Origin of the sequence: Embleya sp. NPDC020630 (genome assembly GCF_044334985.1) — a bacterium.
Taxonomy (GTDB): domain Bacteria; phylum Actinomycetota; class Actinomycetes; order Streptomycetales; family Streptomycetaceae; genus Embleya.
This window is the reverse complement of sequence record NZ_JBIRUB010000021.1, coordinates 1-56,409: the sequence shown is the minus strand read 5'-3', so window position 1 is coordinate 56,409 and position 56,409 is coordinate 1. Positions and strand designations below refer to the sequence as shown.

The following is a 56,409-nucleotide window of genomic DNA, read 5'->3' as shown; positions in this document are numbered from 1 at the left end:
CGCCCATCTTCGCCAGCGCTCGCGCGCGGGCGTTGTGCACGGCGCACCGTTCACGGGGGTTGAGCCGGTCGACGCGGACCAGAGCCTGCTCGGCGTGGGTGAGGCCGTCGTCGGGGTGTCCGCACCAGATGGCCTGTCGTGCCCGCCAGTTCAGGGCGAGTGCCCGCAGGTGCCAGTCACCGGCTTCCTCCGCGCAGGTGGTGGCGAATGTCAGCAGGGCTGTGGCGTCCTGGTGTTCGAAGGCGTCGAATGCCGAGGCTCCGATGACGACCGCCATGTGCCCGACGGCCGTGAGAAGCGCGGGGCGCAGGCGAGTCGGGCACGGCAGGTCGAGCATGCCTCGGGCCCAGCGCAGTTGTCCGATGGACGCGTTGCGCACGATGCCGCCACCGCCGTACAGGTTGTTCCATCCCGCCAGGGTGGTGGACGCGGTCCGCACCTGTTCGATGTCGGATCGGGTGACGCGTGTGGGCAAACGCGTCCCGGCGCGGGCGAACATGTCGGAGAACGTGGTGGGGGCGACGGCGGCGACGCCTCCTACGGCCAGAAGGACTCGACGATCCACGGGACTCGGACTCCGATCCCAACGGGAGGGCGGCTGTGTTTCAAGGATGCCCACCGGTGCGGGCGCGGAGCCCTCGGCGGCGGTTGCGGGGGCGGTGTTGTCCGCATCGGCGAGCTGCCTCGCTTCCGTCTCGACGAGCCGCCACAGCCGGCACAGCGCTCCGCCGGCGTCGAGGGCGTCGTCGAGACGGGCCGCGAGCACGGCGTTGCAGGGGCGTTCGTTCTTTTCGATGCGTTCGATCGAGGTGCCGCTGAGGTGCACTCTTTTGCCGAGGGCGATGGACGAAAGGCCCCGGACCCGTCGCCAGTTCCGTAGTTCCTTACCCCACCACGCGCGGACCGAGGCGGTGTCGTCGAGGGGTTTGGGTTTTTGTGGCACGGGAGCCCCCGGTCGGTGCGATGCGGACAACAGGGTCGGCGTCTCATTGTCCGCATCGCCGACCGCCATTGAGCGGAATCCGGCTGATTCTCGTTGCCGTGGCCGGGAACTGACGCCGAGACGCTGAAACAAGGACGTGAGCGGCGAGGACGCGGCCCGATCCGTGACCGGACCGCCCCCACGCGGCTACCGGGACGGGTTGCGAGTCGTGGTGAGGAACGTGGTCCACGCGGTGCCGCAGACCTCGAGGCGTGGCCCGCTGGCGGTCTTGGAGTCCCGAATGCCCACAGTGTGGGGGGAGAGCGGCGCGCATTCCACGCACTCGCCCTGCGGTGTCGCGCTGTGGCTGCTCTTGCGCCAGCGGTTCGTCTGGTCGGTCACAGGATCCTCACTACGTTCGCAGATGGGTGTCGCGGGCCTCGGCGATCAACCGGGCCGAGGACGTCGTGTCCAGCGCCTCCCGGCGCAGGAAGGTGATGGCACGGGCGTATGCGGTCGCCTGCTCCTCCTCCAGGAGCAGCCGCCCGACCAGGGTCTCGACGAACGCGGTGTCCAGGGCAGGGTCGGATCCGCCGTACATGACGAAGCTGTACAGGGCCGCGGCGTGGGCGCCACTCGCGAACGGCAGTACCTGGATGGTGACGTGGGGTTCGCGACTGCGGTCGAGCAGGTGGTCGAGCTGCGCCGCCATCACCTGGGGGCCGCCCACCCTGCGACGGATCACCGCCTCGTCCAGAACCACCGAGTAGGCGGGCGGCGAGGGTCGGTCGAGGATGCGCTGACGGCGCGCCCTCATGCGCACGTAGCGGTCCATCGCCTCGGGCGACAGCCTCTCGCCCGGACCGGCCTTGATCGCCCGGGTGTAGTCCTCGGTCTGCAGCAGACCCGGAACCACGCCCAGTGAGTGCTGGGCGATGCGGGACGCCTCGTCCTCCACGGCGAGCAACAACCGCATGGATTCTGCGAGCTCGTCGGCGTGCGGCAGCCACCAGCAGTCGGTGACGCGACTCTGTTTCGCCAGGTCGACCAGTTCCTCGCGCTCATGATCCGAGGCGTCGTAGGCCCGACACAGCTGGTCCACGTGCCCCCACCGCACCGCGCCCTTCGCGCGTTCGTACCGGGAGACCGTCGCCTTCGACAGGCCCGCGCGTTCGCCCGCCTGTTCGGCGGTGAGTCCGCTGACCGCGCGCAACGCCGCAAGACGCAAGCCGAGTTGCCGCCGTCGAGCCGTGGGTTCGGCACCGACTTTCGGACCGTTCATGAGACTCCTTCGCCTGGACAGTGTCTCCGGGGGAGCGGTCACAGGGGAAGTTACACGGTGAAACAGACCGGTGTGGAAGGGCTTGAGAGGCCCATGCGGACACTTCCGCGCTGAGCGTTCCATCGGATCGGCCACACGCTGAATACTCCGGACCGTCACCGAAGCGGACGTGCCCCACGACGTCGCGTGATCACAAGTCCTCAGCGGGAGAGGTCGTCGTTGTGTCCGAGATCGAACCGTCGTCCGCGAATCGTACGCGCACCACGGAATGGCGCGAGGAGGGCACCGCGAAGGCCGTCGGCCGGCTGCGCCGCCAGGCGGTCGCGGAACTGAGCCGCTGGGATGTTCCCGACGACGTGGTCGAGTGCGCCGGACTCGTCGCCTCCGAGCTGCTGTCGAACGCGCTGCGCCACGGGGGCGGGGCCGCCGCGGGACTGCGACTGACCCTGCGTCAGTACGGACCCGTGCGAGTGCGCGTCGAGGTGCGCGACCACACGCACCGTCTGCCGCGGGTACTCGGTGACGGCGACGAGTCGGGCCGCGGGATGGTCCTGGTGGCGGCGCTGCCCGGCTGTTGGGGGGTGGACGATCGCACCGACGGCAAGATCGTCTACTGGGAGAACACCGACACCCCCGACACCCCTTCGGCGGCGGGCCGCGCCCACCGTCCGGACGCCGTCGCAGACCCGGGGCACGATCTACCGCCCCCGGTTGCCGAGGTGCCGCCTCACGGCGTGGATCGGGGCGGCACCGTCCGCTCCCGAATACGCTCCCGTACCCCGGCCACCGCGTGCGCGGGACACCCCGCGTCGGAGGAACGACGGCGCGTCCATCCCTGAGCAGCCGGCGTCGGCCCGCACCGGCGCCGGTGTCGGAACTCGCGGCCCACGTGTGGGTGCGCGCCGCGAGCCGGTCGCCGGGAGGGTGCCTTCCTCTCCCGGCGACCCACCTACGTCCACCCCCGTGGTCCGGAGCGCAGTTCGGATCGCGGTTCGTCCCGCCGGGCGCACCCGTCCGGCGGCCCCGGCCCCCGTTCGACCGCGCGATCCGCGGTGTGCGGGAGGACCGGCCGACGCGGCCCCGACAGCCGGCCGGACCGCGTCGGCCGGGACGGCTTCGGTCCGCGCCCGTGGCGGTCCGAGGGGCGAGTGGCGGAACGTCCCACCCCGTAGACGCTCCACCACTCGCCACCCCTGCTCGGCGTGCTCCCCACGAACGGGTCGAGCGCGCGGCGGGGAAAGGGGGGCCGCCGATGACGGCGGCCCCGGTGGGTGGTGGCACGAGGTTGCTCGTGCCACCACCCCGACCACCTCGATTCGAAGGGAAAGCACGCGTGAACACCTCCGTGGACGTCGGGGACGTCCCGCGCCCGGCCGGCGGTGAGCGGGGCCGCCTCGAGGTCGCCGTCCCGGGAGCACCGTCGGAGAGTCGCGACGCCGTGTGGCCGTGGACCGAGCTCTTCTCCTCGGACGCGGGGACGGTGTGGGGGTCGTGCGGCGCCTCGGTCACCCACCTGGAGCGTGACGTGCGCGACCTGCTGGCCAAGGAGCTGGGCGCGATAGCGCGCTCGATCCCGTCACATCGCTTCGCCGCATTGGTGGACGCCATCCGCCAACTGCTCACCGCGGAACGACACACGGCACTGGTGTTCCATCGCCTCCCCACGCGGCGGGGGACGGACCGGGTCGGTGTGTGGGTGTGCCGGCGCGAGGCATTCGCCTTCCACAGTCGGCCGTTGGCGGCCGCGTGGGTCGAACACCTTGCCCTCGCGTACGACGGCGTCGCGGTGGGATTCGACCGCCCCTTGGCGCTCCTGGGCGCGGGACCGGCCCGGTATGAGCAGGAGCGGGCCGCGTCGTGACCACCGTGGCGAGTGTCATCGAACTCCCTTGTCCCGACGCGCCGCGCCGTGTTCGTCGGGTTCCGTCCGGCGATCGTCGGTGCTGCGCGATTGCGATCGCCGTCCGCGAACCGGCCCGGTCACCCGACCTCGGCACCCCGGGATTTCGGGTGCCGCGTGCCCGGAAGCGCCCGCGCTCGTGAGGGACGTCGTCGTGTCCTCGCACCCGCCGATCTGGCCCGGCGGAACCTGGCGACCGTGGCGCCATCCGCCGCAGCGGCCCCCCGATCCGCCACCGGCCCCCGAACACTCGGCCGGCGACCCTTTGTTCGCCCTGCCGATCCGTCCGCGCACCCCACAGGCCCCGCACCCGTCCGCCGCCGACGCGTCCACGACGCCCTCGTCCCGACGACCGTCACCGAACGAGGTCGGCGCTCGGATGAGCGCCTTCTACCGCGGCGTACGCGCGGCCGCCGAAACCACCGATCCCCGGGAAACCCCGTGACCGAACCCCGCCCGTCCCGCGCGCTGCTCGCCGACCTCGCCGCCGTCCCGGGGGTCCGCCTGGCCCAACTCGTCACCGACGACGGCCTCACCGGCATCCATGTCGGCCACGACCTCCACACCGACACCGCCCCCGCCCCGCACCTGATCGCCACCCTGGCCGCCACGTGCGCCGGCGTGCACCACCTCGCCGCGGCGCTGTCCCGGGCCGACACCCTCAACCTCGGCACCCTGGCGCGACAGACCGTCGAGTGCGAACACGGCTACCTGGTCCTGGTCCCCGTGCCGGGCCCCGCACCCCACACACTCGTCGTCGTCACCCGCGCCAACATCGACCATCACGAGATCGGCGAGGCAACCACCCGCACCGCCGCACTCCTCGCCAAGGTCCTGGCCCCGAACCTCCGGCGGACCGCGTGAACACCACGACCACAGTCCACTTCCTCCGGGACTCGCCCGCCCGGACCCGCAGTCACCGCCCTCGGCGCACCGACATGGGACCGCGCCGCCCGATCCGCCCGGCGACCCGATCGCATCAGCCCGGCCCGCACCCCTCGACGCCCAAACGACCACGCCCCCGACACAGCGCCGGACGGGACTCTCCACGGCCCGCGACGAGTTCGGCAGCCTGCTCCCGCCACCACGACAAGGGACGACCCATGACCGACCATCACGTACCCGAGGAACGTGGAACACCCCCGTCGGGAATCGACACCACGCGACCGACACCGGCCCGCATGTACGACTACTACCTCGGCGGAAAGAACAACTTCGCCGTCGACCGCGAGGCCGCGGAGCGCGTCCTGGCCGCGAGTCCGGGGGTTCGCGAAGCGGCGTGGGCGAACCGGCGGTTTCTCCAACGCGCCGTGCGATGGCTCGTCGAGGCGGGGATCACGCAGTTCATCGATCTCGGCGCCGGTCTGCCCACGGTGGGCAACGTGCACGAGATCGCCCAGGAGGTGAACCCGGATGCGCGGGTGGTCTACGTCGACAACGACCCGGTCGTCCTGGCGCACGGGCGAGCCCTGCTCGCGGACGGCGAGAACACCACGGTGATCACCGGCGACATGCGCCTGCCGCAGGACATCCTCGAGGACCCCGACACCGTGCGGCTGATCGACCTCCGCCGCCCCGTCGCGGTGCTGTTCGTCGCCACCCTCCACTTCGTCCCGGACGAGGACCACCCGCACGACCTCGTACGCGCCTACCGCGAGGCAATGGCCCCGGGCAGTCATCTGGTGATCTCCCACGCCACCACCCACGGGCCGTCCGCCGACCAGGTCGCCGCGGTCGAGGGCGTCTACGAGAGCGCCACCGCGCGGGTGACGATGCGCTCCGAGGCACAAATCGCCCGGTTCTTCGAGGGATTCGACCTCCTGCCTCCGGGCCTGACCCGCCCCGACCTGTGGCGCCCGGACCCCACGCAACCCACACCCACGCACCGGCCCCGCGGCGGCGGGCAACCCGCGACCACGGACTGGCTGTTCGCGGGCGTGGGCCGACGCACCACGACCTGAACCAACCCCACCGGCCGCAACCACGCACCACCCCACGGCGGCCCCGGTGTCGCGGGCGGCGACCGGCAGTACAGCCGTGACTTCCCCCGCCCCCTTCACCGAGGCCCGGTTCCCTTCCCGACCCCGCGCACCGCGCGATCCCCCGGAGCACCCAGCGATGACCACTTCCCCGTCCGGACCGGACACCAACGACACCCGAGGCGCCCCGCCGGGCTCCGCATCGTCCACGCCGTCCCGGCGCGGCAGGGATGGGGCGGCGTCGTGACGAGCATGTCGAGCGTGGTCGAGTTGTTGCGTCCCAGCGGGGATTCCCGGACGCGGGTGGCGTGGGACGTGCGCATGGGTGGCACGGGCGTTGCCGTGTTGACCCGCAGGGAGACGCCGATTGGGGACGCGCCGCGTCGGGTCCGGCAGGTGCTGCTGGGGGATCGTCGCGATTGCGCGGTGGCGATCGCCGCGTGCGAACGGGCCCGGCAGCCCGATCTCGGGGAGCAGGTCTTCGTGACGGCCGTCGCCGGCCTCGACGTCGCCGCCAGGGAACTCGACGACCTGGTGGGGGAGTTGCTCGGCGACGACTACACGGGCGTCGACGCGATGCCCTCGGCGGGTGAACGGTCGTGACTGCCACCCGGCGCCGGCCCGGCCCGATCCACACCGACGTCGACACCGACGTTGCCGTGTCCACCGGCCCCTACGAGGGTCTGCATCGACTGACCCTGTGCCGGCGCGGACGGGCGAGCGTGGCGCCCGAGGCCATGACGTTGACCACCGCGCAGGCGTGCGCGGTGGCCGAGGCCCTGCTCGGATCCGTGCCCGAAGCCGCCCGCGCGGCCGTGCTCCGCCGCTGCGGACAACCCTCCCGCTGAACCTCGATCAGCCGTCGATCCGATATCCCGCTGGGGAGTGCCGTGTCCCGCATCGTCGTACCCGCCCGGCTCATCACCGTCCGCACCACGATCCCCGGCCTCGTCGACCTCACCGTCCACACCGACACGAGCCGCCTCGAGTTCGGGATGACCGTGTATTCCACAGGCGACGTCATACGGCGTCTGGAGCTGGCACGTGAACGGGCCGCGGACCCCCACGACTTCGCGCCGCTCCACCTGGATCCCATGGTCGCGCACCCCGTGCACTCGCACTCCGGTTGCCGCGGCGAGCCGTGACGGGCGACGCCGTCTCGGTCCGCAGGCCGCCACGATCCGGCCCGCGCCGTGGCGCCACCGCCTTCCGGCCGCCGCGTCCCGCCGTTGTCGCCCGATGCCGCCGAACGTCGCCGCTTTCCCTGTCCGTTCCCCCTGTCGCGCCGGAGACCGCCATGCCCCTGCCGCCCGTGTCCGGGCCCGTCGTCACCCCCCGAGACCTTGTCGAGGCAACCCCGATGCGCGGAGCGCCCGCCGGATCGGTGGTCGTGGCCTGGTACCCGACGCACTGCGACGCTCCCCGGGCCGACGGCGACGACGGTCCTGCGGTCGTCGCGCGTCCTCGGCCCCGTCACCGCGCGTCCCGCCACGATCGCGGGTGCCCTCGACCTGGCCCGAGCAACCGGGCCGCAGGCACTCGCCTACCTGGCCGGGGTCCGCAGCCCGACGGCGCTGGGCGTCGCCCTCGCGGTCAGCCGTCTCCTGGGGACGACCCCGCCCCGGGCGCTGAACCACCGCGCACACCCCACCGCCCGCACCCACGCGCCGCTGATCGCACCGACGCCGATCCCGATTCCGGCGCAGGTCCCCGCGGTGTGGTTTCCGCACCTGCTCACCATCGGAGTGCGCGAATCGGTGATGTGGGAACTGATGAGGCCGGACCAACACCGCGCGTGGGCCGGCACCCCACCGCGCGAACTGCCCGCCGGCGACCTGGTGGCCCTGCTCCCGGGGCTTCTGCGCCTGCGGACCCTGAGCAGCGCCGGCCGGCTGGGGGACCTCGGCGCGGACGGCCGCGAGGCCGAAGCCCTCCTCGCCGTGCACCCCTTCACCGTCCCCCTCGTCTGGCGCCACCCCGCGCTGTTCCGGCGTCTGGCCGAGAGCGTCGCCCGGCCTACCGCCCCGACCGCGTGATCCGCGCCTGCACCGGAGCGACCGTGACGCATTCACCCGCCGGTTCCCCGTTGCGCGTGGGACTCCTCGCGTCCTCGCCCGCCGTCCTGCGCGCACTGCACGAGATCTGTCGACGGGCGGGATACGCACCCCTCGTCCACGCCACCCACCCGCCCCGACCCGCCGGCGGGGCGTGGGACGACCGCCTGAACGAGATCCGCCGCCACGCACCCGCGAGCGCTCCGATCATCGCGCCGTCCGATCGACTCGCCGCGCGCATCGCCCCGTTGCGCCTGGACGTCCTGCTGTGCCACGGCCACCTTGACCCGCTGCCGCCCGGCGTCCCGGCCTCCACCGTCCACGGTGTGGTGAACCTGCACCCGGGCGACCTTCCCCCACGCCCCGGGATCGGCGCGGTCGCCTCCGCGCTGCTGCGAGGCGACCCGACGATCCGGGCCACCGCACACCTGGTCACCGCCGCCCCCACCCCGGGGCCGATCCTGGCCCGGAGCGAACCGGTGGAGTTGCCCGACTGGTTCGACCCCCGCCTCCTGCGACGCGAGATCACCACCGCGACCCTGCACCTCGCTCCCCGGGCGCTGGACGTCCTCGCGACCGCGGCCCCAGTCGACGACCGGGACGAGGCCGCCACCACCACCGGTACACCGGCCAGGGGCCTGTGCCTGCTCGATCTCGCTCGCGGCGCCCGCGACATCCACCACCAGGCGCGCATGCTCCACTACCTCGACTGGCCCGCGCTCGCCAACCTCGACGACGGCGCCGTCCGCGTCTTCCGCACCCGGCTGACACCCGGCGCGATCCGCATCCCCTGCGCGACCGGCCGCCTGTGGGCCGACCAGGTCATCCCGCTGGATCCCCGGCCCCGACGCTGAACCGCCCGAACCCACCCCTTTCCACCCCGACGTTCCCTTCGAAGGATCCTTCCGTTGTCGTTATCGTCCGTTGACACCTCCGCCGACGTCGCGCCGACGCTCCACCCCCGACGTGCCTGCCTCTACCTCGCCGTGGTGTTCGTCGCGGCATGCGGCGTACCCACCCTGATGGGCCTGCGCCGCCTGCACCGCGGTGCCGCGGACGCCCTCGGCGGTCTGCCCGTGCCGCCGGTGCTGGTCCTCACCGCCGCCCTGATGGTGCTGCTCGCCATACCGGCGATCGTCCTGGCCGTCCGAATGCGCGCCGCCCACCGCGACGACTCCGTGATCGCCGTCGCCTACATGGTGACGGTCACCGTGCTGTTGGTGACCACAGGGGACCTCGTCCCGCACGGCGGCCGCCGCGTCGGCGCCGCCGCCGGCATGGCGCTCGCCCCGACGATCGTCCTCGTCCTCCTGTACCGGCGGGCCCGCCCGCTGCCCCCGCGCACACGCCACGCCTTCATGGGGGCGGCGGGCCTGGGGCTCCTCCTGTCCCTGTGCGGATACAAACCCGCCGCCTACCTGGGCACGACCGTCACCGTCGCCGCGATCGTCGCCCTGATCCTGCGCCTGGTCGACGCGCCGCGACCACCACTGCTCGTGCCCCTCGCGCCGACCGTACGCGTGGTGCACCACGACGACCTGGCCGTGTACGTGGAGCGGCCGCGGACCCTGGGCCGGGAGTTGGGGCGCGCCGCGCGTGCCTACCTGACGGGCGTCGTCGGGTTGTTGCTCGTCATGATGCTCGCCTCGGCCGCCGGCGCCCTGATCGCCGGCATGCCCGACGACGGCGACAAACAGCGCGCCGCGCTCGCCCTGGACGACATGGACGTCCCCCTGCGGATCGCCGCCGTCACCTGGACCTCGATCGTCGAGACCCTCGTCCTGATGGTCCTGGTCGTGGTGCTCCTGGAACGCGCACACCGCCCCCTCACCGAGATCGTCGCCGTCGCCGCGCTGGGCCGCGTCCTCGTCCACCTGTACGCGGGCACCGCCTCCCTGATCATTGCCGCCCTGGTTCTGGGCGGACTGTCGGTGCTGCTGTACCGCCGGACCCGACAGGTTGTCCCGCTGATCGCCGGCCACCTGGTCTTCGACTGCGCCACCGTGTTCAGCCCGAAGGCGATGCTGCCCGCGTTCGTCGCCGGATTGGTCATGTTCGTGTGCGCGACCGGCCTGCGGTATACACGGCTCACCCGCGCGGCGGGCGACGCGTGAGGCGCCCACCCGAGGTCACCGTCGTGCCGACCGTGCTCGTCGTCGGCTGCGGCGTCCTGTCCGGCGCCCGGGACCTGACGCGCGCCGCCGACCTGCCCGCAGCGCTCACCCGATGGGCGGGCCACCCCGGCCCCCGCTTTGGCCCCGGCGCCGGAGGAGCATCGACGGTGCCGGGACGAGGCGACGAGCACGCGTGCGACGCCCACTCTTCGGCGCGTGGATGCGTGACCGTGCGGTCGGGGGATTCGCGATGATCCCGGCCCACATACCGTGGCAACTGCCGCCGCCGCGAATCCCGTTGGTCGACCGGGGCCCCGAGCGCGAGGAACTCGACGCCCACCTCGCCCTGGCCCGCCGGATCGGGCGGCCCCTGCGGTTCGTCGTCACCGGCGTTCCCGGTGTCGGCAAGACCGCGTTCGCGCTGGACTGGCTGAACCGTTTGAGCGCACGGTTCCCCGACGGGCAGCTCTACGCCGACCTGCGCGACGGCGACACCTGGAGGCCGGAGGGGACGCGCGACGTGCTGGCCGGGTGGGTCGGCGCCCTCGGCGCGCCGAGCGTGCCCGAGCACACGGACCAGCTCACGGGCCTGTATCGGAGCCTGATGCGCGGGCGACGCATGGTGGTCCTGCTGGACGACGTCGGCGACGAGGATCAGATCCGGCCGCTGCTGTCCGCCGGGGACAGCCTCACGGTGATCACCACCCGTCGGCGCCTGCCCGGCCTGGCGCTCGACGGATGCCACACCATCGAACTCGCGCCGCTCGACGCCGAACACGGCATGGAACTCTTCGCGGCCGTCCTCGGGGCGCAGCGCGTCGCGGCCGAGCCGGTCCAGGCCCGTCGCATCGTTCACGGCTGCGGGGGCCTGCCGCTCGCGGTGTGCCTGACCGCGGCCGAATACGCCGGCCGACCCCGTCGGCCCCTTCGTGATCGCCCCCACCACGTGGAAGGACTCGACGCCATCAACGACACCATCGCCGCCATCGTGGACGCACTGCCCGACGACGCCAAGAATCTGTTCGTGCGCCTGGGAGTGCATCCGGGCACGACGTTCACGCCGTCCGCACTCGCCGCGCTCGCCGGTGTGCGCCGCGCCGACGTCGATCCGCCGATCCGCACCCTCCTGGACCGGCAACTCCTCGCGCCGGGCCCCGGGGCTTTCGGCGGGGAGACGTTCGTTCTGCCCGACGTGGTGCGGCATCCCGCCGCGGCCGCCGCGCGCGCGCTGCCCCCGCGGGAGCGCGACGACGCCCGCCGCGCCCTCTACCTCGGCTACTACGTCCCCACCGCCTCCGAGGCCGCGCAACTCCTGGACCCCGGGCGGCTGTTCGCCGTGGACGCCGCCCCGTCCGCCACCACCGCGTACCTGGACGACGTCCCGGCCGCCCGGGAATGGTTCGACCTCGAGTACGACGCGTTGACGACGATCGTCCTCGTCGACGGCGAGGACGGATGCCTCGAGGCCGTCCACCTGCTCGTGGACCGCCTGTGGTCGTACTGGCACCAGGTCCGATCCGGGAAACACGTGGTGACCGCGCACCGCGCGGGACTGCGGGCCGCCCGGACCTGCGGCGACCACCGTGCCATCGGACGCATGCTCACCTCCCTCGCGCTCCTCCTCCCGGCCGCCGCATCGACCGAGGCCCTGGACTGCCTCACCGAGGCGGAGTCCCTGTTCCGCGAGGCCGGCAACGAACTGTTCGCCGCGCGCACACTCCACTACCGCGGCCTGGTCCTCGCCGAGGCCGATCGACCCGACGAGGCCGCGAAGGCCCACCGCCGGGTCGTCCCCGCGTGCGTGCGCCTGGGGGAACCCCGAGTCGCCGGCCTGGCACTCGACCGCCTGGCCGCGTCGGAACTCGCCCGCCTGGCCACGTGGGAACCCGGCAACGACGACCACAGGACCACGGCCGAGATGGCGGCCGTGGACGCCTCCGCCGCCCACACCATCCTGACGACCGCCCGCGATCCGCTGAACGCCGCGCTCGCAGCCCTGACATGGGCAGAGGCCGAACTCGCATGCGGACGGCGGGACAACAGCGAGAAACTGACGACCGCCGCGATCAAGACCCTGCGCCGGGACTATCCACGACAGGTCCCCGACGCCTGCGACCGGCTCGCCCGCTGGGCCGACGCCATGGGCGATCCCACCCGGGCCACCTCCTACCGCGTCGAGGCGGCGGCCCTGCGCCGCGAGGACGCGCACGACGGCACCCCGGGAGGAACCGCATGAACCCGCCTCCCGTCCTCGACCCACCCCACACCCACCACCCGGGCACGCCCTGCCCCCGCCCCGGAACCCTCCACGCCGACGCGGGCGCCCTCGCCCTGCTCGCCGTCCTCGGACTGTGCGGCGGCCTCGTGTCCGGGATCGCCGTCGCCCGCCCGGTCGTCGAGGACCGGCAGCTCCCCCAGGACGACCCCGCGACCACGGGTCGGACCGCCCCGGAGCCCGTGGCCCCGTGCGTTCCGCGCCCGCCGGCCCCCGAACTCGTTCCCGTGTATCGACCCGACGGGCGGTGGCGGCCATGACCACCGAGACCCAGGGCGCGGGCCGCGCCGAGGAGGAACGGATGAGCCGCCGCCCGCTCGACCGGCACGTCGGCGTGTCGTCCGTCGTCACGGACGCCCTCCTGGGCGTCACCACCTCGGTGGTGGCCGTGGTCGACGACCGGTTCCCGATCGGCAACCACGTCGTCCCCCTCGGCGACATCGCCAGCGACGGCACCCGCCTCGTCGGGTGGGACGCCGACCCCGACCGATGCAACTGGGCCCGCCAGACGTACTTTCCCGACGTCGACGCCCTCGCCGAGTCGATGCGCCCCGGCGTCCTGGCCATCGTCCGACTGCCCCGCCCCACCGACGGCCCCACCATCGCCGCCGCCCTCGCCGCCGGCCGCGACCTGCCCCGCCCCACCCCGGCCCTCGTCTCCCCCACCTACAGCAGCGGGCACGTCGACGGCTCCTTCGACGGCTACGCGCGCCGCCCGTGGTTCCTGACGACGCCCGCGCACCCGGCCGGGCGCCTCACGGTGTGGGAGACGATGCCACCGCACTGCGCCGAGGCGTGGGGGAGCGCGGACCCGCCCCTGGACGACGACGACCTCGCCCCGCTCGTCGACGACTGGAGCACCGCCCACACCCTCCACCTCGACGGACACCTGGCCGCCGCCGGTCGCGCCGGGGCCGCCGCAGCGCGGATCCTGAAACGAGAACCCTTCGCGCTGCGCACGATCGTCGGCTCCTGGGACCTGTTCTGCGAACTCGCGCACACCCTGCGCACGCGACCCCGACTCGGTGCCCCCGCGCGACTCGAAACCGCCCCGATGCCCTGCCTTCCCGGAGAACCCTCGTGATCGTCGTCAACCCGCGCGCGCCGATCGGCCGCGCCGCCCACATCGCGTCCTCCCTGTGCGACCCCGACGGCACCATGCACCTCGGCCACCGGGCCCGGCGCACCACCATCGCGCCCGCAACGACCGCATGACCGCCGCTTCACCGGCCGCTTCGCGGGAGTGCCGCAACGAGTGCGGCAGTCCCGCGAGCACCCCCCACGGCCTGTGTCTGCCCTGCGACGCAGCCAGGGTGGGCCTGCCCGACGGCCACGGCGTCTACGGCGTGCTCGACGACGACGGCGCCACTTTGCTCTGCCACGAATGCGGCGTGCGCGTCGCCGGCCTCAACAGGCACGTGACCCGGGCCCACGCGATGACGATCGAGCAGTACCGCGCGGCACACGGACTGCGTCGCACACAGCCCCTCGTGTCGAAGGCCGTCAGCGACCGACAACGCGCGTCCGCGCTACGACGCATGGCCAAGGACCCCGCAGCATGGGCCCGTCTGGAAGCCGCCCGGGATCCCCGGGCCGCCGTCGCCGCACGCACCGCCGAAGCCCTGCGCGGCAACGCGGCCACCCTCGCCGGACGCCGTGCCCACCCGGGGCCCGAGCCCCTGCCGTTGACGGCACGCGCGTGCACGCGATGCGGAACCGTCTGGACACCCGCCACCCCCGCGGAACGACGCCGGTGGTTGTGCGGTGGGGCGACATGCCCACGCAAACCGGGCGCCTATCGACGCCCCCTCACCGCCGACGAGACCGCCGCCCTGCGCACCGCCTCCACCGACCCGGACGAACTGGTCCGCCTGGCCGTGGCAATCACCGAGAGCGGGACATCCCTGGTCGCAATCGCCGCGGCGGCAGGCGTGAACAGGACACGACTGAGCAAATCCGTGCGACAGGTACGCGCCGGGGAGCCGCCGATCGAGCGGGCGCCGTCGCGGCGCGACGCCTGCGACAACAGCCCTTCGCGATGACCCTGCACACCTGGCACAGCCTGCACACCCGACCCCGCCTCGGCCTTCGCGAACCACTCGAAAGCGCCTCGGTGCCCCGCCTACCCGGAGAAGCGTCGTGATCCTCGTACCGTCCGAACCCCCGCCCCGGCCGTGGCACGTGAGCATCGACGGGCCGACCGCCGCCGGAAAGACGACCCTGGCCACGGGCCTCGCCAGAGCGTCGAGCGGGAACGTCGCCGCCCCCGGAACGCTCGTCCTGGACACCGGTTTGACGTACCGGGCCGCCGCGTTGGTCCTGAGCCGCCAACCCGACCTCACCTCGGCCGCGTTCGACCGCGCCCTCCTCCACCTGCCGGCCCTGTGGCACGGCGGCGACCGGGAACACCCCGGGGAACGCCTGGTCCTGATGTGGAACGACCAGGACATCACCGACCGACTACACACCGAACACGTCACCGCCCACCTGCCCCTGATCGCCGGGAACGCGGTGTGGCGCGACGCGATCCTGAACCGACACACGCAACTGGTCAGCCACAGCGCGCCGTACAACCTGATCACCGTCGGCCGCGACACCACCCCCACCCTGGCGCCCGCGTCGGCCCTCGCCGTCCACCTCACCGCCGACCTCGAGATCCGGCGACAACGACGACACACGCAATTCGCCCACTCGCCCGACCATTCCACGGCCGTCGGACCCGAAACGGCGCTCGACGTCCGAGTGCGGGCGGCGCTGCGCACCCGCCCCCGGACGCTCCACATCGACTCGACACACCTGACGGAGACCGACGTCCGAACACGCGTCCTGGACGCCCTGACCGCGCACGCATCCGCCGTACCCACCGACCCCGACGGCACGCGAGAGTCGGACGACCGGCGCGCCGCACACGGGTGTCGTGGACCGCGCCGGGCCCGGGCGCGATGAGGTCGCAACAGCCGCCGCGCATCGGCGATCCGGCTCCGGGCGGGGGACGCCTGGTCCGCGCGACCATCACCCTCGATCCTCCGCCCCCCGAACGGAGCGACCTCGCACGGACGTTCCTGGTTCCCGACCGCTTCGCACGCCATCACCTCGCCAACGCCGCCGCCTCGATACACCGACCCGACACCCCGGGACGGGCGCCGGGCGCACCGTGGAAGGTGACGATCACGGTGGACGACGACCACACAACGGCGACGATCCCCGGCAGCGCCCGCGCCGAATCCCTGCGACGGGACCTGCGGGGCCTGATCCGGACCCTGCCGGTCACGTTCGACGACATCGTGGCCGCCCACGCCCCCGACCCTCCCGTCGCCCCTCGCAGGCCGCGCCCGCCCGGCGCCGCGAATCGGCGCGCGACCAGACGCCGCCCCACCCGCCCACCCGCGACCCCAGCACCACCGCAGCGGCACCCGCACACCCCGCCCGCGCACCCGGGCGGCGACCCGCACGACCTCGTTTCCGGCACCCACGCCGACCGACCACCGGGACCCACCATGCCCACACCCGGCTCACCCGCCACCCCCATCGGCCAGCCGGCCGAGTACCTCCACCGGCTGCGCACCGACGCCCGAGCCCGCGACCTCCTCCAGGCCCGCTCCGCGATCCAGCACACCATCCGCCGCCGACTCGACCTCGACGGCCACACCCACGTCGACACCCCACAACCAAGGCACGATTTCCCCGGCGCGCACCCGGGCTCCGCCGCGACGACCCACCACCCGGGACCGGACCCGCGCCCGCGCGACCGATCGCCGTACCTGCGCGCGATGCTCACCGCCGGCTTCGCCCGGGTCTACGAGATTGTCCGCGGCGACGCCACCCACACCGGCGAGCACACGTTCGTCGAGATCCACCGAGCCCACGCCGACTACAAAACCACCCGGCACCTGATCCAGGACCTCGTACGTGCGGCCGCCGACGCCATGCCCTGGATCGAACCCGCCCCCGGCGCCGGGCCGCCGCGCATCGACTGGGCCCGGCCCTGGGTGGTGACCACCGTTCACGCCGCCGTCGGCGCGGTGGTCGCCGCCCCCATCACCCCCGACACCGACGCCCGGGAACTGCTGCGTCTCGCCGCGAGACACGGCCTCGACGCCGACCCGGCGGGCAGCGCCGACGAACTGCTCGTGCACCTGTACGAGAGCCTCGTCCGCCCCGCCACCCACACCCCGACGTTTCACATCGACTTCCCCGCCTCGCAGGCCCCCCTCGCCCGGCCGTGCCCCCACGACACGCGCCTCGCCCAGACATGGAACCTGGCCGTCGCCGGCATCGAGGTGGCCACCTCCTCCACCGAACCCGCCGACGGCGCGGCACCGCGCGCCCGACCACCGGCGAACACCGCTCGAGCCGACGACGACGCAGCGACGATCGACCACGGCCGGTCGGCGGTGTCCGACGCCCCCACGCCCCCGGCCGGGAGCGTGCGCATCGACCTGGACCGCCTGGTGCAGGTCCTCACCGGCGCCGAACTCATCGACGACGTCATCGCCTTCCCCCTTCCGGCCGCAGGACGGGCGGGACGATGAACCCGTCGCGCCGCTCGCCGCCGCCACGACCGAACACCCGGCTCACCACCATCGCGCCCGCGACGACCGCATGACCGGCACCCCGCAGGACGCTTCCCCACGCTGTCGCGAGTGCGACCGTCTCGCGAGCACCCCACACGGCCTGTGCCTGCCCTGCGCCGCCGCCAGGGTGGGCCGGCCCGACGGCCATGGTGTCTACGGCGTCCTCGACGACGACGGCGAAGATGACGGCCAAGCAATACCGCGCGGCCCACGGGCTGCGTCGCACCCAACCCCTCGTCTCGAAGGTCGTGCGCGACCGACAACGCGAGTCCGCGCTGTAACGCATGGAACGCAACCCCGGGGCATGGGCCCGCCTGGAAGCGGCCCGCGATCCGCGAGCCGTCGTCGCCGCGCGCACCCCCGAGGCCCTGCGCGGCAACGCGGCCAGCCACGCAGGGCGCGTTCCCCCGCCGGAACAGCAGGTGGCCAAGCCGCTGACGGCACACGCGTGCACGATGCGGGCCCATCTGGACACCGGCCACATTCGCGGAACGACGCGTTCGTACGTGCGGCGCGGACACCTGCCCACGTATGGCAGCCCCCTCACCACTGACGAAGTCGCCGCACTACGCACTGCCTCCGCCGACCCGGACGAACTGGTGCGCCTGGCCGTGGCACTCACCGAGAGCGGGGCATCCCAGGAGGCGATCGCCGCAGCGGCAGGCGTGAACACGAAACGACTGAGCAGCTCCGTGCGACAGGCACGCAACCGCGAGACGTGACCCCGAAACACAAGACGTCGGCGGTGGGCCCACAACGGCCCGGTCCCAACCCACGCCTCATGCGTCGATCCGCCCCGAGACACCACGAGATCATGGTCGGAAAAGGTCTCGGGCAGACCGTCACGACGAGCGTAGGAGGCGCCCGGTGAGCCAGTACTACGACATGGGCGAGGAGACACTGTGGAACCCGTCCAACGGGGCATCCCGCTTGTTCCTGGGCCAGTTGGCGATCTTCGAGGCCGAACTTCGCCTCCCGTCCGGTATCGGCCCCATGGAGGACGACGAGTGCGAGGTCGACCCTGCGAGGTTCGAGGTTTTCGTCAACTCCCTTGTGGCGCGCCACCGACGAACGCAGCACGCCGTCATGCGAGTGCTCGCCGAGGGCTTCGTCACCACGGTGCTGGCCCTCGGCGGCCGGGCGGGCGTCGATGTGCGGTGGGACGGGAATGACGACGCGTGGGGCGACCGCCTCCGTGACAACGCGCAGCGGCTGGCCCGCTCGATGACACCCTGACCTCGAGCCCGGAGGCCCGTTCACCACCAGGTCACCGGAAGGCGAGGCGGACGCCCGGCGACGTCGGTGTTCGGCCCCGCCGGACCGCAGTGGGGTTACGCTGCACGGCACATCGCGATGCGGGGGGTGGGTGATGGACGCCCTACGCACAAACCGGGAGGCCCCGGTGCTGTGGAGGGGTGTCCACACGAGACGGATCGCCACGAACGCGACCACGGGTGTCGCCGTCCTGGTCCTCGCGGCGATCATGGCGGGCATGGCTTGGCCGGCGTGCACGGGCCGCTCACGACGCGCCGATGGGTCCTGCTGCTCGCCCTGGCCGGCATCGGCCTGGTCCTCGCGCTGAGCCCCGCCCACCTCGCGCACACCCAGACCCGACGCCGCATCGAGATCCGCCGGACACACTCGTCATGCACGACGCGCACACCACCGTCCCCCTGCCCGGGGACACGATCGTCGAGACCACGCTGACACTGCACCGGGGGCGACTGACCCGCTGCTCCTACCCGGAAATGCCCCTGTGGTCAAAGCGGCGCGAGGATCATCAGGACCTCGTCGCGGGTGTCGTGGGGTGCGAGTCGGAGGGCGTTGGGCCATCGGCCGATCTCGCGCCATCCGAGCCGTCCGTAGAAGTCCTCCAGACCCTCGCCGCCGCGGGCTGCCAGATGCAGCTGTTCAAGGCCGAGCTCATCGCGGGCGATCTTCCGGAGTTCGTGGACGAGGGTGGATCCGATTCCGCGGCCGCGGAAGGCGGGGTGGGTCTGGAGGTGGTGGACGGTGCCCCAGTGCCCGACGAGTCGGTAGGGATCGCGATTGAGGACGACCCATCCGGCAAGGACGCCGTCGACCCGGGCGATGAGGAGCCGACTCTGTTGAGGGTCGAGACGGCTGAGGAGCTTGTCCGCGACGGGCGTGACGTCGTCGAGTCTGACGGGAGGGAACGGGAATCCCGCGGCGCCGCCGGCGTTGGTGACCGCGATCCAGCAGTCGATCAGCTCCTGCCGGAGTTCGGCGGCGACGTCGTGCGGGTTTGTCATCTGGACAAGGTGGAGGGCGGCGTCATTCGGCATGGGGCGGAGGATGCCGGAGGGGTCTCACATCCTCCCCGGAGTCAGGGGCTCGTGGTGCGTCGACCGAATTCGGCGGCGTAGTTGGCCCAGTCCCCGTCGCAGAGACGTTGCCAGGCGACGGCGACGTCGGTGTGGATGCCGAGGGTGCGGGCGAGGATCGCGGCGGGAATCTCGGTGGCGAGCTGAAGAGGGCGGTGCTGCGGGCCTGGTTGGGGCGGATCCCGAGCTGGTTGAGGCGTTGTGTCAGCTGTGTGGTGCCGATCGGCCGCCCGGGTTGGCCGCCGGGGAAGAGCCATGGAGACGGCGCCGGCGCGCCGATGGTCGCGTGGCCCTTGCGGTTCGCGGCAACCGCGCGGGCCGGCTGGGCGACCGGCTCGGGCGGCTGACGGTGTGGGAGACGATGGCGGCACACTGCCCCGAGGCGTGGGGGACCGCGGACCCGCCGATCCACGACGACGACCTGGCGCCGCTCGTCGACACCCGGAGCATCGCCCACGCCCTCCACCTCGACAACCGCCTGGCCACCGCCGGCCGCAGCGGCGCCGCGGCCGCGCGCGTCCTCGAGCATCACCCGTTCGCGCTGACCACGATCGTCGGCGCCTGGGACGAGTTCTGCGACCTCGCGCACGCCCTCCGCACCCGGGCCCGTCTCGGCACGCGCGCGGGACTCGACGGCGCCTCGGCCCTTCGTCTTCCCGGAGAACCGTCGTGATCCTCGTGCCCGGTGCCGGTCCGCGTCGCGTGACGATCGACGGTCCTCCGGGTGCCTGAAGGACCACCCCGGCCATGGGCCTCGCCCGAGCGTGGAGCCGCGACCCCGGGCACCGCGGAACGATCGTGCCGGATACGATGCCGATGTACCAGGCCGCCGCGTGGGCGCTGAGGTGCGAACCCGACCTCACACCCGGTGAGTTCATGGGCGGGTGCCTCCACCTCCCGGCGCTCCCGCGATGCCTTCGTGCCCCGGTGGTGGGCGTGGACGGATCGCGGATGGACGGCGCGGGGCGCCGCCGACCACCGCGCGACCGCCTACGAGGACGGCACCCTGGTCACCCGCGTCGGGGCCCTGCACGCCGACCACGCCACACCCGACGACCATCCCACCGGCCGGCCGACATCCTCGTCCACCCTGCCGACGCTGTTGGTGAACATGTACCACCGGGTCTGGATCGGCGACACCGATCACGTGCTGTGCGTGACCGGCACCGGATACGCAACAGCCCTGCTCGCACGACGATTCGGCGACCGCCGCGTCACGAGCATCGACGTCGACCCCCACCTGGTCGCTGCCGCGGCGGAATGCCTGGAAAGCGTCGGGTTGCAGCCACAGGTCAAGGAATGCGGCATCACCGGACCCCTGCCCGTCGGTTACGGCTCGACCGACCGCGTCGTGTCGACGGTCGGCTCCCCGGCATTCCCGCGAAGCCGGCTCAACGCGCTCGCCTGGCCCGGCCGGCTGGTCACCCGGTGACGCCCTGTGTCACATCCCCTCCTGTAGTTGGTACAGCTCGGCGAACAGCCCGCCCTCGCGGGCGACGAGGTCGGTGAAGGTGCCGGTTTCACGCAGGGTGCCTTTGTCGAGGACGATGATGCGGTCGGCGGCGCGGGCGTTGGCGAGTCGGTGGGTGACGAAGATGGTGGTGCGTCCGTGGGCGAGGTCGCGGAGGCGGTCGAACAGGGCGCGTTCGGCGCGGGCGTCGAGGGCGGAGGTGGGTTCGTCCAGGACCAGGACGCTGTTGTCGGCGGCGAAGAAGCCGCGGGCGAGGGCGAGGCGTTGCCATTCGCCGCCGGAGAGGTCGTGGCCTCCCCAGAAGGCTCTGGCGAGTGAGGTGTCGAGGCCGTGGGGGAGTTTGGCGATCACGGTGTCGGCGCCTGCGGCGCGGGCGGCGGCGTGGACGGGTTCGTCGGTGGTGGGCCGGCCGAGGGCGATGTTGTTGCGGGCGTCGGTGGGCCAGCGGGTGTAGTCCTGGGGGACGAGTGCCAGGTGTCGCCAGACGCTGTCGGGGGCGGCGTCGGCGAGGTCGACGCCGTCCCAGGCGACGGTTCCCGACGTGGGCAGGTACAGGCCCGTCAAGAGTTTGGCGAGGGTGGATTTCCCGGAGCCGTTCTCGCCGATGAGTGCGACGAGTTCGCCGCGGCGGAGTTCGAGGTCGATTCCGGTCAGGGCCGGCGTGGTGCAGCCGGGGTAAATGAATTCCAGGTGGTGGGTGGTGATCCGGTCGGGGCCGGTGTCGGGGATGCGGGTGGTGCCGCGCCGGCTGCGGTGATCGGCGGCGTCGGTGAGGAACCGGTGCCAGTCGTCGAGGTAGAGGCTGGTGCCGAACAAGGTGGCGGCGACCCTCGCGAGCGCGGCCAGCGCGGTGCCGGCGGTGCGCACGGCGATGACGGCGGTCCCGGCGACCGCGTAGTCGACGCGTCCGGTGACCGCGAGGGCGATCAACGCGGCCCAGGTCGCGCCGGTGGCGCTCGCGCCGGCGGCGTCGCCGGCCAGTCGGGTGGCGATGGCACGGTAGGTGGCGTGCAGGCCCTCGCGTTCCACGCGCAGCGAGATGCGCCGGTACTGGTCGAGGAGGAACGGCGCCATCGCGCCCGCGCGTACCTCGGCGCCGGCGGGGCGTTCGGTGTTCATCGTGCGCAGGATGGTGCGGGCGCGGGTGTCGCAGCGGGTGCGGTGCTCCGTGCGGTGTTCGATCCGCGCGGCGCGGACCGCGGCCAGGCCCCGGGGGGCCGCGGCCAGGAGCAGCAGCGGCAGCAGCACGGGATGCAGCACGGTCAGGACGGTGGCGACGGCGGCGAGTTGGGCCAGGACGGCGGTGAGCTGTTGGGCGTCGACGATCAGTTGCCGGACCCGTTCGGCGCCCACCCCGGCGGCGTCGAGGCCGTCCTCGAATCCCGGGTGCTCGTACGCGATCAACTCGACGGCGGTGGCGACGGACTGCACGCGCAGGTCGGCTTCGCGTGAAGCCTTGGGGGCGACACGGGCGGCGGCGAGCTGGGCACCGGCCGCCAGCAGCGCGCCGGCGGCCAGGGCGGCGGTGAGCAGCGCGAGGGTCGGCGCGGCGGCGGTGAAGCGGTCGCGGACCGGGTCGGTGTCGGCCAGGAGCAGGCCCAGGACGCGGGTGGTCGCGGCCAGTCCGGTGGCGGCGAGCACGGCCGCGCCGACCTGACACACGATCAGCACGACGACGGCGCGGCGGTCCGCGCGCCAACTCAGCCGTGCCGCCTGGACGAGGGCGCGCGGCAGCCGGCGCGCGACGGTGGCGGTGGTGGCGGTGTGCAGGGCGGCGGTGTTGGCGTCGGGGGCGAAGACGATGCCCACCGGCGGCGCGCTCGCGGGCGGTGCCGCGGCGCTCGTGGGGTCGGGGTGGTCGTCGGGGGCGGGCGTGGGTCCGGGAACGGGTCTGGAAACAACGGTCACACGCCCCTATCGGGGGGTGGCGCGGTGTGGCGATTCAACAGGTTTTCCGCGTTTGCACGGGCGTGGTTTCGGGTGTGGTAGCGGGCCGCGCACGGTCGGCGCCCGCGTGCGCGGCCCGGGTCGACGGGCTACCGGGGCGCCGTTTCGGCAGGCCCGGCGTCGGGCATGGCGGGGACGATCAGCGCCGGTGTCCACGGCCGGTCCACCGCGTCCTCTCCCAAGGCCACGTCGCCCTGGGGGGTGCGCAGCCAGGCGTGCGCCTCGCACGGCAACAGGCGCGCCCCGAAGACCAGATGCACGCGGCGGCCGGTCAACGCGCAGGCCACGACCGTGGCGATCTGCGTCTCCAGGCAGGCCAGGCGGCCCGGCCACCACACCGGCCGCACCGCCTCGACGGCCGTGTGCAGGGCTTCGACGCGTCGTCGCGAGGCCGCCGGCAGCGCGACGACCACGCGCAGCGCGGCGAGTTGCACGCGCAACGGCAGCGGTTTGAGCAGCAACGCGGCGGCGAGACCCGCGCCGGCGACCGCGCGATGCCGCAACGGAACGGGCACGGCCCCTCTTCGGGCCATCACGGTCATCGCCGACCCCCGAACCAGGCGCGCCGGACGGGTCGTTCCCGGACCAGGCGCCGAGCGATCAGGTCGTCCACCACGGCCCGAACCGCGGGAGCGAACGTCGCCACGGGCTCGCCCGCCTCCCGGGCGAGGGCGTCGACGAGCCCCCGGATTTCACCCGTTCGGGTGATCTCCGTCCACACGCGGGAAGCGTCCGCGTCGAGGAAGACCCAGGCTCCGGTGCGGCCCCGGCGTATGTCGAGGATGGCGATGCCGTCACCCGTCTGGGCGATCCCGAGGCCGGGCGCGGGGCTCAGCACGAGGCCCCCGTCACGGACTCGGCCCACATCGCGTCCGCGACCAACGTGATCACCGCGCGCAACGCGCCGGTGGGCCGCCCGGCGGCGGTGTCGGCGAGCAACGCCCTCGCCGCGTCCGCGCGCACGAGGCCGGCACCGATCAGCGGATTCGCGTCGACCAGCGCCTCCAACTCGGCGCGGTGTGTCCGGATGTCCGTGATCATCGCCTGACTGAACGAGCCCTTGCTGCGGCGCCCGCACAGCCACGGCGGCAACACGTCCCCGAGCGCGGCGCCGAGCAGCGCCTTGTAGCGTCCGTTGCGATGCCTCTCGGTCGGGGGGATCGCGAACGCGGCCCGCACCACGGAGTTCGCAAGGAACGGGTGCGCCGGCCGCACACCGCAGTGGCGGTGCAGGGGCTCCTGGTGGCGGGCCACGGCGCCGGCCGCGTGCAGGGCCGACCAGTCCGACCAGCGCGCGGCGTCCCGCGGTCCGTCGGCACTCGCGGCCTCCTCCAACAGGTGCGCCACCGCCTCGCGTCCGGTGGCACTCAGCAGGTCGACCGCGCGATTCAACCCCAGCCACGGCCAGGCCACGTTCGCGTCACCGCCCACCCGCAGCACCCGGGCCGCCGCCCGCAGCGCCTCGCCCCGATCGCGGGCGGCGGCGGCCTTCACCCGGGCCCACGACGGGCCGGGCGCGGACGCCCGCAGCCGCGCCGCGTCGACGACGAGCCTTTTCGCCTCGCGTCGGCGGCCGGCCCGCACCAGGTCCACCCACACGGCCGCCGGGTCGGCGTCCAGGACGATGTCGCCGCCGTGCCCGGTCAGATGCCACGGTCGGCCGATCGCCGGCACCAGGTACGCGGCCTCGGTGCCCTGCGCGATCAGCGGCCCGACCGAGGCGTCCAGGCGCACCGGCGCGTCCGGACGGTCGAAGTGCCCACCGGACTCGGTGACCACGTGCGCGTAGGCGTGCCCGGTGGACAGCGTCCGGATGTGCCCGGCGACGCGATCGGCGAACGCGCGGTCCTCGGCGCTCGCCCGCGAGCCCGCCCAGTGCACCGTCAGCAGCGGCGCCACCCGCGCGGCGAGGATCGTCACGGTCGAGGAATCCAACCCACCGGAGAGGTCACACGAGTTCCCGAGGACTCCTGCGGCCACGGCCACCCGCTCGACCTCGGTGCGCAGGGCTTCGCCCAGCGTCCGCGCGCCGTCCTCGTACGACAGCGCCCCGAGGCCGCTCACGTCCACCTGCCGGCAGGACCCGTCGCCGTCGAACACCAGCGCCCGGCCCCCGGCCACGCACTCGACACCCGACCACGCGGACCGCTGCGGCCACAGATCCCCGCACACCAACCGCGCCGTCATCACCGCGAGATCCGGCGACGCGCGCACCGCCCCCGCCAGGGGCAGGGCACTCGTCGACCACAGGTGCGCACCGCCTGCGGCACGCGCATGGTGGAGGCCGCGGAACCCGGACAGGTCCCCGATCAGGACCCGGCGCCCGTCTCCGTCGTCGGCCGAGACCCAGTACGAACCGGACCATCGTGTCAGCGCGGTCCAGTCACCCGCCGCGACGTGCTCCAGGCCCGCGTCCAACTCGGCCTCGCTCGCGCCGCAGTCGCCCCACACCGCCAACCGCACCGCGCTCCCCGGGCGCGAGGCGACCCGCACCCGGGTGTCCGCATCGTCGACCCACACCCGCGACAACCCGGCCACTTCTCGTCCCGGGGGAGCGCCGACCCACTCCCCGGCACCGTCGGTACCCGTCACTGCCATGTCGTCCTCCATCCAGCCACGCCGAAACCGCACATCCGAAAAGGGGGGAACGGAAAGCGCGCCCGGCCGGTCGGGACCGGTCGGGCGCGCTCGAACCGCAGGACTTCGTCACCCGCGGCGATGTACAGGCGTCACGCCGAAGCGGGCGTGACGGTCACGGACGCGTCGTGCAACGCGGCCTTCACGAACCACATCGCGCCACTGCGGTCGGCGTCGTCGAAGTTCTGCCGACCGTTCGTCAGCCGCGTGGCCGGAAAGGCGGTGACCGACGGCGCGAACCCGCCGTACGACTTCGGGGTCTCGCTCATTGCGAATTCCTCTCGTCCTGCGGCCCGGGACCGGGCTGCGGTCACCAGCCAACGCCTCGACGACACATGCTGGGAACAGCTCGGCGATTGCCTCGACTTGCCTGCCGCCCACGCCCTCCTTGCCTTCGCTTGCCTCTCGCCAGAGGCACTTCCATAGCCCCCCGCCACCGCGCACACTGGACGAAGCCCACGGGAGGCAGGAGGGCAGTCGATGGACACCGCGGTCGAACGGCACCCCCTGGCCACCCTCGTCGCCCGACGCGGCGGCACCGTCGCCACCTACCTGCGGCACGTCGCCGACGCACACCGCGCGCTCGGCTTCGGCGGACTGGCCGCACGCCCGGAGAAATACTCCCGCTGGCTCGCCGGCGCGACACCCGACCCCTGCACCCAACTCGCCATCGCCGCCCTCCACGGCGTCCCCGACGACGTCGTACACCGCAGACCCTGGCCCGACTGGCTCCTCGCGGCCATGCCCGACGACCGAACCCTCCTGGAATCCCCGTGGACCCCCACAGGAACCATCCAGGCACTCGACACCGTGGGAGGCACCGTGGACCGCCGCGGATTCCTCATCGCCGGCTCAACCACCCTCCTCACCACCCTCGACCAATGGGCCGCCGCCGAACCCGCGACCGCCGTCACCCACGGCCGCCGCATCGGCGCCCGCGTCCCCGACCTCATCGACACCCGCATCACCGCCCTGCGCCACCTCGACGACCAAGTCGGCGCAGCCCGGGCCCACGACGCCGCACTCACCGAACTCCGCCTCGTCACCGGCCTGCTCCGCGAGGGCACCTACACTCAGACCACCGGCCGACGCCTGTTCACCGCAGCCGCCGAGGTCTCCCGCATCTGCGGCTGGACCGCCTACGACACCGGCCGACACGCCGCCGCCGAACGCCACTTCATCACCGCCCTGCGCGCAGCGGCCAGCGCCGACGACGCCGACACCGGCGCACTCGTCGTCACCTTCTGGGCCAACCTGCGCTACGCCACCGGCGACCCGCGCGGCGCACTCGACCTCCTCGACCGCGCCCTCGCCGACCCCCGCGGCATCCACTCGCCCCGCGTCCGAGCCCTGGTCTACGCCCGCAAGGCCCGCGCCCACGCCACCGCGGGCGAGCCCAAGCCCGCGTACCGCGCCATCGACAGCGCCCTCCACGCCTACGACACCGACCGCGCCCCGGACGACCACACGGGACCCCTGTACTGGGTCAACCGAGGCGAGATACACCAGTTCGCCGCCAGCAGCGCCCTCACCCTCGGCGACCCACACAGGGCCCTCGCCCACTTCGACGAGGCATACCGGGCCGACGACGCCTACGACCCCGACCTCGAAGCACGCGGCGCCGCCATCTACCTCGCCCGACAGGCCGAGGCATACCTGGCCCTCGGAGAGATCGACGCCGCCGCACAGATGGCCGACCGCACCCTCGACCTCGGCGGCACCGAATCGGCACGCGTACGCGACCTGCTCACCGACCTCGGACAAGCCCTGAACCCCTACCCCGCCGCAGCCGCAATCGCCGCACGAACACGCATCCGCCACGTCCTCACCCCGACGCCGTAGAAGCAGCTCCCGCGCACAGACCCCCGCGTCGCCGGGCGCCCGACTTGACCGCCGTTCCGCCCCCATGGCGGCCCAACGAACGGGGGAGATGCCGCCGCACGCCCGGCGCGACGTCGCACACACGCACGACCCGCGCGCACATCGCGAGCGGGACCCGACTCCGCTCACGCCCCACCACAAGGCCACCCCCACCGCAGCCACCACCCCGGACACCACGACCCCGGACACGGGAAAAGACCGCATCCCCGTCGCCGACCGCCACTCAGCGCGCACGATAGCCGGCCCACGCGCGCGCCGCGTCGGCCAGAGCACGTGACCAGGGCGCCGGCGTACGGCTCGTGACGGCCTCCCAATACCGGGCCTCAGCCTCGACGAAGTCACCGATCACCCCATCGGGCACCCCACGCCACGCCGGCAGCCGCGCCGCCCACGCCTGCGCCGCGGCCGGCGACTGCCCACCGGTGGCGATCAAACGCACGACCACCAACGCCGGATCCAGCCACGCCGGCCCCCGCACCGCCCACCCCCAATCCACGAGCACCGCCCCATCGGCCGTCACGAGGACGTTCTCGGGATTGAAGTCCGTATGACACAACGTCGACCCCACCAGCGCCTCACCCAAACCGACACCGGGAGCACACCCCGCCCACCGCTCCCCGGCCGACGGCAACTCCACCGCGGGCAGGGAAACACCGGCCAACACCTTCAACGCCTCGGCCAACAGGACCAGATCCCCCGAGCGCTCGCGATAATCGGCGTGACGACCGGCCACGAACTCGAAACCCACCAGATCCCAACCCCCCACCAGCAACCGCCACAACACCCCGGGCCCCACCCCCGCCACACACTCCCCGATCAACGCCTCACGCCGCTGCGCCGCAGCCCGAGGATCACCAGTGCGCAGTCCTTTGACGAACACCGGACCGGTCGCGGTGTCCACGCGCACGGCCAGGTCGCTGTGATGGCCTCCGTCCACGGGCGTGACCGCGTGGATCGGCCCGGTCAGGGCCTCGACCGCCGAGCGCGTACGCACCGGCAACGCGTCCGCGGGAAGCCGTCCTTCGTCCATCGAGTCCTCCCGACCCTCCCGCGGACGCCGCCGTCCGGTCCGACCCGCCGCAGACGTTGCACGCCGCCCTCGCGGCGTGACGAGGCGACGATCGATTGTCCACCTCGGTCGTGTCGCCCCGAGGTCCGATCCCGGCCGAGTTCGATGCGTCCGGCCGACTGCCGAGGAGCTCGTCCGGCCCGGGGAAAGTGGGATGGATCTCTTCCCCCGCACCGTGGGGCGGGCGTGTCCGTTGCTCGGGGGTCAGCTCCCGGCGGTGGTCCGCAGGAGTTCGGTGGCGCGGCGGGCGAGTCGTTCCAGGGTCGCCGCGGGCATGGTGGCGTCGTCGGCCAGGGGAGCGACGGTGATGCCGACGAGGTCGGGCCCGATGCGGATCATGACGGCGTCGAGGGTCCTGGGCCCGTCGTGTTCGACGATCACGCGCATCCCGAGGGTCTCCTCGCCGAGGGCGGGGGCGGGCAGTGTGCCGAAGCGGGCGACGGTGCCCTGGTAGGGCAGGGGGATCCCGGAGCAACCGGCGAGCATGGCGCGCGTCTTGGCCAGCTGCAGCGCCGCGTCGTCATCGTCATAGACCTGCACCGACGCCGTCACACGCAGGCCGTTGCCGTTCTCGAACACCCGCTGCGCGCCCAGGGCGATGGTGACGGCACCGGCCGGCACGCCCGCGAGGGCGCGGTCGCATCCCGCGTTGCCGCTGCGGCCCGAGTACGGTTCGGACGCCGGCTTGGACCCGGTGTCGGTCACGGCACCCGCAGTCCACCCGGGACCGAGGTCGTCGACCGTCAACACCGCCCGCCGCGCCTGCTCCTGCGTCAAACGCGCCGCCGCCGAGCCCGGACGCGGCGGTGCGGCGGGGGCCTGCGGAGCGGTGGAGGCGACACCGGGGCGCCCCTCCATCGCGGTGACGACGATGAATCGGGTGGCCGGGTCCTTCAGCTTGATCCGGAAGGACTCCGGAATTCGCTCGACGGTCATGCCCTCGAGGAGCCGCGGGTTGTTCGCGTTCAGGGCCCGATAGTGCCGCAACGCCTCCGTCTGGTTCTCGTAGAACACGTGTTGGATCTGCGGCATGTTCTTGAGCGCGGCGAGGATCTCCTCGCGCTGGGCGTTGGTGACCGCGCCGTTCGCACAGCCGCCCGTGCCCGTGTCCGCGTCGCGGCACAGGAACACCGCCATGTCGACCTTCCGGGCCCAGAAGTCGACCCCGGGCGCGTCGTCCGGATCGGGTGCGGAGGTCTCCTCGTCCGTGTCCTCCGCACCGCTCCCGCCCGAGACGGCCGACGCCTTCGGCGTCGCCGCGCGTTTCGGCCCCGGCCCGTCGTGCCCACCCGAACACGCCGCGCTCGACATCAGCGCCAGGCCCAGAGCCGCGCCCCCGACGGCGACCCGCCCCGCACACGCCCTCTTCCACCGCATCATGTCCGCCCCCGTCGTCAACTCGGCTGCCACCGAGCGTAGTTGACCGCTCCCACGCGGGAGCCGGCCCGGGGTGCAGGCCAAGTCGACCTTGCGATGCCGGACGGTCGTGAAACGCGGCCTCACGCGTCGACGCGTCCGACGCGGACGAATCCCGACCGACCGGGTGCGACGGCCGCGAACAACCACGCATGCCTGCTCCCGGTCAGCTCCATCTCCATGAACTCCGTGAAGGTCATCGCGTACTCGTCCCGTCCGAGTCGCCAGTCGAGGATCAGCGAGGAGTTCGGGCGGTCCACGGTGGCCGGGCGCAAGAGGAGTTGGTCGCAGGTGATCTCGCAGGCGATGGGCATGGCCCATCCGGGTTCCGGACGGATGGGCCACGGTATGAGCGCAGGGTCCAGGGAGCGTAGGTGTCGGCGTACATGTGAATGCGGCTGTGGCAAGATTTTCGTAGCAGGAGATCATCCCGAGATGATGGTCTGCCCGTCGTCGACGGGAAACCTCTGACTGTATTCTATCGAACTGTCGCAATTGATAATGAACTTGGCCGACGTGCTGGTGATCTCGACTGATCTCACGGGTCCCGTGATCGGTATCCAGGCCCGTACGAACTCCTTTGCTGCGGCCCTATGAGCGCGACGGGGCGCCCGCGAACTCGGCCTGGACCGCCGCACGGTCCGCAAGTACGCCCGCGCCCGAACCTGGCAGGAAGTCGTGCGCCGACCGCCCCGCCGACCGTCCACGTTGGACCCCTACCTCGACTACCTGCAACAACGCCGGGACGAAGGCGAGCACAGTGCCACGGTCCTTCATCAGGAGCTTTCGACCAAGGGCTACTCGGGCCACTACCAGCGCGGGAGATCCGCGACAACCTCGTCGCCCGTATTGCCGAAGCCGAGCGGGAGGGCTGGCTCGGAGAAGTCGAAGGGCTCCGGGTCAGCCTGGCTGGCGCCGAAGACAAACTTGCTCGGATGGGCCGACGAGCTTCCGGCGGCACGGCGATCGACCTCGGCATGCCACGCATAGCCCCAGCTCAATCCGCTCAGGCGGAGGGAACGGCTTCGCTGGCACAATCACTCGATGACCAGCAATGACATCCGGTTCGACTGCCGGCACCGTGGCGACGGCGGCCCGCTCGTGATCGTGCCCCGCATCGACGGAACACCACTCACCGAGCTGGTCGACGGGTTCGAGATCGCTGCCGGGATGCAGCCCGCAGGCGACGCCTACGGCGGTCTGATCCCGGAGTTCTTCCGGTTCGGCCCGATGCAGGATCACTTCCTCGGACTGTCCACCAAGGCGATGGGGCCGAAGACCCCCGTTCTCGGTTGTGAATGCGGCGAGTGGGGATGCTGGCCCCTCATGACCCGCATCACCGCGACGGCCGACTTCGTGATCTGGGACGGCTTTGAGCAACCGCACCGCAAGGCCCGCGACTATGTGGCATTCGGTCCGTTCCATTTCGACCGTCACCAATACGATGACGCTTTGCAAGCCCTGAGCGCGACGATCGGCTCCGATGTCGACGACACGCGCGCGTGAGCGAGCGCCACCAGGCGCGGCCTGCCGGGCTAAGGGAGGGGAAGCGGTTCTTGGAAAGATTCGAGACGGAGAGTCTGGCGCTGATACCTGGCCAGAAGGTGCAGGCCAGGGTCCTCAGTCATCACCCATGGGGTGTGCTCGTTGAGATCGTTTCGTTACGAGAACGCTGGTCTGTCGGCCTCTATCGACATGGTTCAGGGTTTCGGTGGTGGCGCGTGTGGAGCCGGCCTCGTGTCCGGCGACGACCAGAGACGTCTCGGCGGAGACGGCGGACGCGGCTCGGCGTTCCGCCGGCTTTGTGAGCCGCCAACTACGCTCGCCCGTACAACCAGTGCGAAGGGGGCCGCGCGGTGAGCCAGTACTACGAGATGGGCGACCGGACGCTGTGGAATCCGTCCAACGGGGCGTCGCAGTTGTTCATCGGCCAGGTGAACCTCTACGAAACGATGTTGGGTCTGGCGTCGGGGATCGGCCCCGTCCAGGCCGACGAATGTCGGATCGACCCCACCGTTTTCGGGGCGTTCGCCAATGCGCTGCTGGCCTGGTACTGCAGAACCGGGCACGCCGTGATGACCGCATTGTCCGAGGGGTTCGTCGCCACGGTGCTGGTCCTGGCGCAGAGAGCCGACATCGAGGTGATCCGGCGGCCGACCGACCTCGGCGAACTCGGCGACGTCAGAGATGTCCAGGCGACTATGGCCCCTGTGCTCGGGGCCCCGCAGGCGGCCGCGCCTCGGCTGAGGGCGCACGAGCTGGGTCTCGCCATGCCGACGTGACACCCCCCGCGATCCTGCGCGCCCCCAGCGCGCACGGAGGATACGCCCGAAGCCATGGTCACAAGGCAGCGAACGCTCCCGGTATTCGGTGAGCTTCTCGCGGTGGCGCCTCGGCCCGGGTTCGCGGGCCGCAGACGACCGAGGCGTTGCCGGCGCGAGCCGGGAGCCGAGATCTGCGCGTCCGGTGTCGGTGGCGGGCGTTAGCGTGGCCGAGACGACGCCGAATCTGCGCTCGGGCCGTGTCCTCTTTCGAGCCCGAGACGGGGTTCCGAGCGACAAAGTTCGGGCGGTCCGGGACGGGACCGTTGCATCTGCATTTGCATATTCCCTCTAACGAGTGACATTCCCCGGCCGCGTGCCCGCGGCGTCGAGGAACACCGTCGAGCGAATTCGATCGACGATTTCGATCCACGCTCCTGCGGCCACATTCATCGACCGAATCCGATCTGGATTGATCCTGTTTCCGATCGGATTCATTGCCGAAGCCACGGAGCCGTGAGGGTGTTCGAGTGGTTGGCGCCGGTATGTCCCGGTGCATCGGATTGGGCCGAATGTGTGGCGAGGGCCTCGTGGGGCCTGATTCAATGTCCGGGCCCCACTCATGGAAAAGACCCCGGGTGCGATATCGACGCGCCCGGGGTCGGAATTCTCGAACAGGTATGCACATGATCGAATCATTGCGCCGTCGATTTCGTCGTGAAGTCGCGGCGCCGCTCGAATATATCATTCCGTGCCGTCTCGGCCCGGAAACCCGCGGGATCGACGTGTGGGACATGAATCTGCGCGTGGGGCCTTTCGCCCCGGTCGCGGCCGCGTCGTGGTGGGCCGCGGCGCCCCACGCGGCGACGCCGGGCGCGGCGGGGATCCTGCTGACCGGCGCGGCCCTGATGGCCCGCTCCGGCGTCCGTTGGATCCGCATCCGCATCCGCTGAGCACCCCCGGGTGCCGCCGCACGGCCGCACCCGACCCGGCTCCGCCCGTCCCGTCGCCTGTCCCGTTCACGGGCGCGCGACGGGCGGGTTCTCTCGAATCGGATGGAGACGCGCACCATGTCCGCCCCCACGGCCTTCGTGACCTGCCCCACCTGCGAGCGGGATTTCGTTCTGCCCAGGCGCACCGCGGGCGGCCGGCCCAAAAGGTACTGCACCGACAAGTGCCGGCTCGCGGCGTCCAACGCCCGCCGACGTGCGACGCGCAGCGCCCGCCGACGCCGCCCCGCGGACGACCCCGCCCCCGGCGACGACCTCAACCCCGCGGACGACCCCACGCCCGCCGACGGCCTGCTCGCCCTCGCCGTCTCCCTCGTCGAGGCCCACCACGACGGCCGCACGTCCCGGCAACTCATCCACCTGTACGAGCAGCTGCATCAGGAGACCCTGCGCCTGGCCCACGGACTGGCCGGCCCCCACACCTCCACCCTCGACACCACCGCACTCCCGCCCGGGCCCGCCTCGGCACTGGCCCCGCGCATCCCCACCGATCTGGGCGTCGTCCCCGCCCCACCGACCACCGCCTGCCCCACCACCGCACCGATGGTCTCCGCGCCCCGCTCGGCCCGCCGCCTCGCGGCCGCGCTGCGCACCCTGTTCCGCGACGGCCGCGCCGGACTGCGCGATCTCGCCCGGGTCACCCGCATGGGCGAGGACTACGTCGAGGCGGTCCTGGACGGCAGCCACAGCCCGCCCTGGACGACGATCCGCGTGATCGCCGAGGAACTCGGCGGCGACCCGAACGAGTTGCTCTGCCTGTGGGACCAGTCCCGCCGGGTGGGCCCCGACACCCCCCGCGACTGCCTCGCCGCCGCCGAGGCGCTGGCCTGCCACCTGCGCGGCCTGTGGCTCGCCGCCGACCGCCCCGCCCCCGCCCGCCTCGCCCACCAGCTGCCGCCGGCCGTCACCGCCGCCGTCCTCGGCCGCGCCCTGGTCCCCGACCGGCCCCAGGCCCAGGCCCTCACCCTCGCCCTGGACGACGACCCCGAATGGACCCTCCGCCACTGGACCAGCGTCGACTACGCCGTCCTGACCCACCTGGACGCCCCCATCCCCGCAGCCGGCCTCCCCTGGAACCGGCTCCCCTCCGGCGAGGACCCCACCCCCACCCCATGACGCCCCGCACCCGCACCCGCACGGAGCCGCCATGACCGCGCCACCACCCCCCGACAACCCGTCTCCTCACCTCACGCGCCCTGCGACGTCCGCGTTCGCCGCGTTCCGCCGACGCCACCACACCCCCTACCACCGCTACGCCCGCACCCGCGTCGAGGACCGCCGCGCCGACACCGCCGTCGACGACGCGTTCGCCGAACTCGCCGCATGCTGGGACGAGATCATGCGCTCCGCCAACCCGGCAGGACACGCCTGGCGCGTCCTGCACGCCGCCGTCGCCGCCGCCGACACCGGCCCACCCCAGGCGCCGGAGACCGCCCGGGACACGCTGCACCGGACCCTGCCACCCGACCAGGCCGACGCCGTCGTGCTGCACTACCGCCTGGGCATGACCTTGACCAGCACCGCCGACCTGATGGGCCTCGAGGTGCCCGCCGTCGCCGTGTACCTGATCATGGCCGAACGCGCCCTACCGGCGGCAGCCATCCGCGACCTCGAACGCACCCCGGCCCCCTGACTGCCTGTGTCATATCCGTCTGCCGATCTGGTCGGCTGTCCAACCATCGCGCCGGCGGCCGGATGCGGCTGTGACGTTGCCGTGTTCTACGCTCCGGGCCCATGAACAGCACCACGCACGCGGTCGCCCCGGCCTGGGCCCATGAGCACTGTCTCTATCTGCCGTCCGCGGCAGCAGCGACTGCCGCTGCCGGGGAACTGGCCGACCACGGGCACCTGCTGGTCGCGGCCCGGCCCGCGGGTGGGCCTGGCGAGGCGGGGGTGCCCGACGGGTGGTGGCGGGTGTCCTCGCTTGCGGAGGTCGCCGGCAGAACGCGTGAGGAGCAGCATTGGATGTCGACTCGAACCGTCATCGATGCCGAGGACATCGCACGCCGGAACCGGGGCTTCACCAGTGGCGGCGGCTTTGGCCGCCGCGACGGCATGCTCGAGGGGTTCGATCGCGAGGGACTTCTGCACGAACGGCCGCCGAGCCTCGAACCGGTGGCGGCATCCGGACCGCCGCCGGCACCGGCGGCCCCGCCGTGGACGTGCGGCGGAACGGGGCCCGCGCCGACGCTGATCGACGCCGTACGTGCCGCGGCCATGGGGTTGTACGGCGAGGTCGCGGCGATGCCGGAGTTCGCGGGGTGGCTGTTCGACGAGGACTTCTTCGAAGAGTTCGGCGACTCCTTGGATGCCGGGGAGTTCCTGAGCCTGCTGGCCGAGTGGATGTCCTCGGATGGGCAAGCCTCGGACGTCACCGCCGAGGCGGTGCCCTTCGTGGCGGCTCTGGCGGCGGAGGTCGCGATGCCGGACGGTGCCCGCGCGGCTTTCCTGATGGACCTGCTGAGGGCGGCGGTGGCCGGGCCGTGCAGGGCGGTTGCGCTGGTCGACCGGGCAGCCGCCCTGGACGAGGGGACCGGCGAGTCGGTAGGCGAGCGCGCGGTGCGGCCGGCCGTCGAAGCGGAGATCCCGTGCTTGTTGGCGCGTTGGGACGACGAAGCCGACGCGTGTCGTCTGGTGCTCGCTGCCCTGGCCGCCGTCGTTCCCGACACGGCCCCATGGATCGGTGACCGGCTCGCGGAACTCGATGCCCCCGCAGGTACTCGCCGGGCCGACGTCGTCGCACTCGTCGACGCGCTGCTGCTCGACGACGCCACGTACGCGATCGGCGCGGTGGCGGCGTGGCACAGCGAGACGGCCATCAGCGCCGCCACACCCGCAGACCGCCGTATCGTGGCCTTGGCCGTGCTTCCAGACCTGATCGGTGAGGAACTCTCCGATCTGCCGCGGTGACGGACAACCTCGACCCGACCCAGCCCATCACGCGGCCCGAGGCCGAAGGACGACAGAGGGGCCAAGGGTGCGGCTCTTGCGTCGGCGGGTCAGGCGGCGGGTCACCGGGGTGATCGCCGCGAGCGTCAGCAGGGACTCGGCGTACTGGACGAGGCGTACGTAGCCGCAGGCGTGGCGGCGGGCGTGCATGATCCAGGCCAGGGATCGTTCGACGACCTCGCAGGGTGTTGTGTGGAATCTGTCTCGTCAAGCAGAGTCGTTGCGGCCGAAGGTGACGTCGACGTCGCGCCATGCGGGAAGGCCGGCCATGTATCGAAGGGCGTTTTCGCAGGCGTCGGCCTGAGTGGTGTGACCGCCCCGGTCGATGCCGGTCATCGCGAGCATCAGTCCCAGGATATGGAGGTCCGGGTCGCCACCGGAGTCCTCGGTGGCGAGAACGTCGAGAACTTCGCGCAGTGTCCGGGTGTAGTCGATCTCCCGGCCGGCGACCGGGGCGCGGGCTGCGACATCGGCCAGGTCGGGCAGGATTTGCCGAGGAACGACCTGCCGGCCTTTCCCTAGTGGCCAAGGAGTCGTCGACGCTGCCTCGACCAGCCGCCGAGCGTGCTCGGTGACATCAGAGTGTCGCGAGTGCTCCATCGTGTTCTCTTGGTCTTGCGATGTCGGCGCACCGGTCCATCTGTTCGACGACGTACGAATGAACGTGCTCGGTTGGTCGGGCTCGATCGACGTCGCCGGGAGTCAACTCCACTCTGAATGTGACCTCGGACCGGTGCGATGATGCGGTTGTGCGAAATCCCGATGTCTCCTTCCTGTGGCGTCTGTTGATCGAGTCGTTGACCACGCTTGCGGCGGATCCCGCCGACCAGGTTGCCTGGCTGGACGAGTATCGCGTGGGAACGGACGAGTTGGCGTTGGACTTCGATCATGCCCATCGTCTCGTCCCGAGCCTCGTGGAGGCAGGGCGCCTCGATGGGGAGGTCGCGGCCGAACTCCGCAGAATCGATGTGCTGTTCGAGGGCATGAGCGGCCGGGAAAACGCCGAGCGTTGGGCTCGCGAGGCCCTGCTCGCCGACTCGGGATGGATCGAGATCCGCGCATCGTCCCGCCGGCTGCTCGTCGACCTCCTGGGAGACTGGCGCCTGCCGATGCCGGTGATCTGTGTGGTCCGTTGACCCGTGGGAGGGGGAGCAGGTGCCGCACCGCGCTTCGAGGTCCGGCATCCGTACCTCGGCGACCGCGGATGGTTCCGGGGGAACGCGATCGCTGTGGCCCGGAGTGTCCAAGCCCCCGTTGCGCCTTGGCAGCCGCCGGGTGCCCCGGGGGGTGGAATCCTACGCACGGCTCGATCGGCACATGAACGAGGGCAGGACGTCGTCGACTTGACGATCGCGTGCCCGAGGTGACCGTGCACCGGCGTTCAGAACGGGGGTGTGTCCGTGTCGGTGGTCGCGGCCGGCCAGAGGGGCCTGGGGCGGGGCCGTCGCAGGTGCGCCACGGCTTCCTCGATGCGGCCGAGGTCGATCAGATACCGGGCCAGGACCTCCGAGTTGGCGTCGGGGTGTCGTTCGAGTTCGGTGACGGCTTCCTCGGGCCGGCCGGCGTCGGCGAGGATCTCGGCGATGGTCCACGCCGCGTACGAGCTGTCCCCTTCGGGGTGTGTTCGGGCCTGGGCGATGGCCTCCTCGTGCAGCCCGCATGCGGCGAGCAGCGTGATCCGGCTGCGGAAGAACTCCCAGTCCTGCCGCCCCGGGATCAGGTCGTCGAGGTGGGCCAGGCCTTCCCGGGCGCGGCCGTGGTCGGTGTACAGGGTGCACAGCATGGACACGGTCCAGTCCTCCGGGTGGTCGTCGACGAGTGCGCGCATCACCGTGATCGCCTGGTCGACGCGGCCGTGCCGCTCGAGGAACTGCGCGAGGTGCACGTCGGGGTGGGAGAAGCCGGTCCGCGCGTCGACGCGATTCCGAAGTACCGTGATCGCGCCTTCCACGTCGCCGCGTTCCTCGAGCCACTCCGCCAGGCGCGTTGCCGCGTGGCCGTGGTGCTCGACCCTCGCATAGTCGGCCAGTTCGTCGAACCGGTCGTGCCGCGCGAGCAGGTCGGCGAGCCGGTCGCGGTTGTTGACCGACGTGGTGTCGCGGGTGCGCAGGAGGGCGACGGCGTCGTCGATCCTGCCCTGGCGTTCGCGGATCTGCGCGAGCAGTTCGACCGCGTTCCACGGGGTGAGGCCGCCGCGGCCGCACGAGGGTGAGCCGCAGTGGTCGCAGTCGTGCCGGGCCCGGATGCGGGCGGTCAGCAGGTCGGCGGCGTCCTCGTCGCGACCGGCGACCGCGGCGACCTCGACCAGCGCCTCCGCGGGAATCCACTCCGCGACGTGGGGAGCGAGCAGCGAGAACGCCTCGTCGGCGCGAGCGTGTCGGGCTAGCAGGCGGGCACAGAACGCCAGTTCCAACGTACCCCCGCCCTCCGTGTGCGGGCGCACCAGCGCGATCGCCTCCTCGGCCTTTCCCCACTCCTCCAACACCTCGGCCGCGGCCTCGGCCGCCGTCCACCACCCCGTGGCCAGATAGGGGTCGAGTATCCGCAGCGCCTCGGCGTGGCGGTCCCGCGCGGTCAGCGACCGTGCGTGCTCGCGCGCGCAGAACCACTCCCCGTCCGCCGCCCAGGCCTCCACCATTTCGTGGTGCCCGAGGTCGAGGAGGCGGGTGACCAGGTGTGGGGGAATACACCCGGACTGGGTCCGGGTCCGATAGTCGAGATCTTCAGCGTCCACGGCGGCGCAGCATAGGCCCCGCCTGTGACACCGACCGGACCTCGAGACACCCGTGGCACCGGTCGCCCCGAACCGGTCACCCTCCCGTGTCCGAGCCGCACCGACCCGGGCCGCAGGGCAGCGGGCCGATCTCGGCGGACGACGGGTGCTCGTGGTGAGCATCCCGCGATGTCGGATCCGACGCCGATACCCGGGAACTCGATGCCGCGCGCCCCGTACGCGCCCGTGCGCGCCCGAATCCGCGCCGGCGCCGCGCAAACAGGCCCCGAAATCCTCGTTCACCCACAGGAGTTGCCCACCACCGGATGCCCGGTTCCCTAGCATGGGGCGTGTCACTCTGGCGGGGGAGTGGCGCGGACGTCGAGGGGACACCATGGACCAGGACACCGATTCCGGCCCGCCCCCGATCGACACGAAAACCCCCAGCGTCGCCCGCATGCACGACTACCTGCTCGGCGGCACCGACAACTACCCCGCCGACCGCCGCGCCTGCTCGAAACTCCTGCGCGTCGCCCCCGACATCCGCGCCCTCGCGCTCAACAACCGAGCGTTCCTGCGGCGCGCGGTTCGGATGCTGGCGCGCGAGCACGGGATCCGGCAGTTCCTCGACCACGGCTCCGGGCTGCCGACGCGCGACAACGTCCACCGGGTCGCCCAGGCCGTCCACCCCGACTGCCGCGTCGTCTACGTCGACAACGACCCCACCGCCGAGGCCCACGGCCGCACCCTCCTCGACGAGAACGACGGATCGGCCCGATTCCTGCGCGCGGACCTGCGCTACCCGGACACGATCCTCGACCACCCGGACGTGCGGGCCACGCTCGACCTTCAACGGCCGGTCGCCGCCTTGTTCGTGTCCGTGCTCCACTGCATCCCCGACCACGCCGACCCCGCAGCGATCGTGCGCCGCGTCGCGGAGCGCCTGTGCCCGGGCAGCTTCGTGTTGGTGTCCCAACTCGTCAGTCACGACGCTCACGCCCGCGACGCCGTCACGCGCTGCATGGACGAGGCCACCGCCGGACGATGGGGAGCCGTGCGCTCACCGACCGCCGTGGACGACTTCCTCGACGGCCTGGACGTCGAACCGCCCGGCCTGACGGAAGTCACCGACTGGCACCCCGACACCGAACCCCGCATCCTGCAACGCACCGACGTCATCGAATACGGCGGCCTCGCCCGCGTCCCCTAGCTAGCTCGTCGGCCGCGTCATCGCCTGGCGGAAAGTGAGACTGACGCGGGGGCCGGCCGCGGGTTCCCGGGGGACGGCATGGGTCCAGCCGCGTTGGGTCACGGCGGTCATGAGCAGCACCGAGCCGTGCGCGAGGGCGAGTTCGTGGTGGTGGTTGCGGTCGAGGCTGCGAAAGGCGAGGCAGCGCGTCGCGCCGAGGGAGACGATCGCGATTGCGCTGCCGGGGGTGAGGCCGTCGTAGGAGTCCTGGTGGAAGCCCATGGTGTTGTCGCCGGTCTCGTACAGGTTCGCCAGGCAGTTGTCGAAGGGATGACCGGCGTGTGAGCCGGCGCGGGCGCCGATCGCGGCGATCCGCGGGGCATGGGTGCGACGTCGTGACGGCGCCCGGAGTAGTCGTACGGCACGCCGAAGCAGGCGGTCCGGCGCGCCCGCATGTCTTCGTCCCAGGCGACCCCGGCCAGGAGCCGGGCAAGGTCGGTATCGGGATCGGCGAGCGCGTTCGGGTGGTAGCGGATGTCGAGAGGTGGGGGTGGAGGTTGTGGTGGCGATAGCGGTAGTGGTGGCATCGATTCTCCAGGGGGACCGACCGACCACGTCGAGCCGTGGCGTGATCGTCATCGCTTGTGTTGTTCGATGCGTCGAGTATCCCCGTGGTCCGGGCCGGTTGGGGTCGGCCGAGAGCGCGTTGCCCAACGGATTGCCGCCGACCAGACCGGGTTCGCCGGCCGGGCGCTGGGTTGCGCCCGTGCCACATCCGACATCCCTCTCGGTGAAGCGCCACGAAATCCGGAACTTGCACCGAAACACTTCCCGTGAAAAAGCCGACCGGACGAGAAAGCCGTGATGTGGGGCGCCCTCTCATGGACGTCGGGTCTTCGCCTGGGCGCGGTAGCGGTCGTGGGCCGCGACGATCATCTCCTTGCTGTCGGCGCGCGACTGCGCGGCGAGGTAGAGCCGTTCCAGGAGCGCGCGGTAGCGCTCCACGTCGCGGGTGCGGCTGATATACGTGGCGGCCTCGACGTGTTCGAGATACACCATCTCCTGCGGGCCCCCGTGGGGAAAGCGCAACAGCGTCATCGACGACGGCGGCGTCAGGTCCGTCGCGCTGGCGAACCGCACGATCCGCACCTGCACCCACCGGCGTTCGATCGCCTCGAGCAGGAACCCCATCTGATCGGCCATCACCCGCGCCCCACCCACCGGGCGTTGAAGGACACTCTCGTCCATCAGGGCGATCAGCATCTCGGTGCGCTGCCCGTTGCCCAGGACCTCCTGACGGCCCCGGCGCAGCGCGACGCGTTGGTCGATCTCGTGGGGTTCGGCGTCGGGCAGGCCGCCGGCGATGACGGCGCGGGCGTAGTCGGGGGTTTGGAGCAGGCCGGGGACGACGTGGACCTCCCAGGTGCTGATCCGTGTCGCGGACTCCTCCAGGCTGATCAACCGGCGCAGCCACCCGGGGGTGACGTCGGCGTAGCGATGCCACCAGGGCTTCTCGTCCGACTTGCGCAGCAGGTCCTCGACGGTGGCCAGTGTCGCGGGCTCGCGTACGCCGTAGGCGTGCAGCAGGTCCATGACGTCGTGGTGTTTGGGCGGGCTCTCGCCGCGTTCCAGGCGGGAGATCTTCGACCGGGACCCGCGCACCACCTCGGCGGCGGTCTGCAGCCCCACGCCCCGCTCCGTGCGCAAGTCCCGCAGCATCGATCCGAGGACCTTCATCGCGGCCGACGGCCGATCGGGCACCGACTGCGGGGCGCGATCGGAGGATAAGTTCCCGACGGCGTCGGAGGACAACGTCACGCGGCGACTCCACACGAACGAAGGAAGAAGAAAAGGGGGGATGCGCGTCAGTATTCCGCAGGCGCACACCCCCGTCCGCCGATCGCATCATCACACCGCGACTTTGCGCGAACTATGCGATCAGCCGGTCGAATTCCCCGTTCTTGGCGCCGGCGACGAACATCGCGATCTCCGTCTTCGTGTACACCAGCGCCGGTCCGTGCGGATCCCGCGAATTGCGCACCGCGACCGCACCCTCCGACGTCACGCCCAGCTCCACGCACTGCCCCGTGGCCGAACTCTCCGCGCTCCGCATCCATTCGGAGACGCCCAGCGTTCCCGCCGGCGCGCCGTTCGTACCTTCCCGCACGTTGATCACCGCTTTCCCACCCGCCGGAGATCCGCACGCCCCCTACACGGTCGCGCGGTCGCTCGTGCAATGCCGTATGCATTTGCACGCGCCGATTTCCTCATGCTAGTTGGCCGACCGGGACGGCGAAGTCCCACGAACGAGTGACGGTTCAGTACCCGGCCACGCTTTCCCGTTCGTGGCCTTCTCCGTCCGGCACAGGGCTCCGGGCCGTGTAACCGCGGTGATGTCCGGGACATCGCCGTGGTGGCTGATTCCGGTTGCCCGAGTGCGGTCCAGGGCGCATGTGGGGTGCGGGTGGTGCGGTTCGACCGGACCGGGTGGGCGATTCGGGTGAACTCGTCCGAGCAACGCGCGAGATCATGGCTCCTGTCGCTATCGGGCCAGAGCGGTGCCGGCCCGCCGGTTGCGCCCGCGCCTTCGTAATCGGGGGAGCGGTTCGTCCGGCGCAGGGCGTCGACTACGCCCTGCGGGGCATACTGTGCCCCCGGCGCCGAAAGGGACCGCCGGCGCGGGCGCGGCCCGGACGCCACAGGGACGGCGGTCCGGGCCGCGCCCCGAGCGCGCCGGCAGGTGCTTTTTGCCGGAGGCCGCGGGCATCGTGGGCGCCATCGGGCAGCCGAGGTCAACGGCGGGTCGCCCCGACGAACGAGAGGGCGAGGCGTCCCGTCAACCACGCCCGGAGACGGTCCCGGTCGATCAGGGCCACGGATTGGGCGAGGCCGAGGTTGCGCGCGGGGGTGGTGAACACGGTGGTGGCGAAGATCAGGACGTGGGCGCCGTGGACGCGCCGTCCTGTGCCGAGGAAGCGCCGGCTTGCCGAATTGCCACCACGCGTGGGCGAGGTTGGTGCGCAGGCGTCCGCGCCGCTCGGTGGTGGGGAACTGCCCCGGATGCAGGTCGCGTCCGACACGCAGGGCGGCGCCGGCGTCGCCCGAGGCATACGGCACCCGACCTCGTACGGGCCCGCCGATGCGGGCGTCACCGTGAATACCGTCCGGGCCTTGGGCCCGGCCGACATCCGCCGCATGGCGCGTTTCGCGAAAGGGATGCCGGCAGGAACAAAACCCGGTGGTGGGGGTGCTCCTGGGAGGCTCAGTCCACAGGCCGAAGCCGTCGACCGCTTCGGGGCGAAGGGGTGGCGGCCTCCTGGGCGTCCACGCTTTCGTAGGGCTGCCATGTCCTCTCGTCGTGTCTGCTCTGCCATCCGGGCAGGATGATCAGTGCCACGAGGCGGTGCGCGGGGATGGCAACGGGTGGGTGTCGCCCCTCGGCGACGGGCCGGACGTCGATGTGTCCTTCGCCGACGCCGGCCAGGGAGCCGAAGATACTCGCCAGGAACGTCTGCTCGTCCCGTCGCCCGCACTCGACGTCCAACCGCAGCAACTGGTGGGGGTACAGGCGTTCCTCGTGCAGCGGGGCGAGGCCGCCGTCCTCGTTCGGCGCCCAGATCCGCAGCCCGTGGTGGGCGGTGTACGGATCCTCGGATGCCTTCAGTTGATCGGGGAACGCCGTACGTACCGCGCGGCGTTCGCGGCGCACGACCTCGGAGACCACCGTCATGTCTTCGCCGTCCGCGTCGCCCGGCAGGAACGGGAAGACCTCCCGAAGCAACACTCGGGCCGCCGCGAGGTCCGCGTCCCCGCCCGCGGCCGCCGGCCCGACGGTGAAACGGCGTTCGTCCTCGCGAAAGCGGGCCTGGTCCGCGTCGAGCTTCGCCACCACGTGCGCCGGCGCGGTGATCACCGCCGCGTAGGAAAGCCCCCGCGAGCGCCCGCCGTACTCGTCGACCCGGTGCGTGCCGAACGCCAGGACCGGCCCCAGCGTCGGGCAGGCCGCCAGATACGCGATCGGTTCGTCCCGCGCGCCGGTCAGCGGCCAGTCACGGATCAACAAGAGCCGGGAACTCCCGTCACCGCCCTCCTCCTCGAACGCCGCCTCCAACCGCTCGCACGCGGCGCCGACCACCGTCGGCCACCACGCGGCCAGCTCCGCGTTCGCCCATTCCGCAGGGCCGGCGTGGGACGCCCCGCAGGTTGCGGCGACCGGTGGCAGTCGGGTCACGTCCCGCACGTGCGCTCCGGCCAGTTCCCCGGCCGCCGCGTCCCGCGCGAACTCGGCGGCCGTCCGTGCCGACGCACCCCGCGAGCGCGCGACCAGCCACGCCCGGCTGGTCGTCGACCACACGTCGAGATCCCGGCGCCACACGGCGTAGCCCCGAATCGGCCCGCTCACCGCCGCCGACACTTGGTCGCACATCGCCTGCTCGGGCGAACGCCGGGCGCGCTCGACCGCCTGCCGGGCCCCGTCGTACGCCCCGATCCCCGGACAGCCCTCGGCGTACTCCTCAAGGAACGCCACGCGTTCGCCCAGGAACGACTCCCAGGCCCCGGTCGACAACCGCGCGTCGACGGCCAACGCCTCCTCACCTGCGGCACGCACGAGCCATTGCCGAATCTGCTCGTCCTCACCCGGCGCCGGGTGCGCGGCGTGCCGGGCGTACGCCACCCAGGTGCGGGCGCCGTCCCCGTCGCGTGCCCGGGCCAGCCGGGCGCGGTGTCCGGCCACGGCAGCCGCGGCCCGCCACAGGGCCTCGGCGCCGGGCGGCAGGACGACGGTGCAGTGCTTGCAGATCGCGTCGAACACCTCCAGCAAACGGTAGGAGGCGGCGTCCTTCGCCTCGCCCGCATGGCGGCAGTCGGTGTACGAGCGTCGGAGATCGGCGCGGGGAACGTGGTACTTGCTGCGGCCCTTCGTCAGCGCGATCGTCACGGCGGCCAGGCCCGTCAGCTCGACGCCGAGCTGCTCGTGTACGAGGGGACCCAGAGCGGGCAGGGCGTTCACCGTCGACCGCCGCCGAGCCTGCCCGCGGCGGCGTCGAAGCGTTCGGCGAGGGTGTCGCGACCCGTCGACATGCCGCAGCCGCGGACGCCGACCTCGGCGTCGAGGCTCGCAGGAAAACCAGGACATGTCTCGGGCCGGAGGCCGGCCGTCCACCACCGGCTGGGCACGATCTCGATCTGCGTGTCGGTGCAGGGAGCACCGCCTGCATGTGCCGGGCGGGGGTCGACCAACGGACGGGCCCGCCGCGACACCGCCACCGATTTCGTGCCGTCGCTCATGCGGTGAGCCTAACGATTGCCGCGGCGTCGGAGGGCACCTTCTCGATCCGGCGACGTCACCGCGGACCGGGCGGAGGACGCTCGGCATTGCGCTCGAAGGGATGCGGCCCTACGCCGGTTCCCCGTTGTGGTCGTGTCCGTCCGGACGGTTCTGGGCGCGGGCCTCCGCCCGCTTGACGAACCGGCGGATGTACTCGCGATCCCAGCCGCTCCTGCGCGAGACCACCGACGGTTTCACCTTGGCCCGGGTGGCGAGGACACAGGCTTCCTGCAGTTCGTCGCGGGCGGCCTCGTAGGCGGCCTTGGCGCGGCGGTACTTCGACGCGGCGGCGTCGATGCTCTCCTCGGGCGTCATGTGCGGAGCTTGCCATACATGCGGTCCGTGTCTGCAACCTGAGTCCGCAAAGAATCATGCTCGGCGACCTTGATGATGCAGACAGTGTCGGCAAACATAGGTTGCAGACAGAGTCGGCAATCTGATCGAAGGGTTGGGGTACCCATGAAGGAGTTGAACACCTACTATGCAGGAAGTCCCGGCAACGGCCTCACCTGGATCGCGACCGACGGCGGAAAGTTCTACGCGGCCACCGCCGGCCGGCGCCGCTACTACCTCGCGGCACGCCCGAGCCTGCCCGACTTCACCGGGGTGCAATGGTGCCTGTACGGCGACAACGGCCACCGTGCGTGGGTGGGCGAGCCGGTGGGTGTCGCCATCGAGGAGGCCGTCGAACGAGCCACCCGAGCCGTCCTGCACACCCACGACGACCCGGCGACCGCGATGACCGTGGACGAACTGCGCGAACTGCTCGCCGACATGCCCGGTGACCGCCGTGTCGTCTTGGGGCACGACGCCGAACTCAACCGGATCAGCCCGCCCCTGGGATACGACATCGGCTGGTACACCCCCGGAGGGGACGGCGGCTGGAAGCACGAGACCACCCAAAAGCCGTCGGCTCGTGCTCTCGCGGCCCTTCTGTTGTTCCCCCGCTGACGATGCCCCGGCCACGCACGGTGACCCGAGCCGGCGAGGCTCGCCTGCGCCGACGGGACCCCGACGCGGCCTCGACGGGTAGCGCCCGCGCCGGCAACAGGACGACCGATTGCGTTCGAGGCGTGAAAGCGAACGCCGCAGGATCGGCCCGCACAGAGGAGTCGTCGTGACCCGGCAAAGCTCCGCGCCGCTGGCCCATCTCGGACTGAGCGTCAGCGACCGCCAGATCCGGGAGATCACCCGAAGTTTCCGCGACTCGTTCGGCGTGGACCTGAACCCGCCTTACCAACGCGGCACGGTCTGGACGGTCGACCAAAGAGTTGCTCTCGTCCACTCGTGGCTCACCGGAACGCCCACCGGCGTCGTCATCCTCAACGACCGCTCCACCGAGGAGTGGGCGCGCGCCAACGGCGGCGATCCCACCGAACGCGACGAACCCATGTACGCCTGCATCGACGGAAAACAGCGCATCACCACCGCGTGCGCCTGGTTCGACGACGAACTGGCCGTCCCCGCCTCATGGTTCGATCCACACGACGTGACCGCGACCGAGGACACCGACGACGGACCGTACGTACGGCACGGCGGACTCGTCCTCGCGCGCCGGCGGCACTTCGCCAACCGGGCGCACCTGACGGTCGCCCTCGCCAGGGTCGCCACCGTGCCGGAGGAGGCGGCCATCCACGTCCTCGTCAACGGCGGAGGAACCCCCCAGAGCGCCACCGACACCGCCCGAGCCGCCGCCGTCGCGACGGGACGACGCACGCCGGGCGGCCATGCCCGTGAGACCCCACCTTCGTCCACGCCGAGAGCGTGATCCGCGCCGGTCACGACCTTCGGGCGCCGAACCCTCGCACGCGGACGTACGGTTCGTCCCGGTGATCGCCGCTTCCGGCTGCGAATACACGCAAGCGGTGGTCAGCGGCGAACGGCCCCGACGAACGAGAGGGCGGAGCGCCCCGACAACCACGCCCCGAGACGGTCGCGGTCGATCAGGACCACGGATTGGGCGACGCCGAGGTTGCGTGCCGGGGTGGTGAACAGGGAGGAGGTCGCGAAGATCAGGACCTGGGCGCCGTGGACGTGCCGGCCCGTGCCGAGGAAGCGCTGCATGTCCGGCGAGCCGACCTTGGACGTGACCGAGAAGCGCTTGCACTGCACCACGAACCGCCGTCCGTCGGGGAGTAAGCCGACCACGTCCGCCCCCAGGTCGCCCGCGCCTCCCGAGACCCGTACCCGCGAACACCCGTCCCGCTGGCACAGATCCTTCTGTCGGCAGAGTCTCTGTCCCTCGTTCTGGCGTCGCTTTGAGCGGTGATGGGAGGGTGGCGCCGGGTCTCGTTGTCGTGTCGGATTCTCTGGCGATTCTCAGTAGCTGCTGTGATGAAGGTCACCGATGATGTGCAGGGGGTCGGCGTCAACTGCAGGAACCGATCAGGCCGGTAACTGCTCGGCGTGGCAGCGTTGTTACCTTTCCGTCGGTTGCGGCAGGCTCGCGAAGCCGTTCGAGCTCAAGGTGCTGCGCGGCAAGGCGGGACAGCGCGAGCCGCTTGAACGCCTTGAGCTCTGCGAGCTCGGCATCGCTCTGTTCGATTCGGGCCCTGAGCGTCGCGTTGGCGATCTTGAGCCGCCCGATCTGTGCCTCTCTCGGGTCCGGGATCGTTCCGGCTCGGCGGAGGACGTCGAGGCGCCGGTCGAACTCCTCGGCCAGGTGTTGGTAGGGACCGGGTCGCGGGGTGCCGTCGCGGTGCTTCTTCGGGTAGAAGCCTGTGCGAGGCACTGAGGCCAGGCGGGCGAGGGTCTTCAGATCGGTGCTGCCGTCTGCTGGCACGTCGCCGCTGAGCAATCGCTCCATTGCCTGTCGGATGGCCTGCTCGTTGCGGGTCCGGGTCTCTTCGTTGATGCGCGCCAATGGGTGCTCTCTTCCTGGTCACATGCTGGTGTCGATGGCGGTGAGGACGGCCAGGTCGCGGTCCAAGCTGCTCTGGAGCCGCGCCTTTTCGGTCTTCTGGCGGCGGGCTATGGAGCCGATCAACACCTGCTTCGTCCGGGCGCTAGCGGCCCAGACGGGCCGGTGGCATGGGTGGTGGGTGGCCTGGGGACAGCGCGCGGAGTCACACATGCCGACCAGCGGCTTCGTGGCGTCGGGAGTGCCGGCCAGTTTCAAGCACAGGGCCTTCGACGGGTCGGTGAACCAGCAGTAGTTGGCCACCCCGAGGTGCAGGACGTCGGCGCGGGAGGCCAGCAGGTCGCGTACCTGTTGATCGTTGTCCGCCACGTCGGCGTCCTCGGCCAGTGCGCGAGCGAGCTGTCCGTCGACGCTGGCGAAGTAGGCGATCAGGTCGCGGGCACCGGGGCCCGCGGGCAGATGGCCCTGCTGGTAGCGGCGGAACTCGGTGAGGACGAGGTCCTTGTTGCGCTCGCTCTCCTCCGCGTTGACTTCGGCCAGGAACTTGGCCTGGGCCCCTCCGGGACGTGCCGCATACCCCTCCGTTGTGACTACCGACAGGTGCTTGAGCTGCACCTTCGCTGCCAGCAGGCCGCCGGGCCGGTAGGCGATTTCGAGGGCCAGCGTGCGCCGGAGCATCCGTGGGTTCGCGGGGCCAGCCGGGATATGGGCCAGCCCGAGGCGCCGGCCAGCTGATCCGTTCACCCAGTTCCGGAAGAGGCTGAGGCGATCTTGGTCCAAGGGGCTGGTGACCAGCGGGTCGCCGATGTCGGCGCCTGGGCCCAGGAGCTGTTCGGCGATGCCGGCGGCCTCGTAGGCTTCCTTGACCACGACCCACTCGTCGGCGGCACCGCCCAGGGGCTTGCCCTTCACCACGCGACTGGCCAGCTTGTAGCGCACCAGTCCTGGGCCGGCCTCGATCAGCGGGACCCGGCAGCCGACGTTCATTTCGCGCAGCTCGCTGTGCCGCATTCCGGAAAGTGCGACGATCACCAGGTGGGCGGCGGTCTTCACCACCCCGGCCAGCGCGCGCAGGTCCCGCTCGGCCAAGGGCAGTGACCAGGGCGCCTGCCCGTGGCCGTCGGCCCTGTCCATCAACGCGGCGTCCCGGCAGAACGGTTCAGCGACGCCGACGCAGGACACCACCTCCTCGATCGCGGAGCGCATTTCGTCGAGCAGGTGCGGGCTGCAGAACGTGTGGCCGGCCTCGTGGGCGATCTCGGCCAGGTTGACCCTGGCCAGGGGGTCCTCGGCGCCCAGCCCCCAGGTCCGGGTCCTGCCCGAGGCAGGGAGGAGATCGAAAGGCCGCCGGCTTGAGACGTGTCGCTGAAGGACCTCCTCCAGTGCGAGGGGGTCGGTGAGCGCGTATCGCTGGAGCGATGCCCGAACGGTGCCCTGACGCCATTTGGCCTCCAGTTCGCGCAGCAGGTGCGGGGCGAGGGCCTGCACCAGGTAGAGGGCCGCTGTCAGCAGCGGCTGGAACACCTCGTCCGCTACCGGCTGGACCTTGTTCTCCGTCGGGCCGGAGTCGGTGCCGGCGACCCTGTCGGCCGTGTGCCCGGCGAAGGGACGCAGGTCCTCGCGGTAGCGGTCGGTACTGAACAGCTCGCCGTACTGCGCCAGGCCCAGGATGACCGTGGCGACCAGTTTGTGGACGCCCGGGCGGTGCGGGGTCTTCGTGCCGTTGGGACGGTGGGTTGCCCGATACTGGGCGAACACCGTGCAGTGATGGGCGGACACGTCGTCGAGGCGCTGGACGCCTCGGGCGGTCAGCCAGTTCAGCCAGCGGACCAGCTCCGCAAGTTCCGCATAGATCGTGACGATCGCCTTGGCGTTGCGGCTGGCGTGCGGCAGCAGCCGCACTGCCTCGTGGCCGGGTGTCATCTGGGCGGCGATGTACTCCTTGGCCACGGTCTTCCACTGCGGGTTGGCGATTGCGGTGAAGTCCAGGCGCCGGGCGCAGGCGGAGAGGTAGGCGGGCATGCCGATGACCTGTGCGAAGTCCCAGATGTCGTCCTCGAACCGAGGGCGGGGGACTCCGGGAGGGAGCGTGAACCCGGCCAGCCGGCACAGGTCCGCGCCGCCGAACGGCGATACCGCAGCCTCTGTGGTCTGCGGGTGGCTTGGGCTGGTGGGGGCGGTCATCGGGTGCTCTCCTCGGGCAGCAGCGGGATCTCGTCGTCGGTGCTTGCGACCTCGGCAGCGGCCAGAGCCAGTCGGGCCGGGTCGTACCTGGCCAGCACCTCGTCGATCCGCCGGGCGTAGTGGCCGAAGACGGCCATGAACTGGGCGGATGGCATCTGCTGCCACTGCCGGGCGAAGAACGCCTTCATCCGCAGCAGGTTCACCGCGTGCGCGGGCGTGAACAGCGCGAGCGGACACAGCAGGCAGACCCACGGACGCGCGGGACACGGCTTGCCCTTGGGCCCGTGTACTCCCGCGAGCGGGTCGGCGCAGGACGCTACGAACACATCGCGCTGCCCGCCCACCAGTTCGGCGATCGCGGCCTCGTCCAGCTCCAACTCGGCTACCAGTTGCGGGAACCGGTCTGCCAGCTGGGCGACCTCCTCCTCGCTGAGGACCATCGCCGGACGGCTCTTGCGCAGTAGGTCACCCTGGGCCTGCTCCACGATCTCCTCAACCGCGTTCCTCTGGGCCTCGGTCATCGCCGACAGGTAGCGGTCGCCCTCGATCGCCGGGGTGTGGTTGGGGTCAATGGTGGCGCGGCGGCTGCCGAACCACGACGCGCGGTCGCGGTGCGACTCGAAGGTCGTGCGGATCACCTGGCGGTGCAGGTTGATCACCGCGCCGTGGGCGTCGACCACACGGTTGACCGTGGCCCACTGCGACACGGTGCTGCGGTGGGCGCGCCCGCTCTGCCACGGCCCCAGCGGATTGGTTCCCGAACCGGGCGACTCGAACCGAAGCCACAACCCTCCCCGCAGCTCAGGCGGGCAATGCGCCCGTAGCAGGGCGGAGTGTTCGAGCCAGCGCTCCAGCAGTCGCACGGCCTTCTTCGACAAGGTCAGCGTCTCGTTGGACGTCCGGCCCTTGACGTAGCTGAGCAGGATTGTGGCCTGCCCGGCCCACTCCAGGTCTTCGACACCGAGGTCGTCGATGCCGTCGGGCACGATCCCGGTGTAGACGCCGAACAGCAGCTGATAGGCGAGCATCACCCTCAGCCCCGGGAAGAGGTCCTGCCGCAGCAGGTGAATCGGCTGGATCCGTCTCCGGGCCTGGTACTTTGTCCAGCCCACCCGTGCCCCGAGTTCTTCTAAGGTGGCGGGCCCGTGATGGACCAGCTGCCAGCAGATGTTCTCCCGAGTCCACCCGTGCTCGTAGGGGTCCCGGCCTGTCTCGGCCGCCGCGCGGGCCAACCGGTGGTCGGCCCAGGACTTCTCGATGATCCTTCGGCAGGTATCGGCCAGGTTCTGCCAGGCGACCTCGTCGTAGGGCACGAGCGGCTTGAAGACGGGGGTCTTGTTGTAGAGGCGGCCGCCGACGAGCGCGCGCACGTCCGGGGCGAGGGCTCCCGTCTCGGCGTCGAGGGCTGCCAGGAGGCGACGACTGTTCGACTCCCGTCGGTTGTCGGCCGACCACCACAGCTCCACCAGCATGGCGCGGGTCAGCCCTGCCGCTCCACCGCAGTGGCCGTGCTCCGCAAGAGTCCGGACGAACCAGTCGATCGTGCCCTTGTATCCCGCCGCGGTGCGGTGCGAGTCGCCCTTTCCGTGCGGGTACATCAGGTAGACCAGCCCGGTCATCAGCTCCCGGGTGAGCTCCGGGTTGAGGGCGTCCTCGACCCTCAGCACCGAGGAGGTGCCGCGGCTGAAGGTGCAGGACAGGCGCAGCGGGTCTTCCAGGATCTGTGCGGGCATCAGATATCGTCGTCCTCGTCGAATTCGTCGTCGGCTTCCAGCTCTGCGGCATCGAGCAGGACCTGGTCGCGGCCCGCTCGCTCGTAGGCGTCGCGGTAGATCCGGGTGGTGTCCAGGCGCCGCAGGTAGACCTCCGTGGTCAGGACACTGGAGTGGCCGAGCAGGTCTCGCAGCACCATGACCGGGTCGGTCCGGCTCAGGTAGAGCGCCAGGGCCGCGTCCGCGTCGGTGTCTTTCACCAGCTTCGCCGCCTGGGCGTAGTAGCCGCCGACGAGTAGTTCCAGCGTCCTGATCGCGAACGTGTGCCGGCACCGGTGTGGGGCGGTGTGCGGGAATCGCGGCTCGAATCGCTCCCGGAGACGCTGTGAGGTCCGCTTGAACACGGTGCCCCAGTCAAGGAAGGGGCTCCCGTCGGCCTGCAGGGCCAGCAGCATCGACCCGCCCTCCGGTGCCACCAGCAGCCGGCGGTCCCGCAGCGTCAGCTCCGCCCAGGTCACCCGTTCGCCGTTGACCCGGCCGCCCAGCGGGTCCGCGTTCGTCACGACGAGTGGGTCTCCCCAGGAAAGCGGCGGGCTCCACGACGAGCCTGTCGCCGCGATCGTGCGCTGCAGCCGGAAGTACTGGTGCAGCCGGGACAAGGCGTCGTACGTCGTCCATGTGGTCCGGAACTTCCGGCCCTTGGTGATCCCGGCCGGCACCGGGACCCGGATCGGCAACGGTGACCGCCTCCGCGGCAGTGCCGGTACCTCACAGCGCAGCAGATAGGTGAATTCCTGCCGCCGCATCCCACTGGACAGGGCGAACCCGCCCACGGCCGCGTTGCGCGCGGTCGTCCGGCCCCGGTAGCCGAGATCCTCGCTGCCGTCCGGACACAGGCCCGCCAGCCCCTTCACGAACAGGTCCTCGAAGTCCCCCTCGAAGTACTTGATCGTCACGTGGGGTTTCGGCATCCGGCGTCTGGCCATGTTCACCGACCGCATCCGGACCTGGTCGCCGTAGGCCGTGACGGCCTGTTTGTAGGTGAACGGCACCGCGCTCGCCAACTCCTCGTCCACCGCCCACCCATACAACGCGGACAAGATGCTCACGTGCTGGTTCCAGGTGGAGGCGGCGAACCGGGCCTCCACGGGGCCGGATGCGCGGTGGGCCGAGTACGCGCTCAGCCCCCGCCTCAACTCCTTGCGCGTGTCGAAGAGCAAGATGCCCCGCTCGGCCAGGAACACCGTCCAGTCTCGAGCGACTCGGGCGTACGTCTCCCACGACTCCGGCGCCGGGACGCCGAGCACAGGAAGTTCCTGAAGCCACCGGTTGAGCACCGTGGTCGCACGTGGGCCGGCCGCGTCCTCGAAGCGGAGGTCCTCGTCGACCAGTACCGGCATCAGCTCCGGGATGGTCGGCCTGTTCGACAGCCCCCAGGACTCCCAGCCGGTCGGTGAGAAGTAGGTCATCAACACCTGCGAGACCGTACGTATGAGACACCGGCAGGTGCAATACGCAAACCCGCAGCTCAGACAGTGCGGATTCCTCTAATGAGACATGACCACTCTGCCGACAGAAAGATCCGCCACCAGATGCTCGAACTCCCGACCGCTCATGGCGTCCACCCCCGCGAGCGAGACCGCCGCCGATCCGCGCGACGACGACCCGTACCCGCGGAGCGGGGAGCGTCCCGACGCGACGCGGCGCAGCACGAACAGGACGACGCCGGTCACGAACAGCAGCGCCGCGACCCAGTAGGAGGCGACCCTCGAAACTCCCAGCGCCTGCGTGGCACCGGTCGACATCAGGCACACGAACCCCCAGGCGACGGTGAGAAGTTCGCCGACTGTCAGGTCGTGCTTCTTTTTTCTCTTGCTCAAGGTCTCGGTTCCTCTCGGGCGGTTTCGGGCGGGAGGTCACGGCGGAGCGGCGCGCGGGCCCACGAAGGGCAGAGGGTGTCCGTGACGGCACGGCACCGGTTGTCCGACGAAAGGCGCGCCATCGGCGTGCGGGCGCGGAGATTCGGCCCGGGTGACGTCGCGAAGACGGCGCGGAACCGCCCTGGGGCGAGCGCCCCGAGTACGCGGGGCCGTGAAGCCCGCTCGGGCGCAGTATGCCGACGCGGTTCGAAGACGAGATTCTCCCATCCGAGAGGAACTCCGGTCGAGATCGCACCAGGGCCGGACGGGGGTTGCACACGGGTGCGAGAGCGCGCATCCACGGCTGCTCGGCTACGCCACCGGGCGCCGAACCTGGCATTCCGAGGCGCGCCGCGCTGCGGGGGCCATGGCGAGGTTCACCTCGTGCCGGCGGCACTCGGTGCCATGATCGGGCCGCACGGCGTGTGCCGGGCATGACTCTTCGCCTCGGGGGCGAACGCACCGACCTGGAGCGGAGGAGCACTCGTGCTTGTGGGGGCGGTCGAATCCTCGTGCGATGGCCGACGGCGTCGATGACGTCGGACCGGTATCGCACAATGGCCCGCATGTTTCCCGATGACACCTATCTGTCGAAACTCGGACGACTGACCTACTCCCTGGCCCTGATGGAGAGCACCGTCCTCGCGCACCTGACGCAACTCCCCGGCCTGCCCCCGGCGTTGACCGCCCGCAAGCTCACCGGAAAAACCCTCGACGCCATCGCCCGCGCCCTGACCGACCCCACCAACCTCGCGAAGGTCACCGAACCCGCCACCCGCGCCTACCTGGACACCGCCGGCGAGGAACTCACCACCGCCGCACGCGCCGGCCACGCCATCACCCACGCCCGCGCCGCACACCCCGACGAACAACCCCGCCTGCACCGCCGCCCCGACCACACCACCGCCGGCACCGACATCACCACCACCTGGCTCGACCACACCCAAACCGACCTGGACGACGCGCTGCGCCGCCTCGGCGACACGCCCCGCGCCGCCGCCTGACGCCCGGCGCCACAGGGCCCGTGGGCCAGGGTTGCGCGGGTGCCTGCCGCTCGGAAGCACCGCGGTCGTGCGGGCGGGGTGTGCCTGTCGCGTCGGGCGTGGATGGGCCGCCGGAACGCTTGCCGTTCGGGCGTAGGGTCCGCGCATCGCGAAAGAACCGGCGCCCGGCTGCCGGTTCCGCGGGTGCGGGAACGCATGGCCGAGCACGGCCGGTTCGGTCCGTGGACGATACCCGGGGCAGGCACGAACCACGCGAGGGTTGCGGGGGCGTGACGCGGCTCGAAAGGAGGAGGAGGTACGGGTGGACGGCGATCTCGCTGCGGGCGCGTCGTGGGTGCACGGGTGCGAGGGCTTGCGCGGGACCGAGCGGGACGTGCGGGTGGTCGTGGCGGGCATGCCGGTGGGGGTGCGGGAGGGGTTGGTGTACGAGCGGGTGCCGTGGGACCGCTTCGCCCACGCCTACGGCTCGGCCGCGGACGTGCCCGAACTCCTGGAGGGCCTGCGTTCCGGCGACGCGGCCGTGGCCGCCGACTGTCTGTCCTCGTTGGCGGGTTCGGTCTGTCATCAGGGCACGCGGTACGCGCCGGCGGCGTTGGCGGTGCCGTTCCTGCTGCGGATCGCCGCGGACCGCACGACGCACCCCCGGGTGGGAGTGCTCTTCCTGGCCGCAGGGGCGGCGCGCGACGGATACGGCGGCGCCGCGCCGCGGGCGGGACTGTTGCGGGTCGGTGGGGACCACATGCGCTTCGACACGGGCGCCTACCGGGAGGACTGGACCGTGCGGGCGGCGCGCGCCGCGATCGCCGCCGACGCGCACATCCCGATCGCGCTCCTGGACGATTCGGACCCGGAGGTGAGGATGGGCGCGGCACACGTCCTGTCCACCGCGGCGCACAGCGCCGAGAGGATTTCCGTCGCCCTGCACGAGCGCCTGCGCGGCGAGGGCGCCCCGCAGGTGCGCGCGGGCCTGGTCCTCGCGATCGCGCAACTGGCCCACCAACACCGGCACGAGGACGCCGCCGCCCTCACCCACGCCCACTGGGCGAACCCCGCCCACCCGCTCGTGGTTCGTGCGAGCGCCGCGCTGGCGTGGCTGGGCTTGGTCGACGACCCCGCCCCCGACGACCTGCGCACCATCCTCGAGGCGATCTCCGCGGACGAACTCGACCGCCTGGCGGGCGAATTGCCGTGGTTGTGGTCCCTTGCTCACCACGGCGGCGTCGGAGCGAAGGCGGTCCTGCGCAGGATGCTCGACCCGAACATCCCCGCCACCGCCGACGATCCGCCGGTGCGGGAGCAGGGCTGCGCGGACGACCCACCCTTCCAGGCCGTGTATCGGAAGTGAAGCTTGTACATAGGGTGTCGGCATGTCGCTGAGCCACATAGCCCTCTCATCCGGACGTTCGATCGAGC

The 56,409-nt window shown here is 71.8% G+C and carries 61 protein-coding genes and 1 pseudogene (1 of these 62 only partly in view); 34 read left to right on the top strand and 28 right to left on the bottom strand.

Annotated features, from left to right (window positions below; genetic code table 11):
* The 3 genes from ACH4XV_RS40240 to ACH4XV_RS40230 all read right to left on the bottom strand — a co-directional run.
* Positions 1-943: the 5' portion of a helix-turn-helix domain-containing protein gene (locus ACH4XV_RS40240; protein ID WP_395798174.1), read on the bottom strand. Its footprint begins 452 nt before the window's first position; only the first 943 of its 1,395 coding nucleotides appear in the window; it begins with the start codon at positions 941-943; its stop codon lies off the left edge, out of view.
* A gap of 186 nt (positions 944-1,129) precedes the next feature.
* Complete coding sequence (locus ACH4XV_RS40235) at positions 1,130-1,324, bottom strand: DUF397 domain-containing protein (RefSeq protein WP_395798173.1); 195 nt, start codon at positions 1,322-1,324, stop codon at positions 1,130-1,132.
* Positions 1,325-1,334: 10 nt separating this feature from the next.
* Positions 1,335-2,204, bottom strand: coding sequence for a helix-turn-helix domain-containing protein (locus ACH4XV_RS40230; RefSeq protein ID WP_395798171.1), 870 nt, complete (start codon positions 2,202-2,204; stop codon positions 1,335-1,337).
* A 221-nt stretch (positions 2,205-2,425) separates the two neighbouring features.
* On the opposite strand from ACH4XV_RS40230, the gene ACH4XV_RS40225 reads away from it, so the two are divergent.
* The 19 genes from ACH4XV_RS40225 to ACH4XV_RS40135 all read left to right on the top strand — a co-directional run bounded on the left by ACH4XV_RS40225 (position 2,426) and on the right by ACH4XV_RS40135 (position 18,336).
* Positions 2,426-3,043, top strand: a complete 618-nt coding sequence (locus tag ACH4XV_RS40225) for an ATP-binding protein (RefSeq protein WP_395798170.1) — start codon at positions 2,426-2,428, stop codon at positions 3,041-3,043.
* 494 nt (positions 3,044-3,537) lie between these two features.
* Entirely contained in the window at positions 3,538-4,065 is a 528-nt protein-coding gene (locus ACH4XV_RS40220) for a hypothetical protein (RefSeq protein WP_395798169.1), read from the top strand.
* A 480-nt stretch (positions 4,066-4,545) separates the two neighbouring features.
* On the top strand, positions 4,546-4,968 hold the full coding sequence (locus tag ACH4XV_RS40215) for a roadblock/LC7 domain-containing protein (protein ID WP_395798168.1): 423 nt from the start codon (positions 4,546-4,548) through the stop codon (positions 4,966-4,968).
* A 239-nt stretch (positions 4,969-5,207) separates the two neighbouring features.
* Positions 5,208-6,065 carry an SAM-dependent methyltransferase gene (locus ACH4XV_RS40210; protein WP_395798166.1) on the top strand — a complete coding sequence of 286 codons (858 nt, stop codon included), beginning with the start codon at positions 5,208-5,210 and terminating at the stop codon, positions 6,063-6,065.
* Between the two features lie 261 nt (positions 6,066-6,326).
* On the top strand, positions 6,327-6,686 hold the full coding sequence (locus ACH4XV_RS40205) for a hypothetical protein (protein ID WP_395798164.1): 360 nt from the start codon (positions 6,327-6,329) through the stop codon (positions 6,684-6,686).
* Positions 6,683-6,931, top strand: a complete 249-nt coding sequence (locus ACH4XV_RS40200) for a hypothetical protein (RefSeq protein WP_395798163.1) — start codon at positions 6,683-6,685, stop codon at positions 6,929-6,931. Before ACH4XV_RS40205 ends, ACH4XV_RS40200 begins: the two co-directional genes overlap by 4 nt.
* Before the next feature lie 42 nt (positions 6,932-6,973).
* Positions 6,974-7,228 (top strand): hypothetical protein, encoded by a 255-nt coding sequence (locus ACH4XV_RS40195; RefSeq protein ID WP_395798162.1) that lies wholly within the window; start codon positions 6,974-6,976, stop codon positions 7,226-7,228.
* Between the two features lie 198 nt (positions 7,229-7,426).
* Positions 7,427-8,119 (top strand): hypothetical protein, encoded by a 693-nt coding sequence (locus ACH4XV_RS40190; RefSeq protein ID WP_395798160.1) that lies wholly within the window; start codon positions 7,427-7,429, stop codon positions 8,117-8,119.
* 23 nt (positions 8,120-8,142) lie between these two features.
* Positions 8,143-8,991, top strand: a complete 849-nt coding sequence (locus ACH4XV_RS40185) for a hypothetical protein (protein ID WP_395798158.1) — start codon at positions 8,143-8,145, stop codon at positions 8,989-8,991.
* 54 nt (positions 8,992-9,045) lie between these two features.
* Positions 9,046-10,251, top strand: a complete 1,206-nt coding sequence (locus ACH4XV_RS40180; protein ID WP_395798156.1) for a type II CAAX prenyl endopeptidase Rce1 family protein — start codon at positions 9,046-9,048, stop codon at positions 10,249-10,251.
* A gap of 250 nt (positions 10,252-10,501) precedes the next feature.
* Positions 10,502-12,487 (top strand): NB-ARC domain-containing protein, encoded by a 1,986-nt coding sequence (locus ACH4XV_RS40175; protein WP_395798154.1) that lies wholly within the window; start codon positions 10,502-10,504, stop codon positions 12,485-12,487.
* Complete coding sequence (locus ACH4XV_RS40170; protein WP_395798152.1) at positions 12,484-12,786, top strand: hypothetical protein; 303 nt, start codon at positions 12,484-12,486, stop codon at positions 12,784-12,786. Before ACH4XV_RS40175 ends, ACH4XV_RS40170 begins: the two co-directional genes overlap by 4 nt.
* Positions 12,783-13,610, top strand: coding sequence for a hypothetical protein (locus ACH4XV_RS40165; protein ID WP_395798150.1), 828 nt, complete (start codon positions 12,783-12,785; stop codon positions 13,608-13,610). The genes ACH4XV_RS40170 and ACH4XV_RS40165 overlap by 4 nt, the downstream gene beginning before the upstream one ends.
* Positions 13,607-13,741, top strand: a complete 135-nt coding sequence (locus ACH4XV_RS40160; RefSeq protein ID WP_395798149.1) for a hypothetical protein — start codon at positions 13,607-13,609, stop codon at positions 13,739-13,741. The genes ACH4XV_RS40165 and ACH4XV_RS40160 overlap by 4 nt, the downstream gene beginning before the upstream one ends.
* Positions 13,738-14,568, top strand: a complete 831-nt coding sequence (locus ACH4XV_RS40155; RefSeq protein WP_395798148.1) for a MucR family transcriptional regulator — start codon at positions 13,738-13,740, stop codon at positions 14,566-14,568. The genes ACH4XV_RS40160 and ACH4XV_RS40155 overlap by 4 nt, the downstream gene beginning before the upstream one ends.
* 97 nt (positions 14,569-14,665) lie before the next feature.
* Positions 14,666-15,472 (top strand): (d)CMP kinase, encoded by an 807-nt coding sequence (locus tag ACH4XV_RS40150; RefSeq protein ID WP_395798147.1) that lies wholly within the window; start codon positions 14,666-14,668, stop codon positions 15,470-15,472.
* Positions 15,473-15,699: 227 nt separating this feature from the next.
* The gene (locus ACH4XV_RS40145; protein WP_395798146.1) at positions 15,700-17,058 is read left to right on the top strand and encodes an amino acid--tRNA ligase-related protein; all 1,359 of its coding nucleotides are present in this window, start codon (positions 15,700-15,702) and stop codon (positions 17,056-17,058) included.
* A gap of 326 nt (positions 17,059-17,384) precedes the next feature.
* Positions 17,385-17,822, top strand: coding sequence for a hypothetical protein (locus ACH4XV_RS40140; RefSeq protein WP_395798144.1), 438 nt, complete (start codon positions 17,385-17,387; stop codon positions 17,820-17,822).
* Between the two features lie 145 nt (positions 17,823-17,967).
* Positions 17,968-18,336 carry a DUF6086 family protein gene (locus tag ACH4XV_RS40135; protein ID WP_395798142.1) on the top strand — a complete coding sequence of 123 codons (369 nt, stop codon included), beginning with the start codon at positions 17,968-17,970 and terminating at the stop codon, positions 18,334-18,336.
* A gap of 524 nt (positions 18,337-18,860) precedes the next feature.
* Here the strand turns inward: ACH4XV_RS40135 and ACH4XV_RS40130 are convergent.
* A complete protein-coding gene (locus tag ACH4XV_RS40130) occupies positions 18,861-19,373 on the bottom strand; it encodes a GNAT family N-acetyltransferase (protein WP_395798140.1) in 513 nt (170 codons plus the stop codon).
* Positions 19,374-19,731: 358 nt separating this feature from the next.
* On the opposite strand from ACH4XV_RS40130, the gene ACH4XV_RS40125 reads away from it, so the two are divergent.
* A complete protein-coding gene (locus ACH4XV_RS40125; protein ID WP_395798138.1) occupies positions 19,732-20,118 on the top strand; it encodes a hypothetical protein in 387 nt (128 codons plus the stop codon).
* A gap of 246 nt (positions 20,119-20,364) precedes the next feature.
* Positions 20,365-20,877 (top strand): methyltransferase domain-containing protein, encoded by a 513-nt coding sequence (locus ACH4XV_RS40120; protein ID WP_395798136.1) that lies wholly within the window; start codon positions 20,365-20,367, stop codon positions 20,875-20,877.
* Between the two features lie 9 nt (positions 20,878-20,886).
* Here ACH4XV_RS40120 and ACH4XV_RS40115 read toward each other — a convergent pair whose 3' ends face one another.
* The 5 genes from ACH4XV_RS40115 to ACH4XV_RS40095 all read right to left on the bottom strand — a co-directional run bounded on the left by ACH4XV_RS40115 (position 20,887) and on the right by ACH4XV_RS40095 (position 25,769).
* On the bottom strand, positions 20,887-22,824 hold the full coding sequence (locus tag ACH4XV_RS40115; protein WP_395798134.1) for an ATP-binding cassette domain-containing protein: 1,938 nt from the start codon (positions 22,822-22,824) through the stop codon (positions 20,887-20,889).
* A 128-nt stretch (positions 22,825-22,952) separates the two neighbouring features.
* Positions 22,953-23,378, bottom strand: a complete 426-nt coding sequence (locus ACH4XV_RS40110) for a lasso peptide biosynthesis B2 protein (RefSeq protein ID WP_395798132.1) — start codon at positions 23,376-23,378, stop codon at positions 22,953-22,955.
* Positions 23,379-23,401: 23 nt separating this feature from the next.
* Positions 23,402-23,701: a PqqD family protein gene (locus ACH4XV_RS40105; protein ID WP_395798130.1), complete on the bottom strand. Its 300-nt coding sequence runs from the start codon at positions 23,699-23,701 to the stop codon at positions 23,402-23,404.
* Complete coding sequence (locus ACH4XV_RS40100) at positions 23,695-25,461, bottom strand: asparagine synthase-related protein (RefSeq protein ID WP_395798128.1); 1,767 nt, start codon at positions 25,459-25,461, stop codon at positions 23,695-23,697. The genes ACH4XV_RS40105 and ACH4XV_RS40100 overlap by 7 nt, the downstream gene beginning before the upstream one ends.
* A 131-nt stretch (positions 25,462-25,592) precedes the next feature.
* Positions 25,593-25,769 (bottom strand): hypothetical protein, encoded by a 177-nt coding sequence (locus tag ACH4XV_RS40095; RefSeq protein ID WP_395798126.1) that lies wholly within the window; start codon positions 25,767-25,769, stop codon positions 25,593-25,595.
* A gap of 211 nt (positions 25,770-25,980) precedes the next feature.
* Here ACH4XV_RS40095 and ACH4XV_RS40090 point away from each other — a divergent pair, with 211 nt between their 5' ends.
* Positions 25,981-27,342 (top strand): tetratricopeptide repeat protein, encoded by a 1,362-nt coding sequence (locus tag ACH4XV_RS40090; RefSeq protein WP_395798124.1) that lies wholly within the window; start codon positions 25,981-25,983, stop codon positions 27,340-27,342.
* Between the two features lie 262 nt (positions 27,343-27,604).
* Here the strand turns inward: ACH4XV_RS40090 and ACH4XV_RS40085 are convergent, their stop codons facing one another.
* From ACH4XV_RS40085 to ACH4XV_RS40075, 3 genes are all read right to left on the bottom strand, one after another.
* Positions 27,605-28,411, bottom strand: a complete 807-nt coding sequence (locus ACH4XV_RS40085; RefSeq protein WP_395798122.1) for a phosphotransferase family protein — start codon at positions 28,409-28,411, stop codon at positions 27,605-27,607.
* 243 nt (positions 28,412-28,654) lie between these two features.
* Complete coding sequence (locus ACH4XV_RS40080) at positions 28,655-29,860, bottom strand: permease-like cell division protein FtsX (RefSeq protein ID WP_395798120.1); 1,206 nt, start codon at positions 29,858-29,860, stop codon at positions 28,655-28,657.
* An 89-nt stretch (positions 29,861-29,949) separates the two neighbouring features.
* Positions 29,950-30,180 (bottom strand): hypothetical protein, encoded by a 231-nt coding sequence (locus ACH4XV_RS40075; RefSeq protein ID WP_395798118.1) that lies wholly within the window; start codon positions 30,178-30,180, stop codon positions 29,950-29,952.
* Positions 30,181-30,910: 730 nt separating this feature from the next.
* Between ACH4XV_RS40075 and ACH4XV_RS40070 the strand changes: the two genes are divergently transcribed.
* The 6 genes from ACH4XV_RS40070 (at position 30,911) to ACH4XV_RS40045 (ending at position 36,047) form a co-directional block, all read left to right on the top strand.
* On the top strand, positions 30,911-31,372 hold the full coding sequence (locus ACH4XV_RS40070) for a hypothetical protein (RefSeq protein WP_395798117.1): 462 nt from the start codon (positions 30,911-30,913) through the stop codon (positions 31,370-31,372).
* 350 nt (positions 31,373-31,722) lie between these two features.
* The gene (locus ACH4XV_RS40065) at positions 31,723-32,148 is read left to right on the top strand and encodes a DUF6086 family protein (RefSeq protein ID WP_395798115.1); all 426 of its coding nucleotides are present in this window, start codon (positions 31,723-31,725) and stop codon (positions 32,146-32,148) included.
* A 665-nt stretch (positions 32,149-32,813) separates the two neighbouring features.
* A complete protein-coding gene (locus ACH4XV_RS40060; protein WP_395798113.1) occupies positions 32,814-33,080 on the top strand; it encodes a hypothetical protein in 267 nt (88 codons plus the stop codon).
* Positions 33,081-33,197: 117 nt separating this feature from the next.
* Positions 33,198-34,253: a hypothetical protein gene (locus ACH4XV_RS40055; RefSeq protein WP_395798111.1), complete on the top strand. Its 1,056-nt coding sequence runs from the start codon at positions 33,198-33,200 to the stop codon at positions 34,251-34,253.
* A gap of 31 nt (positions 34,254-34,284) precedes the next feature.
* Positions 34,285-34,770 carry a sigma factor-like helix-turn-helix DNA-binding protein gene (locus ACH4XV_RS40050; RefSeq protein WP_395798109.1) on the top strand — a complete coding sequence of 162 codons (486 nt, stop codon included), beginning with the start codon at positions 34,285-34,287 and terminating at the stop codon, positions 34,768-34,770.
* 101 nt (positions 34,771-34,871) lie between these two features.
* Positions 34,872-36,047 carry a hypothetical protein gene (locus tag ACH4XV_RS40045; RefSeq protein ID WP_395798107.1) on the top strand — a complete coding sequence of 392 codons (1,176 nt, stop codon included), beginning with the start codon at positions 34,872-34,874 and terminating at the stop codon, positions 36,045-36,047.
* An 84-nt stretch (positions 36,048-36,131) separates the two neighbouring features.
* Here ACH4XV_RS40045 and ACH4XV_RS40040 read toward each other — a convergent pair.
* Both ACH4XV_RS40040 and ACH4XV_RS40035 read right to left on the bottom strand, forming a co-directional pair.
* Positions 36,132-36,263, bottom strand: a pseudogene (locus tag ACH4XV_RS40040) (IS5/IS1182 family transposase); the annotation flags it as partial.
* Positions 36,264-36,293: 30 nt separating this feature from the next.
* Entirely contained in the window at positions 36,294-36,686 is a 393-nt protein-coding gene (locus tag ACH4XV_RS40035) for a hypothetical protein (RefSeq protein ID WP_395798106.1), read from the bottom strand.
* A gap of 119 nt (positions 36,687-36,805) precedes the next feature.
* Here ACH4XV_RS40035 and ACH4XV_RS40030 point away from each other — a divergent pair, with 119 nt between their 5' ends.
* A complete protein-coding gene (locus tag ACH4XV_RS40030) occupies positions 36,806-37,222 on the top strand; it encodes a hypothetical protein (RefSeq protein WP_395798104.1) in 417 nt (138 codons plus the stop codon).
* Between the two features lie 245 nt (positions 37,223-37,467).
* Here ACH4XV_RS40030 and ACH4XV_RS40025 read toward each other — a convergent pair whose 3' ends face one another.
* Positions 37,468-38,820, bottom strand: a complete 1,353-nt coding sequence (locus ACH4XV_RS40025; protein ID WP_395798102.1) for a tetratricopeptide repeat protein — start codon at positions 38,818-38,820, stop codon at positions 37,468-37,470.
* A 373-nt stretch (positions 38,821-39,193) separates the two neighbouring features.
* Between ACH4XV_RS40025 and ACH4XV_RS40020 the strand changes: the two genes are divergently transcribed.
* Positions 39,194-40,009: an SAM-dependent methyltransferase gene (locus ACH4XV_RS40020; protein ID WP_395798100.1), complete on the top strand. Its 816-nt coding sequence runs from the start codon at positions 39,194-39,196 to the stop codon at positions 40,007-40,009.
* Here the strand turns inward: ACH4XV_RS40020 and ACH4XV_RS40015 are convergent, their stop codons facing one another.
* The 7 genes from ACH4XV_RS40015 to ACH4XV_RS39985 form a co-directional block, all read right to left on the bottom strand.
* Positions 40,010-40,627 (bottom strand): alpha-ketoglutarate-dependent dioxygenase AlkB, encoded by a 618-nt coding sequence (locus tag ACH4XV_RS40015; RefSeq protein ID WP_395798098.1) that lies wholly within the window; start codon positions 40,625-40,627, stop codon positions 40,010-40,012. It abuts the gene before it with no gap.
* 240 nt (positions 40,628-40,867) lie between these two features.
* On the bottom strand, positions 40,868-41,677 hold the full coding sequence (locus ACH4XV_RS40010; RefSeq protein WP_395798096.1) for a DUF5753 domain-containing protein: 810 nt from the start codon (positions 41,675-41,677) through the stop codon (positions 40,868-40,870).
* A 241-nt stretch (positions 41,678-41,918) separates the two neighbouring features.
* Positions 41,919-42,155, bottom strand: coding sequence for a DUF397 domain-containing protein (locus ACH4XV_RS40005; RefSeq protein WP_395798094.1), 237 nt, complete (start codon positions 42,153-42,155; stop codon positions 41,919-41,921).
* A gap of 625 nt (positions 42,156-42,780) precedes the next feature.
* Positions 42,781-43,140, bottom strand: a complete 360-nt coding sequence (locus tag ACH4XV_RS40000; RefSeq protein ID WP_395798092.1) for a hypothetical protein — start codon at positions 43,138-43,140, stop codon at positions 42,781-42,783.
* A gap of 110 nt (positions 43,141-43,250) precedes the next feature.
* A complete protein-coding gene (locus ACH4XV_RS39995) occupies positions 43,251-44,999 on the bottom strand; it encodes a hypothetical protein (RefSeq protein ID WP_395798090.1) in 1,749 nt (582 codons plus the stop codon).
* Positions 44,996-45,277, bottom strand: a complete 282-nt coding sequence (locus ACH4XV_RS39990; RefSeq protein ID WP_395798088.1) for a hypothetical protein — start codon at positions 45,275-45,277, stop codon at positions 44,996-44,998. The genes ACH4XV_RS39995 and ACH4XV_RS39990 overlap by 4 nt, the downstream gene beginning before the upstream one ends.
* Positions 45,278-45,386: 109 nt before the next feature.
* Positions 45,387-45,632 (bottom strand): hypothetical protein, encoded by a 246-nt coding sequence (locus ACH4XV_RS39985; protein WP_395798086.1) that lies wholly within the window; start codon positions 45,630-45,632, stop codon positions 45,387-45,389.
* A 144-nt stretch (positions 45,633-45,776) separates the two neighbouring features.
* On the opposite strand from ACH4XV_RS39985, the gene ACH4XV_RS39980 reads away from it, so the two are divergent.
* Positions 45,777-46,268 (top strand): hypothetical protein, encoded by a 492-nt coding sequence (locus ACH4XV_RS39980; RefSeq protein ID WP_395798084.1) that lies wholly within the window; start codon positions 45,777-45,779, stop codon positions 46,266-46,268.
* Positions 46,269-46,434: 166 nt separating this feature from the next.
* Positions 46,435-47,085 carry a DUF262 domain-containing protein gene (locus ACH4XV_RS39975; protein ID WP_395798082.1) on the top strand — a complete coding sequence of 217 codons (651 nt, stop codon included), beginning with the start codon at positions 46,435-46,437 and terminating at the stop codon, positions 47,083-47,085.
* 101 nt (positions 47,086-47,186) lie between these two features.
* On the opposite strand, the gene ACH4XV_RS39970 is transcribed toward ACH4XV_RS39975, so the two are convergent.
* The 6 genes from ACH4XV_RS39970 to ACH4XV_RS39945 form a co-directional block, all read right to left on the bottom strand.
* Positions 47,187-47,531, bottom strand: a complete 345-nt coding sequence (locus ACH4XV_RS39970; protein ID WP_395798317.1) for a restriction endonuclease — start codon at positions 47,529-47,531, stop codon at positions 47,187-47,189.
* A 154-nt stretch (positions 47,532-47,685) separates the two neighbouring features.
* Positions 47,686-48,180 (bottom strand): hypothetical protein, encoded by a 495-nt coding sequence (locus ACH4XV_RS39965; protein ID WP_395798080.1) that lies wholly within the window; start codon positions 48,178-48,180, stop codon positions 47,686-47,688.
* A gap of 18 nt (positions 48,181-48,198) precedes the next feature.
* Positions 48,199-50,361, bottom strand: coding sequence for a site-specific integrase (locus tag ACH4XV_RS39960; protein ID WP_395798078.1), 2,163 nt, complete (start codon positions 50,359-50,361; stop codon positions 48,199-48,201).
* Complete coding sequence (locus ACH4XV_RS39955; protein ID WP_395798076.1) at positions 50,358-52,094, bottom strand: hypothetical protein; 1,737 nt, start codon at positions 52,092-52,094, stop codon at positions 50,358-50,360. The genes ACH4XV_RS39960 and ACH4XV_RS39955 overlap by 4 nt, the downstream gene beginning before the upstream one ends.
* Positions 52,094-53,542, bottom strand: coding sequence for a site-specific integrase (locus tag ACH4XV_RS39950; RefSeq protein WP_395798315.1), 1,449 nt, complete (start codon positions 53,540-53,542; stop codon positions 52,094-52,096). The genes ACH4XV_RS39955 and ACH4XV_RS39950 overlap by 1 nt, the downstream gene beginning before the upstream one ends.
* Before the next feature lie 78 nt (positions 53,543-53,620).
* Complete coding sequence (locus tag ACH4XV_RS39945; RefSeq protein WP_395798074.1) at positions 53,621-53,953, bottom strand: hypothetical protein; 333 nt, start codon at positions 53,951-53,953, stop codon at positions 53,621-53,623.
* Between the two features lie 605 nt (positions 53,954-54,558).
* Between ACH4XV_RS39945 and ACH4XV_RS39940 the strand changes: the two genes are divergently transcribed.
* Both ACH4XV_RS39940 and ACH4XV_RS39935 read left to right on the top strand, forming a co-directional pair.
* Positions 54,559-54,996 carry a hypothetical protein gene (locus ACH4XV_RS39940; protein ID WP_395798072.1) on the top strand — a complete coding sequence of 146 codons (438 nt, stop codon included), beginning with the start codon at positions 54,559-54,561 and terminating at the stop codon, positions 54,994-54,996.
* 301 nt (positions 54,997-55,297) lie between these two features.
* Positions 55,298-56,341: a hypothetical protein gene (locus ACH4XV_RS39935; RefSeq protein ID WP_395798070.1), complete on the top strand. Its 1,044-nt coding sequence runs from the start codon at positions 55,298-55,300 to the stop codon at positions 56,339-56,341.
* The last annotated feature ends 68 nt before the right edge of the window (positions 56,342-56,409 follow it).

Bases quoted from the DNA above. Each gene is read 5' to 3' on its own strand.
- ACH4XV_RS40230 (WP_395798171.1), bottom strand. From the start codon at position 2,204: ATGAACGGTCCGAAAGTCGGTGCCGAACCCACGGCTCGACGGCGGCAA.
- ACH4XV_RS40210 (WP_395798166.1), top strand. From the start codon at position 5,208: ATGACCGACCATCACGTACCCGAGGAACGTGGAACACCCCCGTCGGGA.
- ACH4XV_RS40175 (WP_395798154.1), top strand. From the start codon at position 10,502: ATGATCCCGGCCCACATACCGTGGCAACTGCCGCCGCCGCGAATCCCG.
- ACH4XV_RS40170 (WP_395798152.1), top strand. From the start codon at position 12,484: ATGAACCCGCCTCCCGTCCTCGACCCACCCCACACCCACCACCCGGGC.
- ACH4XV_RS40165 (WP_395798150.1), top strand. From the start codon at position 12,783: ATGACCACCGAGACCCAGGGCGCGGGCCGCGCCGAGGAGGAACGGATG.
- ACH4XV_RS40155 (WP_395798148.1), top strand. From the start codon at position 13,738: ATGACCGCCGCTTCACCGGCCGCTTCGCGGGAGTGCCGCAACGAGTGC.
- ACH4XV_RS40140 (WP_395798144.1), top strand. From the start codon at position 17,385: ATGGAACGCAACCCCGGGGCATGGGCCCGCCTGGAAGCGGCCCGCGAT.
- ACH4XV_RS40130 (WP_395798140.1), bottom strand. From the start codon at position 19,373: ATGACAAACCCGCACGACGTCGCCGCCGAACTCCGGCAGGAGCTGATC.
- ACH4XV_RS40100 (WP_395798128.1), bottom strand. From the start codon at position 25,461: ATGGCAGTGACGGGTACCGACGGTGCCGGGGAGTGGGTCGGCGCTCCC.
- ACH4XV_RS40095 (WP_395798126.1), bottom strand. From the start codon at position 25,769: ATGAGCGAGACCCCGAAGTCGTACGGCGGGTTCGCGCCGTCGGTCACC.
- ACH4XV_RS40090 (WP_395798124.1), top strand. From the start codon at position 25,981: ATGGACACCGCGGTCGAACGGCACCCCCTGGCCACCCTCGTCGCCCGA.
- ACH4XV_RS40085 (WP_395798122.1), bottom strand. From the start codon at position 28,411: ATGGACGAAGGACGGCTTCCCGCGGACGCGTTGCCGGTGCGTACGCGC.
- ACH4XV_RS40075 (WP_395798118.1), bottom strand. From the start codon at position 30,180: ATGCCCATCGCCTGCGAGATCACCTGCGACCAACTCCTCTTGCGCCCG.
- ACH4XV_RS40070 (WP_395798117.1), top strand. From the start codon at position 30,911: ATGACCAGCAATGACATCCGGTTCGACTGCCGGCACCGTGGCGACGGC.
- ACH4XV_RS40060 (WP_395798113.1), top strand. From the start codon at position 32,814: ATGATCGAATCATTGCGCCGTCGATTTCGTCGTGAAGTCGCGGCGCCG.
- ACH4XV_RS40055 (WP_395798111.1), top strand. From the start codon at position 33,198: ATGTCCGCCCCCACGGCCTTCGTGACCTGCCCCACCTGCGAGCGGGAT.
- ACH4XV_RS40050 (WP_395798109.1), top strand. From the start codon at position 34,285: ATGACCGCGCCACCACCCCCCGACAACCCGTCTCCTCACCTCACGCGC.
- ACH4XV_RS40045 (WP_395798107.1), top strand. From the start codon at position 34,872: ATGAACAGCACCACGCACGCGGTCGCCCCGGCCTGGGCCCATGAGCAC.
- ACH4XV_RS40035 (WP_395798106.1), bottom strand. From the start codon at position 36,686: ATGGAGCACTCGCGACACTCTGATGTCACCGAGCACGCTCGGCGGCTG.
- ACH4XV_RS40020 (WP_395798100.1), top strand. From the start codon at position 39,194: ATGGACCAGGACACCGATTCCGGCCCGCCCCCGATCGACACGAAAACC.
- ACH4XV_RS40015 (WP_395798098.1), bottom strand. From the start codon at position 40,627: ATGACGATCACGCCACGGCTCGACGTGGTCGGTCGGTCCCCCTGGAGA.
- ACH4XV_RS39990 (WP_395798088.1), bottom strand. From the start codon at position 45,277: ATGAGCGACGGCACGAAATCGGTGGCGGTGTCGCGGCGGGCCCGTCCG.
- ACH4XV_RS39985 (WP_395798086.1), bottom strand. From the start codon at position 45,632: ATGACGCCCGAGGAGAGCATCGACGCCGCCGCGTCGAAGTACCGCCGC.
- ACH4XV_RS39980 (WP_395798084.1), top strand. From the start codon at position 45,777: ATGAAGGAGTTGAACACCTACTATGCAGGAAGTCCCGGCAACGGCCTC.
- ACH4XV_RS39960 (WP_395798078.1), bottom strand. From the start codon at position 50,361: ATGACCGCCCCCACCAGCCCAAGCCACCCGCAGACCACAGAGGCTGCG.
- ACH4XV_RS39955 (WP_395798076.1), bottom strand. From the start codon at position 52,094: ATGCCCGCACAGATCCTGGAAGACCCGCTGCGCCTGTCCTGCACCTTC.
- ACH4XV_RS39950 (WP_395798315.1), bottom strand. From the start codon at position 53,542: ATGACCTACTTCTCACCGACCGGCTGGGAGTCCTGGGGGCTGTCGAAC.
- ACH4XV_RS39940 (WP_395798072.1), top strand. From the start codon at position 54,559: ATGTTTCCCGATGACACCTATCTGTCGAAACTCGGACGACTGACCTAC.